We start from the raw sequence: 43,513 nt of genomic DNA, 5'->3' as shown, positions 1-43,513 counted from the left end.
GGGGGGCGGGCGGCCCCCGGGGGGCGCCAACACCCACCAAAAAACCCACACGCGCCCGCCCGCTAACACGCGGGGCGCCGCCCCCCCGCGCCCGCCCACCCCCCCCCCCCCCCCCCGCCCGGCGCCGGCCGGCCGACATGAACGGTTGTGCGGGCCCGGCGGGGGAAACCCTGCCGGGCCCGCACATGCGAGGGTCAACGCTACGCGCGTAGCGTCCGATTGACCCGTGTAGCGTCGCCCCCGCTCCGCCGGACGACCGCTTGTTCCCACCGGGTGGACATCCCGGCTTCGCCCCCCGCTCCCTTCCCCGAGGAGAGTGCGCCATCAAAGCGTCCAGCAGCACTGAATCCAGCAGTGGCACCGCCAACGCCGTAGAACTGCGCGGCATCACCAAGCGTTTCCCCGGCGTCGTGGCCAACCACGACATCCACCTCACGGTCCGCCGCGGCACCGTCCACGCCCTCTGCGGCGAGAACGGCGCCGGCAAGTCCACCCTGATGAAGATCCTCTACGGCATGCAGAAGCCGGACGAGGGCACCATCACCCTCGACGGGGAGCAGGTCGCCCTGCACTCGCCGGCCGACGCCATCGCGCGCGGCATCGGCATGGTGCACCAGCACTTCATGCTGGCCGACAACCTCACCGTCCTGGAGAACGTCGTCCTCGGCGCCGAGAAGCTCCACGGCATCGGCAGCAAGGCCCGCACGAAGATCAAGGAGATCTCCGACGCGTACGGCCTGGGCGTGCGCCCCGACGTCCTCGTCGAGGACCTCGGCGTCGCCGACCGTCAGCGCGTGGAGATCCTCAAGGTCCTCTACCGGGGCGCCCGTACGCTCATCCTCGACGAGCCGACCGCGGTGCTGGTGCCGCAGGAGGTCAGCGCGCTCTTCGACAACCTGCGCGAGCTCAAGTCCGAGGGCCTGACCGTCATCTTCATCTCGCACAAGCTCGGCGAGGTGCTCTCCGTCGCGGACGACATCACCGTCATCCGCCGCGGCACCACCGTCGGCACCGCCGTCCCCAGCGAGACCACGCCCAAGCAGCTCGCCGAGCTGATGGTGGGCGAGGAACTGCCCTCGCCGGAGACCCGCGAGTCCACGGTCACCGACACCCCGATGCTCACCGTCGAGGGCCTGCACCTGTCGGCCACCGACTCCGACGGCGTGGTGCGCACCGTGCTCGACGGCATCGAGTTCACCATCCACAAGGGCGAGGTCCTCGGCCTCGCGGGCGTGGAGGGCAACGGCCAGGCCGAACTGGTCGAGGCCATCATGGGCATGCGCGACCCGGACGCCGGCACCGTCACCCTCGACGGCGACGGGATCACCCACGCGCCCACCCGCAAGCGGCGCGAGGGCGGCATCGGCTACATCCCCGAGGACCGCCACCGGCACGGCCTGCTGCTGGAGGCCCCGCTCTGGGAGAACCGCATCCTGGGCCACGTCACGGAGAAGCCCAACAGCAAGGGCGTCTTCCTGGACAACAAGGCCGCGCGCGCCGACACCGAGCGGATCGTCCGCGAGTTCGACGTCCGCACCCCCGGCATCGAGGTCACCGCGGCCTCCCTCTCCGGCGGCAACCAGCAGAAGCTGATCGTCGGCCGCGAGATGAGCCACCACCCCAAGCTGCTGATCGCCGCGCACCCCACCCGGGGCGTGGACGTCGGCGCCCAGGCGCAGATCTGGGACCAGATCCGCGAGGCGCGCCGCGAGGGGCTCGCGGTGCTGCTGATCTCCGCCGACCTGGACGAGCTGATCGGGCTCTCCGACACCCTGCGGGTGATGTTCCGCGGCCGCCTGGTCGCCGACGCCGACCCCGCCACCATCACCCCGGAGGAGTTGGGCTCGGCCATGACCGGCGCCGCTACCGGCCACCTGGAGCACGAGGAGAGCGAAGGGGGCGACTCCAAGTGATCAAGAAGTTCGACAAGAACAAGATCGTCCTGGCCGTCGCCGCGCCGCTGCTCGCGATCGTGGCCGCCATCGCGATCACCTCGATCATCATCGCGGCGACGGGCAAGGACCCGTTCCACGCCTACCAGGTGATGGTGGACTTCGGCTCGAAGAGCGACAGCCAGGTCTGGATCATCAACAAGGCGACGCCGTACTACCTTTCCGCGCTGGCCGTGGCCATCGGCTTCCGGATGAACCTCTTCAACATCGGCGTCGACGGCCAGTACCGCATCGCGGCCTTCTTCGCCGCCGTCGTCGGCGGGGCGCTCACCCTGCCCGGCATCGTCCAGATCCCGGTGATCATCATCGTGGCGATGGCGGTCGGCGCCCTCTGGGCCGGCATCGCCGGTCTGCTGAAGACCACCCGCGGCGTCAACGAGGTGATCAGCACGATCATGCTCAACGCCATCGGTGCCTCGGTCATCGGCTACTTCCTCCAGGACGGCCGGCTGGCGAACAAGGAGGGCAACCTGATCCACACGCCCTACCTGCCGGACTCGGCGCACTTCTTCGAGATCCCGACGACGCCCAAGCCCGTCTTCGGCTTCGTGGTGATCGCCGTGATCGCGGGCCTGGCCTACTGGTTCCTGCTGGGCCGCACCCGCTTCGGCTTCGACCTGCGCACCGTCGGCCGGTCCGAGTCGGCCGCCCAGGCCAGCGGCGTCAGCGTCAAGCGCATGATCGTCACTTCGATGGTGCTCTCGGGCGCCGTCGCCGGCCTCGTCGGCATGCCGACCCTGCTCGGCGTCTCGTACAACTACGGCACCGACTTCCCCACCGGCATCGGCTTCACCGGTATCGCCATCGCGCTGCTCGGCCGCAACCACCCCATCGGCATGGCGCTCGGCGCCCTGCTCTGGGGCTTCCTGGACCGCACCGGCACCCAGCTCGAATTCGAGGGCTACGCCCAGGAGATCGTCGGCGTGATCCAGGGCGTCATCGTCCTCTGCGTCGTCATCGCGTACGAGATCGTGCGCCGCTACGGCCTCAAGACCCAGCAGCGCAAGGTCGGCGAGGAGCTCGCCGCCCAGGCGCGCAAGAGCGACAAGGCGGAGGCAGCCGCATGAGTACGACCTTCACCTCCGGTCTCGCCGAACGGCTGAGCGGCAAGAACAAGGGCGACGGCGGCCGCAGGCCGACCTACCCCATGGTCCTGCTGATCATCGCGGGCGGCCTGCTCCTCCTGTCCGCGCTGCGCGCGCTCACCGGCGCCAACGACCTGACCAGCTCGGGCCAGTTCAGCTCCGCCCTCGCGGCGGCCGTGCCGATCGGCCTGGCCGGCCTCGGCGGCCTGTGGGCCGAGCGCGCGGGCGTCGTCAACATCGGCCTCGAGGGCATGATGATGCTCGGCGCGTTCTCCGCGGGCTGGATGGGCTGGCAGCACGGCCCCTGGCTGGCGGCCGTCGCCGGCATCGTCGGCGGCGCGCTCGGCGGCCTGATCCACGCGGTCGCCACCGTCACCTTCGGCGTGGACCACATCATCTCCGGTGTGGCCATGAACATCCTGGCCCTGGGCGTCACCCAGTACTTCGCCAAGCTCTGGTTCGGCGCCGAGGGCAGCGCGGCCCAGCAGGCGGGCGGCAACGACAAGCAGTCGCCCGTCATGGACAACATGCCGGACTTCTCCATCCCCGGCCTGTCGGAGTGGCTGCAGTCCGTCGAGAAGCACCACTGGTTCCTCGTCTCCGACCTCGCCGGCATCGTGGACGGCCTGGTCACCGACGTCTCGTGGCTGACGATCGTCGCGGCGCTGCTCTTCCTGGGCACGTTCTTCGTCCTGTGGCGCTCGGCCTTCGGCCTGCGCCTGCGCTCCTGCGGCGAGAGCCCGGTGGCCGCCGAGTCCCTCGGCGTCAACGTCTACACGTACAAGTACGCGGCCGTCGTCGTCTCCGGCGCCATGGCTGGCCTCGGCGGCGCGTTCCTCGCCATCGGCACGCACATGTACTCCGACGGCCAGACCGGCGGGCGCGGCTACATCGGCCTCGCCACGATGATCTCCGGCAACTGGCGGCCGGGCGGCGTGGCCATGAGCGCCGGCCTGTTCGGCTTCATGGACAGCCTCCAGCTGCGCTCCGGCGGCCCGACCGTCCACGCGCTGCTCCTGCTCATCGCGGTGCTGCTGGCCGGCTTCGCGGTCTGGCGCCTCAAGGGCGGCAAGGTGAAGCCGGCGATCGGCGCGGCCGTGGTGGCCGCGGCGCTGTTCGTCTGGTTCGCGCTGACGAAGACGGTGCCGCTGGAGTTCGTGGACGCGACGCCGTACGTCGTCACGCTGCTGGTGCTGTCCCTGTTCTCCCAACGGCTGCGCATGCCCAAGGCGAACGGCAAGCCCTACCGGAAGGGCCAAGGAAAGTGACGACCTCTCCCGAACTCTGGGAGGACCTGCGCGCGCAGGCCCGGGACGCCATGTCCCGGGCCTACGCCCCGTACTCCGAGTTCCCCGTGGGTGCCGCGGCCGTCGTCGACGACGGCCGCGTGGTCACCGGCTGCAACGTGGAGAACGCCGCGTACGGCGTCGCCCTGTGCGCCGAGTGCGGCCTGATCTCGGCCCTGTTCTCCTCGGGCGGCGGCCGGCTCACCGCGTTCACCTGCTGCGACCGCAACGGCAACGTGCTCATGCCGTGCGGCCGCTGCCGCCAGCTCCTGTGGGAGCACGGCGGACCCGAGCTGGCGGTCGACACGGCCTCCGGCATCCGCCCGCTGGCGGAGCTGCTGCCGGACGCGTTTGGGCCCGCTGACCTGAATCGTTAAAGATGTCCTCAAGCGCCGGACGGGCTGTTGCATCGGCCCGTCCGGGTCACTTTCCGGCCCCGGGAAGACTGAGGACGCACGAGCCTAAGGAAAATGTGCTGATGGACGCCATTTCCGTCATCCGCGCCAAGCGCGACCGCGGTCGTCTGACCGACGAGCAGATCGACTGGATGATCGACGCCTACACGCGCGGCGAGGTCGCCGACGAGCAGATGTCCGCACTCGCCATGGCGATCCTGCTGAACGGCATGGACCGCGCGGAGATCGCCCGCTGGACGGCCGCGATGATCAAGTCCGGCGAGCGCATGGACTTCTCGTCCCTGCCGGTGCCGACGGCCGACAAGCACTCGACGGGCGGCGTCGGTGACAAGATCACCCTGCCCCTCGCTCCCCTGGTCGCCGCCTGCGGCGCGGCCGTCCCGCAGCTGTCCGGCCGCGGCCTCGGCCACACCGGCGGCACGCTCGACAAGCTGGAGTCCATCCCCGGCTGGCGCGCCCTGCTGTCGAACGACGAGATGATGCAGGTCCTGCGCGACGTCGGCTCCGTCATCTGCGCGGCCGGCGACGGCCTGGCCCCGGCGGACAAGAAGCTCTACGCCCTGCGCGACGTCACGGGCACCGTCGAGGCCATCCCGCTGATCGCCTCGTCCATCATGTCCAAGAAGATCGCCGAGGGCACCGGCTCGCTGGTCCTGGACGTCAAGGTCGGCTCCGGCGCGTTCATGAAGAACATCGAGGACGCGCGCGAGCTCGCCTCCACGATGGTCGGCCTCGGCACCGACCACGGCGTCAAGACCGTCGCACTGCTGACCGACATGTCGACCCCGCTCGGCCTCACCGCCGGCAACGCGCTGGAGGTCCGCGAGTCGGTCGAGGTCCTCGCGGGCGGCGGCCCGGCGGACGTCGTCGAGCTCACGCTGGCCCTGGCCCGCGAGATGCTGACGGCGGCCGGCCTGCCCGACGCCGACCCGGCCAAGGCTCTGGCCGACGGCTCGGCCATGGACCACTGGCGCCGCATGATCGCCGCGCAGGGCGGCGACCCGGACGCGACGCTCCCGGTCGCCCGCGAGCAGCACGTCGTCACGGCCTCCTCCTCCGGTGTCCTCACCGCCCTCGACGCCTACGCCGTCGGCGTCTCGGCCTGGCGCCTGGGCGCGGGCCGGGCCCGCAAGGAGGACCCGGTGCAGGCGGGGGCGGGCATCGAGATGCACGCGAAGCCGGGTGACGTGGTGACGGCGGGCCAGCCGCTGCTGACGCTGCACACGGACACGCCGGAGAAGTTCGACTACGCGCTCGCGGCCCTGGAGGGCGGCGTCGAGATCGCCCCGGCGGGGACGGACTTCACGCCGAACCCGATCGTGCTGGACCGCATCGCGTAGCCGCTGGGCGCGAGCCGGAGAGGGCGGGCGCCGGGGTTTTCTGCCCCGGCCCCGCCCTTTCACCGTTTCTCCCGGGGCTCCGCCCTCGGCCCGGCTCCGCCCTCGGCCCGGCACCGCGCTCCGCGCGGTGAGGCGGGGGCTGCGCCCCCTGCACCCCTGAAGCCCCCTCCTGGCGCTGCCTCCAAACTCCCCGGAGGGGCGACCCCCGGACGGGCTGAATCAGCCCGTCCGGCGCTTGAGGACAATGCGGCGAAGCCGCATTGCGGGGTCCGGGGCTTGCCCCGGGGAAACGGTGAAAGGGCGGGTCCGGGGGCAAACCAAAGAATCGGGACCAGCGAGGACAGGTAGTGGTCCCAGGTCCGGTACGAGAACTCGAATCCGTCCGGTGGGTCCGCCGCGAGCGACGCGAAGTAATCGCCGTCCTTTGCGGGCCAGTTGTCGTGGATCAGCGTCACGTCGTGTGTGGTCATGCGCCGATGGTGGCAGGGGGGTCTGACAACGGGCCGTGTGCGAGGGCGGAGGGGCGGCCCGGACGGGCGTCGGGCCACGTCCATGACGCCCACAGACGCAGCCTCACCTGCGCTTTCCTCATTCGGGTGAACGGGGTCGGCGGACCGGTACCGAGCCGGTTCGCCATCTTGGGATCGGGCGATGTCCCGACCGAAGGAGACCGCCGTGAACGCACCCGCTGCCGACCACCCGCAGGGGCATGGCCGCGAGTGGGAGGAGCTTGTCCGCATCTGGGGGGAGACGGGCGTGCCCAAGGGCTGCAAGGTGGAGATCGTCGAGGGGGTCGTCACCGTGTCACCAGCGCCTTCTCGTGACCACGATGACATCGCGGATATCGTCCAGCGCTGCCTGTGTGCCGTGATTCCTGAAGGCTGGGGCGTTTACCGGACACTCGGGATCGCAGTGCCGTCGCGGAGCGGGCTGTTCGTCCCGGATCTTGCGGTCGTGCCGAAGACCGGGCTGTCCGATCGGTTCGTCGTGGCTGCCGAGGTCGAGCTCGTTGTTGAGATCACCGCGAATGCGAATGCCCATCACGACCGCATCGAGAAGGTTGCCGGTTATGCACGGGCCCAAGTGCCTCTCTATTTGCTGATCGACCGGTGGGCTCCCGGCGGCCCGACCATCACGCTTTACGGGGAGCCCAAGGACGATGACTACCGAGTGCTGCGAGCAGGCAAGTTCGGCGACGGAATCGCCCTGCCCACGCCGTTCGAGCTGACGATCCGCACGGACGAGTTCCCCGTCGGCTGACGACGGAGGGGCCGCCCCCACCAGAACAGGTGGTGGGGCCGGCCCCTCCGGGTCCGTAAAGGCGCGGGCGCTACACCCGCACCGCCGCCGACGCCCGGCGCTCCACGAGCGCCCGCCGCGTCGCGTACAGCGTGATCGCCCCGGCCGCCACCATCGCCAGCAGCCCCAGGACGACCGTCCCGTCCCAGCCCCCGGCCCGGAAGGCCACGGCGCCCACCGTGCCGCCGACGGACGAACCGAGGTAGTACGCCGTCTGGTACAGCGCCGACGCCTGGGCGCGGCCCGTCGTCGCCGTCCGGCTCACGGACGACGAGGCGACCGCGTGGCCCGCGAAGAAGCCGGCCGTGATGAGGATCAGGCCCGCCAGGACCGCGATCAGCGAGGACGTCAGGGTCAGCAGCAGACCGGCCGTCGTCGTCCCCATCGCCAGGTACAGCGCCCCGCGCCGGCCGAGCCGGCCGACCAGCTTGCCGGCCGCGGCCGAGGAGGCCGTGCCGACCAGGTAGACCAGGAAGATCGAGCCCACCAGGCCCGGCGGCAGCGAGAACGGCGCCTCGGCCAGCCGGTAGCCGATGACCGTGTAGACCGCGCCGAAGACGGTCATGAAGAGCGCGCCGATCAGGTACAGCCGGACCAGCAGCGGGTCGGAGAGATGGCGTCCGACCGTACGGGCAAGAGCTCGCGGGGAGACCGAACCCGGGGTGAAATGACGGGCCTTGGGGATCAGCAGGCGGAAGACCACCGCGCACAGCACCGCCAGGACGCCGACCGCCGCCAGACCCGCGCGCCAGCCCCACGCCTGGGCCGTCCAGCCGGCCAGGATCCGTCCGGACATGCCGCCGATCGCGTTGCCGGCCACGAACAGCCCGACCGCGCCCACCAGGGCCTTGGGCCGGACCTCCTCCGCCAGGTAGGCCATCGCCGAGGCGGGGACGCCCGCCAGCGCGGCGCCCTGCAGCGCGCGCAGCCCGATCAGCCAGCCGAGGTCCGGGGCGAACGGCACCAGCAGCCCGACGAACGCGGCCACGCACAGTGCCGCCGTCATCATCGCCCGCCGCCCGTACCGCTCGGACAGGGCGCTGAGCGGGACGACCGCGAGCGCCAGCCCGCCGGTCGCCGCGGAAACGGTCCAGCTGGCCTGATCGGCCGTCACCCCGAGGCCGTCCGAGACGGCGGGCAGCAGGGCCTGCGTCGAGTAGAGGAGCGCGAAAGTGGCCACGCCCGCCGCGAAGAGCGCGAAGCTCATCCGGCGGTAGCCGGGATCGCCGGGCAGCAGCCGCGAGTCGGGGGAGGAGGGAGCGGAGGTCGGCGAAGGAGAGGCACCCGCGCGCACGATGACGGCGGATGCCCCGGTATCGGCAGGAGGCATGTCCACACCGTAGGCACGGCGCAATAAATGCGTCCAATGCATGGAACGGCCATAATCCATTCCGTGAAGCATGAACGCAGGTCAGAGCGGCCTCTGTCACCAATTGGCAACAGAAAAGACATCGGTGTTACTGGCGAATCCTTGACGGCCGACATGGGCCCGGACTCCTGGGCGGCCACGCTCACCCCGCGCCTCGCGCAGTTCGCCGTCGTGGCGCGGCACGAGCACGTCACCCGCGCCGCGCGGCAGCTGGAGATGCCCCAGCCGACGCTCAGCCGCTCGCTGGCCCGCCTCGAACACGACCTGGGCGTCGCGCTGTTCGCCCGGCACGGCCGCACGCTCTCGCTCACCGCCGCGGGCCGCACCTTCCTCGCCGCTGTGGAGCGCGCCCTCGCCGATCTGGACCGCGCCGCCGAGTCCGTACGCGCCGACGCCGACCCCACCGCCGGCAAGGTCGCCTTCGGCTTCCTGCACACCATGGGCTCGGAGACCGTCCCCGAGCTCATCCGCGCCTTCCGCGCCGACCACCCCCGCGTCCGCTTCCAGCTCGTGCAGAACTACGGCGAGGCCATGATCGAGCGGCTCCGCGACGGCGACCTCGACCTCTGCCTCACCTCGCCCGTCCCCGACGCGCCCGACCTGGTCGCGCGCCGCCTCGACGAGCAGAAGCTGCGGCTCGTCGTCCCCGAGGACCACCCGCTCGCCGTGCGCAAGCGGATCCGCCTCGCCGAGGCGGCCGCCGAGCTCTTCGTCACCCTCGAACCCGGCTACGGGCTGCGCCGGATCACCGACGCGCTCTGCGCCGAGGCCGGGTTCAGCCCGAAGATCGCCTTCGAGGGCGAGGACCCCGAGACGCTGCGCGGCCTGGTGGCCGCCGGGCTCGGCGTGGCCCTGCTGCCGCCGCCCGCCGTGCCGCGCCCCGGCGTCGTGGAGCTCGCCGTCACCGCGCCGCGCGCCGTCCGCGAGATCGGCGTCGCCTGGCTGGACGGCCACCCCGACACCCCGCCGGTCGCCGCCTTCAAGCGCTTCCTGCTCTCGCGCCGCGGGCAGCTGCTGCACCGCTGAGCGCTCAGTGCCCGGGCGTCGTACGCTCAGTGTCCCAGCGTCGTGCCGAAGCCGCAGGCCAGCGGCATCCGCAGGCCCAGCGGCGGGGGCGCGGCCAGCGCGTCGGCCAACGGCCGGGCGTAGGGGTGGCCGAAGAGCGACCCGCGCACGAAGTCGGCCGTCAGGGCCATGACTTCGGCCCGGTGCTGGTCGAACCCGTGCCCGTCGGAGTGGACTTCGAACCGGCACACGTCCCGGTTGACCTTCTTGGCCCGCTCGGCCAGCCGGAAGGACAGGTCGGGGTCGGTCCGTTCGTCGTCGGTGCCGTGGACGAGCAGCACCCGGCGGCCCTTGAGCTGGCGCACCGGGTCGGGGTCGAGGACGGCCTCCGGCTCCGGCAGCCACGGAGCGAGCGCCACCACGCAGGTGACCGCCGGGTGTTCGGCGGCGCGCAGCGCGGCCCGGCCGCCCATGCCCGTGCCCACCAGGCACACGGGTACGTCGCCGTAGCGCCGCACCACCTCGTCGGCCGCCCACAGGGCGTCGTGCACGGGGTGGGCCGCGGAACCGTTCCACCCGCGGTGGCGGTAGCGGACCGGGTGCACGGCCAGGCCCTCGCCGGCCCCCGACCGCTCCAGCCGGCGGGCCAGCCGCCGCTGGGCGGCCGGGGCCCTGCCCGGCGGGCGGCGCGTCCCGGTGACCCGGCCACCCGGAAGGAGCAGCGCCACCCCGTTGACGGTGTCCCCGGAACGGCCCGCTCCGAGGGGTTTGCCCAGGTCGGGGGAGGGGATTCGGGGCTTCAGAAACCTCACGGGCCGCTGCGGCCCCACCGGTCCCAGTGGCTCCGCCGGCTCCGGCTGCGGCAACGCTTGCTGAACCATGGCAGACAACGATGGCAGAACCACACACGCTGTCCACCCCGCCGACGGGTCACCGTTCCGTATCGTTCCCTCCCATCTACGCGCGTAGGGGCTAGAGTGCCGAAATGACGAGCGAGACCACCAACCTCCCCGGGACCGTTCCCACTCCCGAACAGATCCGTCGCGCCCCGAAGGTGCTGCTCCACGACCACCTCGACGGCGGTCTGCGCCCCGCCACCGTCGTCGAGCTGGCCCGCGAGACCGGCTACGACCGCCTCCCCGAGACCGACCCCGAGAAGCTCGGCATATGGTTCCGCGAGGCCGCCGACTCGGGCTCGCTGGAGCGCTACCTGGAGACCTTCGCGCACACCTGTGCCGTCATGCAGACCCGGGAGGCCCTGTTCCGGGTCGCCGCCGAGTGCGCCGAGGACCTGGCCGCGGACGGCGTCGTCTACGCCGAGGTGCGCTACGCCCCCGAGCAGCACCTGGAGGCCGGGCTCACCCTCGAAGAGGTCGTCGAGGCCGTCAACGAGGGCTTCCGCGAGGGCGAGCGCCGGGCTCGCGCCAATGGTCACCGCATCCGCGTCGGCGCGCTGCTGACCGCGATGCGGCACGCCGCCCGCGCCCTGGAGATCGCCGAACTCGCCAACCGCTACCGCGACTCCGGCGTCGCCGGCTTCGACATCGCGGGCGCCGAGGCGGGCTTCCCTCCCACCCGCCACCTCGACGCCTTCGAATACCTCAAGCGCGAGAACAACCACTTCACCATCCACGCGGGCGAGGCATTCGGCCTCCCGTCGATCTGGCAGGCGCTCCAGTGGTGCGGTGCCGACCGGCTCGGCCACGGCGTGCGGATCATCGACGACATCGACGTCGCCGAGGACGGTACGGTCAAGCTCGGCCGGCTCGCCTCCTACGTGCGCGACAAGCGCATTCCCCTGGAGATGTGCCCCACCTCGAACCTCCAGACCGGGGCGGCGACTTCCTACCAGGAGCACCCGATCGGCCTGCTGAGCAAGCTGCGCTTCCGCGCGACCGTGAACACCGATAATCGGCTGATGAGCGGTACCAGCATGACCCGTGAATTCGAGCACCTGGTCTCGGCGTTCGGCTACACGCTCGACGACATGCAGTGGTTCACCGTCAATGCGATGAAGTCCGCCTTCATTCCATTCGACGAACGTCTTGCGATGATCAACGATGTGATCAAGCCGGGTTATGCCGAGATCAAGTCGGAGTGGCTGTTCCGCTAGGCGGATCTGCCAGGCGGATCCGCCGGTACGACTGACCGTCTATCGGCCCTCAATACGGCGGACACGGCCGGGAATTCAAATCTCCCGGCCGTGTCATTCACTGCCGGCCCCTCGTTGTCGTGACTAGGTTGCAAAGCCGCCCGGAATTCATCCATCACCGTCACGAGGACAGATCGCAGATGAAGCAGGGAATCATCAAGACCTTCGGTGCCGCGGCTCTCGGCGCGGCCGTCGCCGTCGTCGCGGCGGGCACCGCGTCGGCCGCGGCTCCCCACGCCGGCCCGCTGGAGCGGGCGACGGGCCTGGCCGCGGGCACGAGCCGCAGCCTGCCGATCGAGCAGGTCGCGCCGCTCCTGCCGGGCGGGCCGCTGATCGAGGCGGGGAACCGGGCGCTGGGCTCGTCGGCGATGAAGTCCACGGCCATGGCGCTGGACAAGGCGTTCTTCCCGGCGCCCGCGCCGAAGGCGCCGGAGGCGGCACCGCAGTCGGCGCCCCAGGCGGCGCCCGCGGACAACAAGGGCAACGGGGGTCTGCTGGGGCTCGTGCCGGCGGGTGGCCTGCCGAAGGGGCTGTCGACGCCGAATCTCTTGGGCGGCAATCGCGGCTGAGGCCGGTCGGGGGTGTTTTTTGCCCCGGACCCTCCCCCGGACGGGCTGAATCGGCGCGCCGATTCAGCCCGTCCGGCGTTTGAGGACAATCCGCGCGGAGCGCAAGGAACCTGATGCGCCTCCTGCGCAGCGGTCTTCGCCGCATTCAGTACCGCAGCGGCCTCATCGACGGATGCCACGCCGCGACCGGACTCCACAACCCGACAGGCGGATCGGTGTGCCGGCACGACGCGTCAAAGCTCAGCAGCTCGGCCCTTACTGGACACGGATCAGTGGTTCATGGCGGATGGGGAAGTTCACTGAGCGGGCGATGAAGCACACCGAGTGCACTTCGTCGTGCAGTGCGCGGGCCTTGTCCGTCATCGAGACATCGGCGACGGTCACCTCGGGACGAAGTGTGACCTCGGTTATCTGGCCCCCGCCGCCGCTCGCGTCCATGGTCATGACCCCGTGGGCCCGGTCTTCGTAGTCGACAACGGTCACTCCGCCGACAGCGCACAGGTGGAGGTACCAGAGCATGTGGCACTGGGCGACAGAGGCCACAAGCAGTTCCTCGGGGTTCCAGCGGGCCGGGTCGCCGCGAAAGGCCGGATCGGAGGAGGCGGCGATGGGAGTCTTCCCAGTCGCCAGGACTTCATGAGCACGACTGAAGGAGCGATAACTATCCGTTCCTGAGCCGAGGTTGCCGGTCCATTCAATCACTACGTCATAGGTGTGCGTCTCAGTCATGCGGCCAGGATAAGCAGGGGCGAACCCAACTCAGCTGATGACATCACGATGACAACTTCAGTAACCGTCTACGGCGCAACCCCCACCCGCGAGAGCGGTGCCGACGGCGTCAGGCCCGTCGACGGCGTCGCCGTCGGCTCAGGCGGCGCCGAAGAGGATCGCGGCACCCGGCGCCGCAAACGCGCCCGCACCGCCGGCACAACGGCCAGGTGCGCAACGGCAACACCGGTCACATTCAGCAGCAGCGCATCCAGGTCCAGCACCTGCCCCACCACACCCCCCCGAACCACCTGCAACACCAACGCGATCATCGCGCTCGTGAAGACCGTCCGGGCCAGCGATCCCAGCGGGGACGCCGCGACACGGCCGCCCGCCCAGGGCAGCAGCACCCCGAGGGGGGCGAACGGAAGCACCGCGGAGCCGATCGTGCGCGCCGCCTCCCACGGGCCGAGCGCCAGGTCCGCGCGGAGGGTGGCGAACGGCTCCCGGTGCGCGGCGGACACCCAGGGGGCGGTCAGGGGGCGCACGGCCAGCCAGCCCACCACGACCAGGTGGGCGGCGAGGAGCACGCAGCCCGCGAGGCGGTAGCGGTGTCGTAGGGCGGGCGTACCGCCGTAACCATGACGCTGCACGCCCCACAGGACGCGGTGCGCGGGGCGCGCGGTTCCGGCCACGACGAGCCACGACGAGCGCCCCGCGCGTCAGGCGCCCGGCGCGCTCTCCGGATGGGCGCGCGTCTCCTCCGTGCAGGGGTACGAGCGCGGCGCCTCGCCGCCCGGCCCGCCCAGGGACACCGCGTTCCGGCCGCCGGCCGCCGCCGTGCCCGCGAAGGTGCAGACGATCTGCGACAGGGCCTTGGGCGGCAGCGCGTCCGGGGCGGTGCTCAGGCGCAGCGTTCCCGGCGGGTCGTCCCGCCGCCCGCCGGTGACGGTGAGGTGCGACGGCACCTCGCTGGAGAGGCCGGCGGACTCCTCGCCGGACGAGAGCGGGCGGCGCAGTTCGTCCAGGAGCACCTGGGCCGTGCCCAGCGCCCCGTCGCGGCCGGGCGCCGCGACCGTCCGGACGACGGCGACCAGCTGGGAGGCGCACAGCAACTGCACGGGCAGCTCCGTGCCGCTCCGCGGCGTGGCGGCCGTGGCGCCCGGACGCACCAGGCACGACGCCCGCGAGGGCGCGCTGCCGGCGTCGACGGGCACGGCGGTGCCCCGGATCCCGCACCCCGAGGCGAGCGCGCACACCGCGGTCACCGCCGCGGCGAGCGCGGCCCCGCGCGCCGCGCGCCTCATGTGGCGTCCTCCTGGTCCGGACCCTGCGCGGAGTCGTTCCCGCCGTCCGCGGCGGAGACGTCGAGGGGCAGGGCCAGGGTGAAGACCGCGCCGCCCTCGGGGGAGTTGGCGGCGGTGATCTCGCCGCCGTGGATGTGCGCGTTCTCCAGGGCGATGGACAGGCCCAGGCCGCTGCCCTCGGAGCGCGGGCGGGAGGCGCTCGCCTTGTAGAAGCGGTCGAAGACGTGCGGCAGGACGTCCTCGGGGATGCCGGGGCCGTGGTCGCGGACCTCGATGATCAGCCGGTCCTCCACCGGGCGCACCTTCACCCGGACCGGAGAGCCGCCGTGCTTGAGGGCGTTGCCGATCAGGTTGGCCAGGATGACGTCCAGGCGGCGCGGGTCGAGCCGGGCCATGATGCCGCGCTCGGCGTCCAGTTCGACGGCGTCCAGCCAGGCGCGCGCGTCGATGCAGGCGGTGACCTGGTCGGCGACGTCCACGTCGTCCAGGACGAGCCGGGCCGTGCCCGCGTCGAAGCGGGTGACCTCCATCAGATTCTCCACCAGGTCGTTCAGCCGCCGCGTCTCGCTCACCACGAGCTGCACCGCGGGAGCGATCATCGGGTCGAGGGAGTCCGCCTCGTCCTCCAGGACCTCCGTGACCGCGGTGATCGCGGTCAGCGGGGTGCGCAGCTCGTGCGACATATCCGCGACGAACCGCCGGCTCGCCGACTCCCGGGCGCTCAGCTCCTCCACCCGCTTCTCCAGCGACTCGGCGGCCTTGTTGAACGTCCGCGACAGCTCGGCCAGTTCGTCGGTGCCCGACACGTCCAGCCGGGTCTCCAGCTTGCCCTCGCCGAGGCGGCGGGCCGCCTCGCCCAGCCGCTGGACGGGCCGCAGCACCGTCGAGGCGGCGGCCTGGGCGAGCAGGGCCGAGCCGATCAGGGCCAGGGCGGTGGCGATCCCCAGCGACCAGGCGAGCGAGTTGAGGTCCTGGCGCTCGTTCTCCAGCGACTTGAGCAGATAGCCGGTGGGGCCGCCGCCGATCACCTTGGCCCCGCCGACGAGGTAGGGCTGGCCGTCGAGGGTGATCCGCTGCCAGTACAGGTGGTACGGGTACGGGTTGGACTCGTCGACCTTACGCTCCCGGTTCACCGCCGTGATCAGGGACTTCGGCACGGCCTTGAGGGTGAACAGGTCGCGATTGGAGGGCGCGGCGCACTCGCCGCCGCCCTTGACCCGGCCGATCAGCAGCACCTCGTACTTCTGCGAGGTCGCCGCCATCCGGTCCGCGGCCTCCTGGAGCTCGGGGCAGGTGGGGGTCAGCGGCAGCGTGCCGGTGTTGTCCTGGAGCGACTTGCGGAAGTCGTCCAGCGCCGCGTTCTGCGTCCGGGTCAGGACCGCGTCGCGGTTGAGCCAGTAGGCGATGGCGGACGCGGACACGGCGGCGGCCAGGGCCACCAGCGCGAAGACCAGCATCAGCCGCAGCCGCAGGCTGATCCACCGCACGCTGAGCCGCATCAGGTTCCTGACCGCGGCCCAGCCCCGCACCCGTCCGGGCCGTTCTGTCACTGTCTCGTCGACCTCGCCATTCACTGATGTCGCTGCCACTGCTGTCACTGCGGCGAGTCGAGGCGGTAGCCGACGCCCCGGACCGTGCGGATCAGGGTGGGGGAGGACGGCACGTCCTCGACCTTGGCGCGCAGCCGCTGCACACAGGCGTCCACCAGCCGCGAGTCGCCCAGGTAGTCGTGCTCCCAGACCAGCCGCAGCAGCTGCTGGCGGGAGAGCGCCTGGCCCGGGCGGCGGCTCAGCTCCAGCAGCAGCCGCAGCTCGGTCGGTGTGAGCTGGAGGTCCTCCCCGTTCTTGGTGACCGTCATCGCCGAGCGGTCGATCACCAGCGAGCCGAAGGTCGCCGAGTCGCTGGACTCGCGTTCGCCGCGGCGCAGCACCGCGCGGATCCGGGCGTCCAGCACCCGGCCCTGCACGGGCTTGACCACGTAGTCGTCCGCCCCGGACTCCAGGCCGACCACGACGTCGATGTCGTCGTTGCGGGCCGTGAGCAGGATGATCGGCAGCTGGTCGGTGCGCCGGATGCGGCGGCAGACCTCGAAGCCGTCGATCCCGGGCAGCATCACATCCAGCACGATCAGGTCCGGCCGCTGCTCGCGCAGCAGCTTCAGGCCGTCCTCGCCCGAGGCCGCGGTCACCACGCGGTGACCCTGGCGCGACAGGGAGAACTCGAGGGCCGTGCGGATGGCGTCGTCGTCCTCGATCAGCAACAGGAAAGGCACGTGGTCATTCTGGCCTACGTCTGGGCGGTAGTTCGACTTCCGCTCCGGGGGCCTCCCCGCGGGCCCGTGACGACGGGCCCCGCCGCTGTTGCACGGCTGTGACAGTCGGCGGACAGCGCCATGAAACTGGCCCGGCAGGCTTCTGTTCACCGGGCGGAGAGCGGTCCGGACCACGGACCAACGGGCACCACCGACGGGGGGCGCGAGATGAACGCACTGCACACGATCACCACCGGCGCAGTTCGCACGCGCCTGCACGACGCCGCGACGACCGGGCGGGGCTACGCCCGCGGCACCGGGCGGGCCCGCACGCAGGGGATGTACCTGACCGCCATCGACGCGGCCGTCTACGGCGAGCCCGCCGCGCCCGCGCCGAAGCCGGCGGAGGCGCCGCAGGCCGGGCGTACGGAGATGTCCGGCGCCGAGGCCGAGTTCACCGCCTACGTCCAGGAGCGCCGCGCCTCCCTCTACGCGACCGCGTACCACCTCACCGGCGACCGCCACGAGGCCGAGGACCTGCTGCAGAGCGCCCTGTTCTCCACCTACCGCGCCTGGGACCGCATCACGGACAAGGCGGCGGTCGGCGGCTACCTGCGCCGCACCATGACCAATCTGCACATCAGCGCCTGGCGGCGCCGCAAGCTCAACGAGTACCCGACCGAGGAGCTCCCGGAGACGGTGGGCGAGCAGGACGCGATGCGCGGCACCGAGCTGCGCGCCGTCCTGTGGCAGGCGCTCGCCCGGCTGCCCGAGCTCCAGCGCACGATGCTGGTGCTGCGCTACTACGAGGGCCGCACCGACCCGGAGATCGCCGAGATCCTGGGGATCAGCGTCGGCACGGTCAAGAGCAGCATCTGGCGCTCGCTGCGCCGGCTGCGCGAGGACGAGGCCATCGGCTCCGGCCGGGGCGTCGAGGAGTCGTTCGGCGAGCTCGTGGCCTAGGACGACGGGGGGAACACGGGGGAACGAGGGGGAGGGGAAAGAGGGGGAACGGGGGAAGGGAAGCGGGGGGGCGGCCCGGGGGGGGGGGCCCCCCCCGGCCGGGTTTGTATAAACCCCCCCCCCCCCCCCCGGCCCCCGGGGGGGCGGCCCCCCCCCCCCCCCCAAACCCCCCCCCCCCCCCCCCCCCCCCCGGCGGCGGGGGCGGGGGGGGGCGCGGGCGGGCGGGGGGGGGGGGGGGGGGGGGGGCGCCCCCCCCCCCGCTTCCGTGTTTCCTATCGCCCGCTCCGCACGGGCTCGGCCGCGGGTTCCGGCGCCGCCGCCGCGACCTTCTCGCACCGCCCGGCCGCCGCGGCCGCGATCCGGCCCATCGCGGTGTCCCGCCCACAGGGGAACGCGCCGAGCGCGGTCTGCCGGGCCACGATCCCGCGCTCCTCGCGCATCAGCCGCAGTCCGCGGCGCACCAGGTAGAGCACGGGCTTGCGGGCCTCGCGCAGGTCGCGGGCGAGGCGGCGGCGGAACGTCGTCGACGGGCGGCCGCGCAGGCACAGCGCGTCGGCCAGGACGTCCAGTTCGCGGCAGCGCTCGATGACCTCGGCGGCGAAGATGCCCTCCGCGACGAAGAGCGGGGTGCGGCCGATGTCCAGCGTGCTCGTGCCCGTCCGCGAGCTGGTGGCGATGTCGTACACCGGCACGGGGGTGCGGGACGTGCGGCACAGCGCCTCGATCGCGGCCACCGCCGCGTCCCCGTCCCAGGACAGCGGCGAGTCCCAGTCGGCGCCCGAGCCGTCGGGGAGCCGGGGGAGCGTGGGGTCCGTGCCCTCCTTGTAGAAGTCGTCGAGGTTGAGGACCGGCAGCCCGGTCAGGGCGGCGAGGGACGACTTTCCGGAGCCGGACGGGCCGGCCAGCAGGATGACGCGCGCGTGCGGCGCGGAAGGCGGGAGGACAGTCACGGAACACCAGTGTGACGCATTGACCCACAGGGGGGATCCCCCCGGGTACGGATGTGCGCTGTTCGTGACGGTTCGGATACGCTGCGTCGCCGAACGGTTTCCGCTCATGCCCCGTTTCCGCTCACGCCCCGGCAGGTGGTCATGGCCTCGCACGCACGTCACGCACTCCGTCCCCCCTCGCGCCTCCCGCGTTCGCTGACGCGCGCGGGCGTCACCCTCTCCGCGTCCGCCGCGATCGCCGTCGGCGCGGCGTCCGCCGCGAGCGCCGACCCCGTGACCCCGCCCTCCGGGCCCACGCTGCACACCCCGGCCTCGCCCGCCCGGGCCCAGCTCGGGCAGCTCGACCTGGTGGCCGCCCGCGACGGCGCCATGATCGGCCTCCAGCACGCGACTGCGCCGCTCGCCCCGATCCTGGGCCGGCTCCCGGTCAACCCCTTCGCGCGGACCGGGATCGACCCGCTCAACAACACCGTCGGCACCAAGATCGGCGACTTGAAGCCGGTGAGCAGCCGGGCGGTGACGGGGCCGCTGTCCGACGGGGGCAAGCTGCACGACGTGCCGGGGCTGAACCTGCTGCCGCTGCCGCGCTGATGCGCTGGTGAACGCCCGAGGGGCGGACGGGTTCTCCCGTCCGCCCCTCGGGGTGCTTCGGCGTCAGTACGACGAACCGCCCGCGCCCAGCGAACCCGTCGGGTGCCAGACGGTCTTCGTCTCCAGGAACGCCAGCAGACGGCCGGTGCCCGGAGCGGCGGACCAATCCACAGGCTGTGGACGGAGAACGCGCTTGAGGTTGTCCGCCGCGGCGGTCTCCAGCTCCTTGGCCAGCTCCGCGTCCGCGCCCGCCAGGTCGATCGCGTTGACGTCCTGGTGCGCCGCCAGGGACGGGGCGATCTCGGCCGCGCGGCCGGACAGCACGTTGACGACACCGCCGGGCAGGTCGGAGGTGGCCAGCACCTCGCCCAGCGACAGCGCCGGCAGCGGCGCCTTCTCCGAGGTGACGACGACCACCGTGTTGCCGGCGGCGATCGCCGGGGCGATCACCGAGACCAGGCCCAGGAACGACGACTCCCGCGGGGCCACCACGGCCACCACGCCGGTCGGCGCGGGCGAGGAGACGTTGAAGAACGGCCCCGCCACCGGGTTGGTGCCGCCGACGATCTGGGCGATCTTGTCGGTCCAGCCCGCGTACCAGACCCAGCGGTCGATCGCCGCGTCCACCTGCGCCGCGGCCTTGGCCTTCGACAGGCCCTCGGCGTCGGCCACTTCGGCGGTGAACTGGTCGCGGCGGCCCTCCAGCATCTCGGCGATCCGGTAGAGGATCTGGCCGCGGTTGTACGCGGTCGCCCCCGACCAGGCGCCGAACGCCTTGCGCGCGGCCACGACCGCGTCACGCGCGTCCTTGCGGGACGAAAGCGGCGCGTTGGCGAGCCAATTGCCCTTCGAGTCCGTCACCTCGTACACCCGCCCGCTCTCGGACCGGGGGAACTTGCCCCCGACGAACAGCTTGTAGGTCTTGAAGACGCTGAGTCGCTCAGACATCGAGGTAGGCCTCCAGACCGTGGCGGCCGCCCTCGCGGCCGAAGCCCGACTCCTTGAAGCCGCCGAACGGCGAGGTCGGGTCGAACTTGTTGAACGTGTTGGCCCAGACGACGCCGGCGCGGAGCTTGTCCGCGACCGCGAGCATCCGCGAGCCCTTCTCCGTCCAGATGCCCGCCGACAGGCCGTACTGCGAGTTGTTGGCCTTGGCGACGGCCTCCGCCGGGGTGCGGAAGGTCAGGACGGACAGCACCGGGCCGAAGATCTCCTCGCGGGCGATCCGGTGGGCCTGGGTGACGTTGGTGAACAGCGTCGGCGCGAACCAGTAGCCCTGGGAGGGCAGTTCGCAGGACGGGGCCCAGCGCTCGGCGCCCTCCGCCGTGCCGCTGTCGGCCAGCTCGGTGATCCGGGCCAGCTGCTCGGCCGAGTTGATGGCGCCGACGTCGGTGTTCTTGTCGAGCGGGTCGCCGACGCGCAGCGTGGACATCCGGCGCTTGAGCGCGTCCAGCAGCTCGTCCTGGATCGACTCCTGCACCAGCAGGCGCGAACCGGCGCAGCAGACCTGGCCCTGGTTGAAGAAGATGCCGTTGACGATGCCCTCGACGGCCTGGTCGATCGGGGCGTCGTCGAAGACGATGTTGGCGCCCTTGCCGCCCAGTTCGAGGGTGAGCCTCTTGTCGGTGCCGGCGACCGTGCGGGCGATCTGCTTGCCCACGGCGGTGGAGCCGGTGAACGCGACCTTGTCGATGCCCTCGTGGGCCACCAGCGCGGCGCCCGTCGAGCCGTCGCCCGTCAGGATGTTGACGACGCCCTTGGGCAGGCCGGCCTGGCGGCAGATGTCCGCGAAGAACAGCGCGGAGAGGGGGGTCGTCTCGGCGGGCTTGAGGACGACCGTGTTGCCCGCGGCCAGCGCCGGGGCGATCTTCCACGCCAGCATCAGCAGCGGGAAGTTCCACGGGATGACCTGGCCCGCGACGCCCAGCGGCTTCGGGTTCGGCCCGCTCGTGCCGTTCATCGGGCTCCGCCCGAGGGCCGCGTACTCCAGCTTGTCGGCCCAGCCCGCGTAGTAGAAGAAGTGCGCGGCGACCAGCGGGAGATCGGCGTCGCGCGTCTCCTTGATCGGCTTGCCGTTGTCGAGCGTCTCCAGGACGGCGAGCTCGCGGCTGCGCTCCTGGATGATGCGGGCGATGCGGAAGAGGTACTTGGCGCGCTCGGAGCCGGGCAGCGCGGACCACTTCTCGAACGCCTTGCGGGCGGCCTTGACCGCCGTGTCGACGTCCTCGGCGCTCGCCTGCGCGACCTCGGAGAGGACCTCCTCGGTCGAGGGCGAGACGGTCTTGAAGACCTTGCCGTCCGAGGCCTCGCGGAACTCGCCGTCGATGAACAGCCCGTAGGAGGGGGCGATGTCGACGACGGCGCGCGACTCGGGCGCCGGTGCGTATTCAAAGGACATGGCCATGGTCAGTCCACCGTCACGTAGTCGGGACCGGAGTAACGCCCGGTGCTCAGCTTCTGACGCTGCATCAGCAGGTCGTTGAGGAGGCTGGAGGCGCCGAAGCGGAACCAGTGGTTCGTCAGCCACTCCTCGCCCACGGTCTCGTTCACCAGCACCAGGAACTTGATCGCGTCCTTGGTGGTGCGGATGCCGCCGGCCGGCTTCACACCGACCTGAACGCCGGTCGCGGCGCGGAAGTCGCGGACCGCCTCCAGCATCAGCAGGGTGTTCGCCGGGGTGGCGTTCACCGCGACCTTGCCGGTCGAGGTCTTGATGAAGTCGGCGCCCGCCAGCATGCCGATCCAGGAGGCGCGGCGGATGTTGTCGTAGGTCGACAGCTCGCCGGTCTCGAAGATGACCTTCAGCCGGGCTGCGGTGCCGTCGGGGCGGCGGCAGGCCTCCTTGACGGCCTTGATCTCCTCGAAGACGTCCAGGTAACGCCCGGCGAGGAACGCGCCGCGGTCGATCACCATGTCGATCTCGTCGGCGCCCGCGGCCACGGCGTCCGCCGTGTCGGCCAGCTTGACGGGGAGCGCGGCACGGCCGGCCGGGAACGCGGTGGCGACCGAGGCGACCTTGACGTCCGAGCCCTTGAGGGCCTCGGCGGCGGTGGCCACCATGTCCGGGTAGACGCAGATCGCGGCGGTGCGCGGGGCGGTGCGGTCCGTCGGGTCCGGGTTGAGGGCCTTGGCGCACAGCGCCCGGACCTTGCCCGGGGTGTCCGCGCCCTCCAAGGTCGTCAGGTCGATCATCGAAATGGCCAGGTCGATGGCGTACGCCTTCGCCGTGGCCTTGATCGAACGGGTGCCGAGCGCCGCCGCGCGGGCTTCGAGCCCCACCGGGTCGACCCCGGGCAGCCCGTGCAGGAATCGTCGCAACGTGCCGTCGGAGGCGGTCACGTCGGCCATCGACGCCAGTCGCTCCGCGGCTTCATTGCCATGGGAAGGAACAGTGGGCATGGTCACCGGACGAGCATATCTACGCGCGTAGCGCGTGTCACCCCCCGGTTGTGGGAATGGGGGCGGCTCATTGCCTTTCATTTGCTGTCGAGGGCCCGTGATATTCGAAAGGCTTTGCGATTGCGCAAGATTGATGAGTGATCCCGTGGTGGGGTGGGGCGGGCCGATGTCACCGGCGGCTCGCCCCGTCGCGTTTTGCCTGGTGCGAGGGCGTGCGGCGGGCGTACGGCGTTGCCGTACTGCAACCTCCGCCGACCCTCCGTTCCGGCAGAATCGGCCCCATGACGAGCTCCCCCCAGGCACCGCAGCAGCCCCCCTACGCCGACCGGTGCTACCGCTCCTCGGCCGGCATCGTCAGCGGCGTCCTCCTGCTGGCGCTCGGCGGCTGGCTGGGCGGCGACGCGATCGTGCGCGGCGAGGGCCGGGCGCCCTGGCTCGCGCTGGCCGCGCTGCTGTGCCTGGTGCCCCTGGTGATCGCGTTCACGCTGCGCCCCGCGGTGTGGGCGGGCGAGGACCGCCTCCTCGTCCGCAACCCCTTCCGGACGATCACCCTGCCGTGGGCCCGCGTCGTCGCCGTCCGCGCCGGCTACTCCAGCGAGGTCCTCGCCGAGGGCGGCGCGAAGTACCAGCTCTGGTCCATCCCCGTCTCCCTGCGCCAGCGCAAGCGCGCGGCGCGGCGGCAGCAGCGGGAAGCGGCGGAGGACGTGACGGGGCGCACGTCGGTGTCCATGGCGCCCTCCGGGCCTCTGCGCGCCCCGTCCGACCAGGCCATCGAGGACCTGCGCGATCTCGCGGAGCGGGGCGCGAAGCGGGAGGGTGCGCAGGGCGCGGCGGTGGTGCGCTGGGCGTACGAGTTGATCGCTCCGTCGGTGGTGGGGCTGGTGTTGTTCGTGGTGCTGTACGTCGTGAAATGAGCTGCCGAACGGAAAATGAGCTGCCAAACGGACTCCCGCTTTCCGGCCGGTGGAGCCGGGCAAGTGTTCCCTTGATGCTTGAACGCGCTTCAGGGCAAGGGGGGTGGCCTGTGGTCGACAGGAACGAAAAGGGGCCGGAGGGACGGGACCGTCGTCACTCGGACGAACCGCCGGACCCGTTGAAGACGCTGCTCGAACGCGTGGAGCGCGGGGAGCACATCCGGGCGGCGGGCGAGCGCGGGGGCCGGGAGGACCGGGAGGCGCTGGAGGAGGAGTGGCGCGCCCACGACCGCGGCGGCCCGTATGGCCAGGGCCGCCGGAAGCGGAACTGACCGCGCGCGCCACTGTGGGCCACGACTCCGCTGTGGCCCACAACTCCGCTGTCGGCTACAGCTCCCGCTCCGGCCAGTCCAGCAGGCGGGCCCCGATGACGGCCGTCTGCAGCGTGTAGCGGTGCATCGGGTCGGCCGGGTCGGCGCCCGTGCACCGGTGGATGCGTTCCAGCCGGTAGGTGAGGGCCCGCACGCTCAGGGAGAGGCGGCGGGCCGCCTCGGCGGCGTTGCAGCCCGCGTCGAAGTAGGCGGTGAGCGTGTCCAGCAGCGGCCGGGCGCCGCCACGGGCCTCGCGCAGGGGGCCGAGGGTGGTGCGCACGAGGTCGGCCATCGCCTGCCGGTCGCGGGTGAGGACCGGGAAGACGAGGAGGTCCTCGGACCGGAGTACGGGCGCGTCCAGCCCCATTTTCTCCGCCAGTTCGAGCGCGTTGAGGGCTTCCTCGTAGGAGTGGACGACGCCGCCTGCGCCCGGATGGGGACGCCCGACGGCCACCTGTCCGCCGCCCGTGGCGTCGTGCGCCCGCTTGGCGAAGTGGTCCAGGACGTCGGACCGGTCGCCCGGCGCCACGCATATCAGCCGGCCGGCCTTGGTCGCGAGCAGCGTCCGGCGGTCCCCGAAGCGGGAATTGAGCGCGAACTCCACGAGCCGGGTGACCGGGTGCAGATCGTCGTAGCGTTCGGGACCGGCGGCCACGGCGACCGCGTGGGCGTGGGCGAGGCGCAGCCCGAAGTGTTCGGCGCGTTCGGAGAGGCGGCCCAGGTCGCTGCGCCCGTACAGCAGGTCGTCGATGAACTCCCGCCGGGCCGCCTCCTCTTGGCGTACGGCGAGTCGCTGTGCCCGCTCGTACCCCTCGGCGAAGGCGTCGACGGCCTGCTCGGCCGCGGCGAGGGCACTGTCCATGACGGCCCGCGCCTCACGGCCGGACGGGGGCAGGGGGAGTGAGTTCGCGACGGCGCGGGTGGCGGCGAGATGGGCGACGACGAGCTGCCGCAGTCCGTACGGGCTCCGGGCGGCCCGCTCGCCGAGCGACCGCCGGGAGTCCAGTTCGTCACGGGACAGCCGGCGGCCGGTGGCCGAGGCATCGATGAGGATGTCGGCGTAGCCGTCCACATACTCCTCGGGAAGTTCCCGCTGTGTCACGTGCCTCCTCCGCCCGTTGACCGCCTGTTGACGCGCCTCTGATGTGTTCTTAGCGCGCGGGAACAAGGGTGACAGACGGAGGCGCGGGCCGGGACCGTGCATAAAGAACGCGTGAAGATTGCCGGAATCCGGCAGTGCGGTTCTGTATCCGTGCAGGTCATCCTCTCCTCGGGGGGAAGCGGGGGTGGCCTCGGTGCCAGGTATCGGCAACGGACCTCGGCCCCGAGGCTCTCGGCTCCCGCTCTTCGCACGGACACCGCACGACCCGGAGGGGCGCACTCGTGAACACATCGGAAGTCGGCAGCAACTCGTACGGCTCGCAGTATTCGCAGTACCCGGGGCATCCGCAGTACCCGGGGCATCCGGGGTACCCGGGATGTCCGACCGCGCCGGTGGCGATGGCGATGGAGATGCCCAAAGAGGTCAGGATGGCGCGCATCGCGCTCTATGCCCTCGGCGGGGTGAACCTCCTCGTCGGGCTGCTGATGTTCGGTGCGGCGGGCGCCAGGATCGGCGAGGGCGGCGGCGCGTCGCCTGCGATGCTGGCCTCTTCCGGCGCGGTCTGCCTTGCCGTCGGCGTGGTGGCGATCGTCCTCGCGGCGAGGTTCCGCAGCGGGGGCAACGGTGTGCGGATCGGCGTGGTGGTCGTCGGAGGAATCGTTCTTCTCAATACGTTGGTGAGCCTGGCGATGGGCGAGTTGACGAACGGGATCGGGATCGTCCTGGGAGGCATGCCGATGGCGGTGTGCCTGAAGAAGGACGCGGTGCGGTGGTTCAAGCGGCCGTGCCACTGACCGTTGCGCGGGCGTGCGCATAGTCTGGTGATCATGCGCGCTCGTGTCGGTGAGATCGTCGTGGACTGCCAGGACCCTCGGCTCCTGGTCCGCTTCTGGGCCGGGCTGCTCGGTGGTGAGCCGGTGGACCGTGAGCCGGGTTGGTCGTATGTGGAACCGCCCGAGTTCGTCCGGCTGGCCTTTCAGCAGGTCCCCGAGGGCAAGCAGGTGAAGAACCGGCTGCATCTCGACCTGGAGGTCGACGCGGTGGACCCGGCCGTCACCGAGGCGCTGCGCCTGGGGGCGACGCGGCTGGGCGAGCCGGTGACGGACGACTACGGCAGCTTCCAGGTCATGGCCGATCCCGAGGGGAACGAGTTCTGCTTTGTCTGGGCGGACTGAGAAGTCCCGCTCAGGCGGCGGCGGTTCGGCAGTCGCGGCAGAGGCCGGGGGCGGGTGCGCGGAAGGCGCGGTCGCAGCCGTCACAGGTCTGGAGGGGGTGGGGGCGGGGTGGTACCTGCTTTTCCTCGATGGCCGGCAGATGGGGCGGGATCCATTCGCGGAGCCGGTGGGCGAGGAGGCGGGCGGGGCGCCTGATGGGGCCGACGGGGAGGTCGGCGGTGAGGGTGCGGGTGATCTGCGCGGGGCTGATGCCACGGTCGAGCCAGTCGCGTACGGCCGGGGCGAGGGCGGCGATGTCCTTGCGGGAGAGGAGGAGCCGTGGATCGCGTCGTCGGAGGGCGGCGAGGAGTTCGGCGGCGGGTGGGTCCGCCGGTGCTTCGGGCTCGGGCTGCGGCTCTGTCGGCTTGACAGGCGCCAACGGGGCTGCGGATGTGGGCTGTTCGTACCATCGGGTGACGGTGGCGACCTGCCCCTTGTCGTTGCGGACGCGCCTGCGCTCCAGGTAGCCCGCCTTCTCCAGTTCGCGCAGGGCGCGGGCGATGGTGATCTCCCCTTCGGGGAAGCGCCTGGTGAGGTCCTTGATGCCGATGGTCGCCCCGTCCGGCAGCGACTGCACGTAGACGCCGATGCCGATGGCGACGAGGGACAGGTCGGCGTGCTGGGCGAGGTGGTTGCCCACGACGGTGAAGTGAGTGGTGTGGCGGTGCTTGATGTGCACGACGCCGGCGCGCGCGGGCGCGCTAGACTGCGCGACAGTCATAGGGAAGGTTCCAGCTTCCTTGATGATCAGGCCCTCGCCCGGGATTGCCCGTCCCGGCGGGGGCCGTCGTCGTTTTTGGGTTGTTGTCGGCGCGACGGTACCGCGCCGGGAGCGGCGCTTGCCACCGCGTCACCCGATGGGGTGAGAGGGGTGGGGGAGGGGTTGGGAAGGGTTCTTCCTCCGGTTCTTTAGATGGGCGTCGGGGACGACCGGTTGGCGGCCAACCGGGGCCTGGAGATCTCGATGCGGTCGACCAGCCGCACTGGTCGGTCTTCCTGACGGACGCGAAATGACTGCCGTTGTAGTGCAGTTCAGATCAATGCGCCTATTGCTGGGCGAGGTTGCTCCGGTCCGCCGGAGGTAGCGCCACCTCGCTGATCGCCCACCGGTTTCCTGTTCTCTCAACTGTCCACCCTTGACCCGCGAGTCACGGCTTCGGGAGCATCGGAGCTCGACACAACCGCAGACTGTGGAGCAGGGGGCGCAGCGTGGCACTGACACTGCTTGTCGGCGAGTGCGAGAAGGGGACCTGTCCGCAGGTCTTCGCCGTTGACGGAACGGACGATGCGATAGTCCAGGGCCTCAAGGTGGACGACCCGGAAGCGCTGGAGACCATGCAGCTCCCGGCGGACGAGACTGCTGTGCGAATCCCCGTGGAACTGCTGCGGAGGCTGGCCCGTGAACATCTCGCGTGAAGAGTTCGAGAAGCACTTTACGGACTTCCAGAGGGAGGCCTTCAGGCTGGAGACCCTGGACGACTACAGCGGATCCTCGGACACGGAATGCCTTCGAGCCTTCCTGGCCGGTGAATCGCAGCCTGCGCACTACAACCAGGAGTGGGCCGATGAGGTGCGTGCCAACGTTCAGGCAGGCAAACGCATGTACCGTGTGCACGTCCTGTGCCGGCCGCTGACCGATTACCTGCGGTTCGAACTCGGCTGGGGCTACGCCAAGAACGCCGAGGCGGGTGAGGAGTTCTTCATCCTCGACGTGACCGAGCAGGCCAATCCCTTGGCGGGTGTCCCCGACTTCTGGATGTTCGATGAGATGTCCGTTGTCTCCATGGACTATGGGGAGAACGGGAAGTTCGTCGGTGCCGAGTCACGCCCGGACGTGGCCCGGTGGATCGAGCACCGGGACGTGGCCCTCGCCCATGCCGTGCCCTTCCATGAGTGGTGGGAGCGGTTCGGCGCGGAGTGAACCCGACGGACTTGGGAAAGGCGCTGCGGGAACTGCGATTGGCCAGCGGCAAGCAGGCCAAGGTGGTTGCCCGCAGCGCAGCCATGTCACGGCATACGTCTGCCCCCGCTCCGGCCGATGGGGCAGCGGGGGTAGTGCTTTACTCGGATTGCCTACCGTAGGTATGTCCGCTGCCACTCGATCGAGGACATACCTTCCGCCGCTTTTGCCAGAGCGATGGCGGAGGGGGTCTTGAGCTTCGCCCGGGTGCTGTCAACCCATTCGCGGGCATTTCGATAGCCCTGCTCCAGGTATTCCAGTCCCTGGATCATGCACTCCAGCTTGTCCGCGTCGTGGGCAACGGCGACTTCAAGGGAGTCGCTGTTCTCGTACTCCGCAACGATCGCTTGAATCCCAGCGGCCACTCTCGGGTGTGCATCGGCAACTTGATCGGCCGTGACCTCTTCATTTTTGGCGGCATTGAGGTACCGACGACCGATCCACGGGATGTCGCCGATACGTGTCTCCTGCGTGTCGTGGAACGTGCATAGCAAGGCTACTTTGGCCGGATCCGCACCCTCCATCAGCGCCAGTACGGCGCCGATGACCGCAGTTCGGAAACTGTGCTCCGCGATCGTCTCCGGGTCCTTGACCCCGGCGATCCACCAGCCCGATCGTTTCGCACGCTTGAGTGCACCCATCTCCATGATGTAGCTCGCGGACCCTTTGTCATGCTGATCTTCAGTCATATGGCCTGTCCTTTCACATGGATCACGGGCGGCTCAACCTCAGACCGTAGTGCACGGCGTCGAGCTCCCTCCGGGCCTGTTGGGATACGGATCGGCTGTCGAGCAGTCGGGCGACGCGTTGTTGCAGGTTGCGCGCCAGATCGGTATCGACTGCGAGGGCCGACGGACGGAGAGCCAGCAGTGACCACACAGAATGGACGTTGAGGTCCACACACGCCAGGCTGGGATCGAGCCGGTCGACCAACCGACGAAGCAAGGAACTCGCATCCCAAAGCCCCTGCGAACGCTCGGCCATGAATGAGTCGTCGGACCGCGGTAGTTTGTCCAGCCCGAGCCAGTGGGCCCAATAGTTGAGGTTGGCCATTTCGCCGGAGTCGCTGGAAATCCCCCGCTGGATGAAGATGTGCAGAGAGTCCAGGTCGCCGTACCTGGTCAGGGAAGTGGCCATGGACCTCGCGTCGGCCCATGCCGGTGTCCACACCTCGTGTGTGAGCCGGTGGGGTCGGCGGTTCTGCATATGAGCCAGCCAGGCGTGCGTGTCACCTGCTGTGTCGTAGCTGCAGAGGTAGAGAGCCTGCCGACGCAGCAGTGCTCCCTTCTCGCCGGCGAGGTCCGCGATCTCGGCCGACCGCCTTATACGGGCGAAGAAGAGCCGCCGTTCGGCTGCCGCCATCATGGGGGAGTCCGGTACGGGGCCGCGGCGACGGGCCGGCTGAACGCCGGGTACTGCCGTGGGGCGAACACCCGTCAGGGCCCAGGCGATCATATGTGTCGCGGCACGGGTGAAGACCCATCCCGACAACGGATGGCGGTCGATGTCGCCGTCTGCCGGGGCGTCGTGCAGAACATGCGCGATGACCGAATCCGCGTCCATGGCCGCGTCCAGCTGGACGAGGAGCTCCGGATCGGCCCCATGTCCCAGAAGACGGCGCCGAAGTGTCAGCAACTGTGATGCGGGGACTGCCGTGAGCGGGCGGCGTCCTGACTCCCAGCCCTGCACCGTGGTCGGATCCACCCTCAGCAGCTCGGCCAACTGTCGTTGAGTCCGGGGCATGCGTTCGCGGATGATCTTGAGCAGATGCCCGGTGACCACCCCTTCTGCTGCCCGGTTCCGTGAACGCTGACCAGTGGTCGACGTTCGGGTCGTTGATCGAGAACCCGCTGGAGCCATACCTCTGTTCCCTGCGTGCCGGCCTGGAACAACTTGTACCGCTGGTCAGTCCCTTGAAGGGCCGCCCAGCCGTAACTTTCTCGGTGGAGAGCGGTCAGGAAGCCGCCTGTTGAGCATAGTCGCGTTCGGCGACGAGATGCATGGGCCCGGGACCAGTCGGCGCCCGGGTGGTGCTCCGCGTTGCTCTCCAGCCCTGTACACGCGTACGAACGGAGCTCTGATCGGTCATGCCCGCTTCCCGTGACTGCGACTCGCCGCGCATGCCCAACATCCCGCCGATCGCGACGATGATGGCCGGCGAGATCGAGCCCCTCGACCTGGTGACGATCCGGGCCACCGTCCGTCGTGCCCTTCAGGTCCGGCCGCGTCCTCCCCGCGCTGCGGAGGTGCACGAGATCACCAGTGCCCTGCGCGGTCACCTGAGCCGCATGGTCCGCGTGGCCAGAAGCCGCGTCGACGAGTTGGAGCGCGGGACCATGGCTTGGATCCAGTGGACTGCCTTGATCAACCGTGCCCAGGACGACCTCAACCGAGCGGTCTCATCCGGCACTTTGCCGGCGGCATCGTACATGGACGACCTCGGCCGTACCTGCCGTCGCCTCGCGGACTGCCTCGACGAGTAGCAACGCGTCTCGTGTGATGTACCGGCGAACCAGCGGATGCAAGGAGGTCGCAATGCCCAGTAACGACCAGTACCAGGACGACGGATCGGTCGCGCTGCTCGACCGTTCGGACAATCGCGTGCCCCTGAGCAGGGGCAACCAGCCGGCCGACCTGCCCGAGCTGGGCGGGATCGGAGGGCCGCGCCCCTTCGCCTTCTCGTGCCTTACCCGGGCCAAGGGGCACGGGGGCATCCTGCCGAGCGCGATCGGCTACGACCCCGAGACTCAGACCGGTACGTACGACGACCTGCCGCCGGGCGTCTACATGACCAAGTACCCGCCGAAGACCTATGAGACCACCCAGCCGAGCGGTCTCCTGGACGCCAATGACGATCCCGGTTCGAGCGACGACTGAGTGGCGGTGACATGTCCGGAACCGGTCACGTTCTCGTGCTCGCCGGGGTCTTCGATCCGACGGCGGACCGTGTCATCGAAGAACTGAACCGGCGTGCCGTGCCCGTGTTCCGGGCTGATCTCGCCGATTTCCCGGCGAATCTTTCGATCTCCGCAAGGCTCGCCGGGAATCGCTGGAGCGGTGCGCTGGACAACCCGTGGAGGACGCTCGATCTCATGTCCGTGAGGTCGGTCTTCTACCGTCGGCCGGGACGCCCGCAGTTTCCACCGGACATGCATGCCGAGGCCCGTAAAGTGGCGATGACCGAGGCCCGTTACGGGCTGGGAGGGGTGTTGGCGGCCCTCCCAGCCCGTTGGCTTCCTCCTCTGGGGCCGGCAGCAGATGCGGAGTACAAGCCGTATCAGCTTCGGATAGCCGTGGAGTGCGGCCTCTTTGTTCCCGAGACCATCGTCACGAACGTCCCGGCCGAGGCGCGAGCTTTCGCGCGGAAGACCGGAAAGGTCGTCCACAAGCCGTTCTTCCACGTTCGGGGAACCTTGGACGGTGAGTCCGCAGCCGTCTATACGACCTTGGTCGACCCGGACGACCTGTTCCACCCGGACGTCGGGACCACTGCCCACCTGTTCCAGGCATGGGTGCCGAAGGCGTACGAGGTACGGCTCACCGTCGTCGGCAGCCGGATGTTCGCGGCGGAGATCCATGCGGATTCCGACGAGGGACACGTGGACTGGCGCAGTGATTACGACAGCCACACGTACAGAATCTGCACCCCACCGGAGGAAGTCGCCCTTGGGGTGCGGCGGATGCTGGACGTCCTCCGTCTTCCCTACGGGGCGTTCGACTTCGTCGTCACCCCTCAAGGGCAATGGTGGTTCCTGGAGGTGAACCCGTCCGTCCAATGGGGATTCATCGAATACGCGACGGGACTGCCAATCACCAACGCCGTCTGCGACTACTTGGAAGGTGCTGAGGAGTGACCACCGACGCCGCCCTGGAACTGCAGGTACGTGATGCCAGAATCAGGCTCTACGAGCGCATGTACAGGGGGAGCGTGTTGCTGCCCGAGCGGCTGTCCGCCGCGTTCCTCAATGTGGACCGACACCCCTATGTCCCCGCCTTTTTCCGGAGGGTTGCCGGCGGGTTCGTGCCGTGGCGGGCGACGGCGGGAGACATGGCGGCATGGCTCGCTGCCGTGTACACGGACGAGTCACTGATCACCGAAGTCGACGGCGTGCATGCTGAAGACGCTGCCGAGGATGAGTGGATGCCGGGTACGCCGACCAGTTCCAGCACCATGCCGAGTCTCATGGCCGACATGCTCGACGCGTTGAATGTGAACCCCGGCGACCAAGTGCTGGAAATCGGTACGGGGTCCGGCTACAACGCAGCCTTGCTGTGCCATCTTGCGGGGGACCACAACGTCGCGACGGTCGACGTCGCACCGCGGCTGACCGAACGGGCACGTAATCGCCTGGAGGAGGGCGGGTATCGGCCCGTCGTCGTATGTGCCGACGGACGTGCCGGTCACGATCGAGGAGCCCCGTACGATCGCCTGATCGCCACGGGGTCCGTGCCGGACGTTCCGTCGGCGTGGCTCGAACAATGCGCCCTCGGGGCCCTGTTGGTGATCCCGCTCAAGGGAGCGCTCGCCGGGGGAATGATCGCTCGTCTCAAGAAGACCGGGCCCGGATCTGCTTCCGGGTACATTCTGCACAGCCCGGCCTCCTTCATGCCATTGCGCGGAGAACGGGAACTCGTGAGCCGTCCACCGAGAGTGGAGGGGAGGGAGAGGGTAACGGCCGTGCCGGGCGCCGTGATCGACGACTGGTCGTTCTCATTCTTCGCCCAGTTGCATCTTCCTCCTGCGGTGGTCCGGGACTATGACGATCGCGAATGCGTCCGGCTGTACGACCCCGGGGACGGATCGCAGGCGCGTGTCATCGCCGAGCACGGCGGTGGGCATCACGTGGTCGTCACCGGCCCTGAGGATCTGTGGGAGCCGGTTGAGCGGGCGTATGCCGAGTGGACGGCCCGGGACCGGCCGCGCCGGGAGTGGTTCATCGTCCACATCACCCCGAAGCGGCAGTGGCTTTCTCTGCGGACTGCTGATGGGGATGAATTGACGTGGACGTTGCCGGGGTGGGCCGGAACGGCTTGACGAGGGTCGTTGCGCTTTCATTCGTCCCGGCCGCGCGGAAATGGAATATGTGCCCGTGCATTTTCACGGTTACCTGTGGGTCGGCGACAAGGCGGACTTCGACAGGGAGCGCGTCCGGCGGCCGCCTTCGTCCGTCGAGCCGACGGGCACCAGCTCGCCGGACGTGCTGGAGCGGTATCGGGAGGCCGTGGCCGAGTGGCGGGTGACCGACGTGCCACCTCTGGAGGTCGCGTATTGGCTGGTCAGGCCGGCCCGGCTGATCCGTGGCACCTGGGATCACCCGAAGCCGGCCGCCGATTGGGCCGTTGAGCGGCTGGCGGAATACGCTCCGCGTTTCGCGTCGCCCGCCGAGCGGAATCGTGCGCGGTGTGGACGGAGGGGTGTACGCATTGCCCGAGCCCTCACGGACGGGCAGGACGTCTCCGTCGGCTACTACCTGGCGCGGCCGCACTTTCTCAGCCTTGCTCTGGTGTCGTGCTCGCCGAACCGGGCGGTTGTCGAACTCCCGTGCCCGGCCCAGAGGGAATCGATGTCGCTGTAGGCCCTGCCTATTGTCCCCGCTCAAGGTGGAGACGCGTAAACAACGGGTATGGGAAGCGGGCGCGATTGAGGGCTTGCGCAAACATCTGCGAAATATTCGCCGTGGTGGACTGGTGTGCATCAGGAGGGCGGCAAGGAGCCTTTCCCGTCGAGAGGAAAACAGGATGAAGTTCGTTCGTGCACCGCGTCGTACGTCCCTCTGTGTCGCCGGCGCCGCGGCCGTGGCCATCAGCGCGATAGGGATCGGCGGGACGGCCTTCGCGGCCGAGTCCCACCAGCAGCACCCCACCAAGCCCAGCACGCAGTATGTCCAGACGGACAGCAAGGGGAACGTGACTTACCTGGACAAGGCGCCGGCGAACACCGGAGCTCCCGCGCAGAAGGGCGGTTCTGCGGCGAAGTCCGCTGGGAAGTACGTGCAGGCCGACAGCAAGGGGAACGTGACCTACTTGGACAAGGCGCCGGCGGAGGCCGGGGTTCCTGCGCAGAAGGGCGGCTCCGCGACGAAGTCCACCGCGAAGTATGTGCAGACGGACAGTAAGGGGAAGGTCACCTACCTGGACAAGGCGCCGGCGGACGCCGGAGTCCCCGCCCAGGAGAGCGGCTCCGCCCGGTAGTTGACCCGTCCGGTCCGTGAGGTGTGCGGTCGTGAGAGCTCGTCCCACGGCCGTGCGCCTCGGCGTCTCCGTCCAGTTGGCCGCGGCATCGGCCCGCTGATCCGAGGGCGTGCCCGGGACCGCTCACTCACCTATACGGGCGAAGTCTGCCGTGGCCGCCCGTAATGCGTGCGCGCCCGGGCATTCCTACCCGGAGGCGAGGCGTTCGCGAGGCCCGGGCGGGGGACATGGTGCGTACTCACGTCGACAGGTGCAGGTCCGTTCTGCCGGGGCCGGCGGGGGAGCCCCCGTCGTCGCTGGGGTACGCCCTGTTCGCGACCCGGTGGCTCCAGGCGCCGCTCTACTTCGGGCTGGTGGCCGCCCAGGCGGTCTATGTGTACGAATTCTTCGGCGAGTTGCGCAGTCTGATTCATGGTGTGGTCACCGGGGGATCGGACGAGAACATGGTGATGCTCGCCGTTCTGAAGCTGGTGGACGTCGTCATGATCGCCAATCTGCTGATCATGGTGATCGTCGGCGGCTACGAGACGTTCGTCTCGCGCATCGGGCTGCAGGGGCACCGCGACCAGCCGGAGTGGCTCTCGCACGTCAACTCCAACGTGCTCAAGGTGAAGTTGGCGATGGCGATCGTCGGCATCTCGTCGATCCATCTGCTGCAGATGTTCGTCAACATCCACCACACCTCGCAGCAGGAGTTGCTGTGGGGGACGGTGATTCACATGGCCTTCATCGTTTCGGCGTGCATCCTCGCGTATATGGCCGGGCCGATGGAGGCGAAGGCGGCCGCGCTGGGGGGCCAGGCGCATGAGATCCCGGCGCAGGGACGTCGCGAGGAGGACTCGGAGGGGCAGGGCTCGACCGCGTAGTCGGCGCAGGCGCGTACGCGCCCTGGCGTGCGCCCGCCCGTGCGCCTCGCGCGCTCCCGCAAGGTGCGCCCCGCCGCTTGCGCTCCCCGGCGCGCGGGACTGGAATGCGCAGCGAAACGGAACGCTCCACGCCGACCATTGCGAGAGGTGGGAGTCACCGCGTGATTCACATGACCGAGACCCTGGCCGTCCACACCGTCGAGGGGTTTCTGACCCTGGACGAGACGTCCCAGGTCATCAAGGGGCTGGACGAATACATCGCCGCGACGGGATGGGTTCCCGCGCGTCCCGAGGAGGGGTTGAGGGCGCCGGACGACGTCCAGGAGATCCTGAACGCCGCTGTCGAGCGCGCCCTGCCGTCCATCCGGCGGGTCTTCCCGTCCGTCGATGGGCGGCCCACGCCGTGGGACTACCACGACTTCGGGCCCGGGGGCGGTATCGAGCCGCACCTCCACGGCGTGGACGATCCCGGGGCGCGGCGGCAGCGGGTCGCCCGGGTGGCCTTCCATCTTCAAGAGGCCGCACGCGGCGGGGAGTTCTTCGTCGACACCTCCGCCTCCGAGGCGCTGTGGACGGATCGTGTCGCCGGGGCGGACAGCGGCTTCGTGCCCGGGACGCGGTTCACCCGCGAGATATCGCACGACGCCTCGGCCGAGGCTCTCGCGGAGCTGCGGGCGATTCCCCGCACCCGCTGGACCAGCACGCCGCCCGCCGGGACCGCCATCGTCTACGGCGCGCAGCTCGTGCACGGCGTGCAGCCTGTGGTGGAGGGGCGGTTGCGGAAGCTGATCACCAATTTGTTGGCCGGTCCGGCCCGCTGAGGACCGTGGAGGCGGGAGGCCTCGTTCCCCCCTGGGGCCTCCCGTTCCGGATTCGTCAGGGCCAGGTCCGCTCGACCCGGTCCGACCGCACGGCGTAGGCCGCGGGCCCGCCACGGACGGCTGCTCTGTGGATCGCCTCCCGGTGGGCGTGTAGCCGTTCGACCATTTCCGTACTGCGGAGTTGCTGGTTGTCGAGGTAGAAGAGCACAGCGCCGTGGTCCCTCACGGGCTGGATCTCCCGGTCCCGCGTCTTGATGCGTCCGTCCTTCGACAGGGGGACCCATCCTCGGCCGAGGCCGTGGAGGATCCAGTCCTCGTCGGGTACGTCCTGCGCGTCGCCCGGGAACACCTCGCCGATCCGGTGGACCGTCCAGCCGCGTGACCGTAACTCTTCCGCGACCCGTCGTCCGAGGTTCCGGTCCAGGAAGAACTCAGGCGGCAAGGCGCACCACGGCCCGGCAGATCAACTCCACCTGTTCCGGCTCCATTTCGTATTCGTACGCGATGTCCTCGACCGTCTCGCCGGCTTCCCAGAGGTCGGTCAACGCCTTCACCGGCACCCTGTTGGCCTCGATGACGGGCAGCCCGTGGCCGAAGCGCGGGTCGATGACGACGGGGACGGCGTCGGGGTACTGCCTCAGCTGGAGGCTCGACGGGAAGTCGTCGCCCGCGTCCCAGGAGAGGTAGCGCAGGTAGCGGGAGACGACCTCGTGGAGGGGGGCCTGTCCGTCGCGGGCCCGGCGCAGGTCGCCCAGGCCGTGTTCGACGAAGATGTCCACACCGTCGGTCGCGATGCGCTTCGACACCAGGCCGTATGGCGTGTCGAACGCGGCCCGTACGGCCTCGGCCGATTCGCGGATCTCGCTCATCCGCAGGCCGAGGTCGCGCAGCGACCGGAGGACGTAGGCCTCCGCCACGGCGACGAACGGCACCGAGGGCTGGCCCGGACGTTCCTGCCCGACCCGGTGGACGAGCGGGGCGCCCGCCGCCTTGCCGCGCAGCCAGCTGTGCAGCGTGGAGTGAGGGATCTGGAGGTACGACGACGTCTCGGAGGGCGTGAGAAGCCCGTCGGTGAACCTGTCGATCACGACGTCTCCTCCCCGGCGGAAGGCGGACTGGGGAACGGCATCCTCCCACACCAGGCTGCTGCCCGGGGGTGCCGGCCGTGCACGGGGACGACGAGGGCCCCGGTCGGTCGCGACCGGGGCCCTCGTCGATCAGTCGGCTGTGCCGCGGGTCAGATCCCCGCCGCCCGGGCCAGGTCCGTCTTGATCGAGGCCAGGACCTCCGCCGCGTGGGTGCGGGCGTCGGTCAGGGCCGCGGCCGAGGCGACCGGGACGACGGCCTCCAGGTAGCACTTGAGCTTGGGCTCCGTGCCGCTGGGGCGGACGATCACGCGGGCCGCGGAGACCGTGCCCGCCTCGTCGCCGGAGAGGTGGTAGCGCAGACCGTCCGTGGGGGGCAGGGACTCCGAGCCCTTGGACAGGTCCTCCGCGGACGCGACGTGCAGGCCCGCCAGGACCGTCGGCGGCTGCTCGCGCAGGCGGCGCATCGCGGCGGCGATCAGGGAGAGGTCCTCGACGCGCACCGAGAGCTGGTCGGTGGCGTGCAGGCCGTGCTCGACGGCGAGGTCGTCGAGGAGGTCGGTGAGGGTGCGGCCCTTCTCCTTGAGCTCGGCGGCCAGTTCGGCGACCAGCAGGGCGGCGGTGATGCCGTCCTTGTCGCGGACGCCCTCGGGGTCGACGCAGTAGCCCAGCGCCTCCTCGTAGGCGTAGCGCAGGCCGTCCACCCGGGCCAGCCACTTGAAGCCGGTCAGGGTCTCCTCGTAGGGGGTGCCCGTGCTCGCGGCGGCGATGCGGGAGAGGAGGGAGGAGGAGACGATGGTCGTGGCGAAGGTGCCGGCGGCCTTTTTGTGGACGAGGTGTTCGGCGAGGAGGGCGCCCACCTCGTCGCCGCGGAGCATCCGCCAGCCCTCCACGGAGTCCGGGTCGGGGACCGCCACGGCGCAGCGGTCGGCGTCCGGGTCGTTGGCGATGATGATGTCCGGCGCCTCGCCCCGGGCGGCCGCCTCGCGGGCCGTCGCGAAGGACAGGTCCATCGCGCCCGGCTCCTCCGGGTTGGGGAAGGAGACCGTGGGGAAGTCCGGGTCCGGGTCGGCCTGTTCGGCGACGACGAGCGGGGGCGGGAAGCCGGCTCGTTCGAAGGCGGCTGTCAGGACTGTGCGGCCCACGCCGTGCATCGGGGTGTAGACGACTCGGACGTCGCGTGCTGAGCCGCCGGTCAGGACGGCGTCCGTGCGCTGGAGGTAGGCGTCCAGGACCGTGTCGCGGAGGGTTTCCCAGCCGGCGGCGGGGCGGGGGACGTCGTTGATGCTCGTGATCGCGGCGATTTCCGCGGCGATCTCCGCGTCTGCCGGGGGGACGATCTGCGAGCCGTCGCCCAGGTAGACCTTGTAGCCGTTGTCGCGGGGCGGGTTGTGGCTGGCCGTTACCTCCACGCCTGCTACGGCGCCGAGGTGGCGGATCGCGAAGGCGAGGACCGGGGTGGGGAGGGGGCGGGGGAGCAGCGCCGCCTTGAGGCCCGCGCCGACCATGACCGCCGCTGTGTCGCGGGCGAAGTCGGCGCTCTTGTGGCGGGCGTCGTAGCCGATGACTACCGTGCCGTTGGTGTGGCCTTGGTTTTTGAGGTAGGCCGCGAGGCCTGCTGCGGCTCGGATCACCACGGTGCGGTTCATCCGCATCGGGCCCGCGCCGATCTCGCCCCGGAGGCCGGCGGTGCCGAACTGGAGCGTGCCGGCGAAGCGGGCCGTCAGCTCGGGGACGTTTTCCGCGTCGATGAGTGCGGCGAGCTCGGCGCGGGTCTCGGGGTCGGGGTCCTCGGCGAGCCAGGTCCGGGCTCGGGTGAGGAGGTCTCGCTCCTGCTCCACGGAATTCCTCCGGAGGTTGTCTGGGGGCGGTGCGGGTGTGTGGTTCGGTCGGGGGCGGGGCGGGACGGGGTCTTCCGGGGCTGCATTATTTACGGCCGTGCGGGCCCTATGAATGGGTGCCGTGTCCTTGGCCGCAAATAACGCTTTACGCCCTCTCCAGACCCCGTCCCGCCCCGCCCCCTTCGGTCGTACGCCGTCCGCCGGGTGGGTGGGGCGCGGCGGCTGTGGGCGGTTGTGTACGACGTGCCGAAGGCGCGCGTCCGGCCGTGGGCCTTGGACGCGCGCCTTGGGGGTGTCGGTCAGAGGCGCGGGAGCACCTGGGCCAGGAGCTCGCCCATCTGGACGGCCGAGTCGCGGCCGGCCTGCAGGACCTCTTCGTGGTTCAGCGGCTCGCCCGTCATGCCTGCGGCGAGGTTCGTCACGAGGGAGATGCCCAGGACCTCGGCGCCCGCCTCGCGGGCGGCGATCGCCTCCAGGGTCGTGGACATGCCCACCAGGTCCGCGCCCAGCGTGCGGGCCATGCGGACCTCGGCCGGGGTCTCGTAGTGCGGGCCGGGGAACTGCGCGTAGACGCCCTCCTCGAGGGTGGGGTCCACCTCCTGGCAGAGGGTGCGCAGGCGCTGGGAGTACAGGTCGGTGAGGTCGACGAAGTTGGCGCCGACGATCGGCGAGGTCGCCGTGAGGTTGAGGTGGTCGCTGATCAGTACCGGCTGGCCGGGGCGCATGCCGTCGCGCAGACCGCCACAGCCGTTGGTCAGGACGACGGTCTTGCAGCCGGCGGCGACGGCGCTGCGCACGCCGTGGACGACGGCGGCGACGCCGCGGCCCTCGTAGTAGTGCGTACGGCCGAGGAAGACCAGCGCGCGCTTGTCGTTGACCTTGTACGAGCGGACGGTGCCCGCGTGGCCCGCGACGGCGGCCGCGGAGAAGCCGGGGAGCTCGGTGACGGGGAACTCGGCCTCGGGGGTGCCGAGCGCCTCGGTGGCGGGGAGCCAGCCGGAGCCCATCACCAGGGCGACGTCGTGGGTCTCGGCGCCGGTGAGCTCGCGGAGGCGGGCAGCGGCGGCGTCGGCTGCGGCGTACGGGTCGGCCTGGGGGGTAACTGATGCGTTCACGCGGACGAGGGTAACCGGTCGCGGCCTACGCGCGTAGATGTCGCAGGTTACGGTCCTGCGGCGATCGGTTTGTGTGGTGTGACGAATGGGTCAGCAGGGGCGCTTGCGGAGTTCCATCACGTAGTCGTGGGGCGCGCCCGCGGATTCTGCGGCGTCGGCGATTTCTCCCAGGTAGCGGGCCGAGGGCAGGCCGCCCTCGTAGCCGTTGAGGACATAGGTCCAGGCCGTCTCCTCGCCGTCCAGGGTGTGGACGCGGACGCGGAGGCGGCGGTAGATGCCGAGGCCGACGCCTTCCCAGCGGTCCATGGACTCCTCGTCCATCGGGGCGATGTCGTAGAGGGCGACGAAGACCTGCGAGTGTCGTTCCTCCACCACGGTGGCCAGGGCGCCCTCCCAGCCCATCTGCTCCCCGCCGAAGGTCAGGCGCCAGTCGGCGAGCCAGCCCGTGCCGCGCAGCGGCGAGTGGGGGGCGCGGCGCGTCATCAGCCGCGCATCGAGGTTGCCGGCGTACGCGGCGTAGAGCGACATGGTTCTGAGGGTACGGGAGTGAGGCGGGACCGCATTTGGGATGGCAGGCTCGAAGGGAGCGCGGGGCCCGACGTGCGCCGGGCGGAGTGGGGGAGGACCCGAGAGGAGTCGCTTTGATGGGTGCGGGACAATGGAGTACGTGACTCGGATCGTGATCATCGGTGGCGGACCCGGCGGCTATGAGGCGGCGCTCGTCGCCGCGCAGCTCGGTGCGGAGGTGACCGTCGTCGACTGCGACGGTCTGGGCGGAGCGTCGGTGCTGACCGACTGCGTGCCCTCGAAGACGCTCATAGCGACGGCTGAAGTGATGACGTCGTTCGACTCGTCGTACGAGGAGCTGGGGATCACCGTCGAGGACGGGGTGCGGGAGGACGGCACCGTCATCGGGGTGGACCTGGGGAAGGTCAACCGGCGTGTGAAGCGGTTGGCGCTGGCGCAGTCGCATGACATCACGGCGTCCGTCACGCGTGCCGGTGGGCGGGTGCTGCGCGGTCGCGGGCGGCTCGATCCGGAGCGGGCGGCGGACGGGACTCGTAAGGTCGTCGTGCGGCTGGCTGATGGGGTCGAGGAGACGCTTGTCGCTGATGCTGTGCTGCTGGCCACGGGTGCGCATCCCCGGGAGATTCCCGACGCGCAGCCCGATGGTGAGCGGATCCTCAACTGGACGCAGGTGTACGACCTGGACGAGCTGCCCGAAGAGCTCATCGTGGTGGGTTCCGGTGTCACCGGTGCCGAGTTCGCGGGTGCTTATCAGGCGCTGGGGTCCGAGGTGACGCTGGTCTCCTCGCGCGACCGGGTGCTCCCGGGCGAGGACCCGGACGCGGCCGCGGTGCTGGAGGACGTCTTCCGGCGGCGCGGGATGAACGTGATGTCGCGCTCGCGGGCGGCCGCCGCCAAGCGGGTCGGCGACCGGGTCGAGGTGACGCTGGCGGACGGCCGGGTCATCAGCGGCACGCACTGCCTGATGGCGGTGGGGTCCATCCCGAACACGTCGGGGATCGGGCTGGAGGAGTCCGGCGTCCGGCTGACGGAGTCGGGGCACATCTGGACGGACAAGGTCTCGCGGACGAGTGCCCCGGGCGTCTACGCGGCCGGCGACTGCACCGGTGTGCTGGCGCTGGCCTCGGTCGCCGCCATGCAGGGGCGGATCGCGATGTACCACTTCCTGGGCGACGCGGTCGCGCCGCTCAATCTCAAGGCTGTATCCGCGAACGTGTTTACGGATCCCGAGATTGCCACGGTCGGGTATTCCCAGGCTGACGTCGACAAGGGGCTGATTGACGCACGGGTCGTCAAGCTGCCGTTGCTGCGTAATCCCCGCGCGAAGATGCAGGGAATCCGGGACGGATTCGTAAAGATGTTCTGCCGGCCGGGTACGGGCATCGTGGTGGGCGGTGTGGTGGTCGCGCCGCGCGCCAGTGAGCTGATTCATCCGATCTCGATCGCGGTCGACAACAATCTGACCGTCGAACAGATCGCGAACGCGTTCACGGTGTACCCCTCCTTGTCCGGGTCTGTCGCCGAGGTGGCGCGACAGCTGCACACCAGGAAGGCGCAGAGGGAGAGTTGAGGCGTGGGGGACCGGATGGGGTGGCTCTCCTTCCGGTTCCCTATACCACTTCTTGGGTTGCGCAGCGAACAACTTCCGCTAATTGAAGCAACCTGCTGAAAACAGATGGTCGTTGGCGTTACTGTCGGTTTCGTGTTCGCTGCAGAACGTCGTCAATTGATCCTCGAAATGGTGCGCGCCAACGGGGCGGTTTCGCTCCGTGAGCTCGCCCGCGTCGTCCAGACCTCCGAAGTGACCGTACGGCGTGACGTGCGGGCCCTCGAAGCGGAAGGACTGCTCGACCGCCGGCACGGCGGTGCGGTGCTGCCGGGTGGCTTCACCAGGGAGTCCGGCTTCCCGCAGAAATCCCATCTAGCGACCGCGGAGAAGACGGCCATCGCCGATCTCGCGGCGAGCTTCGTCGAAGAGGGCGAGGCCGTCGTCGTGGGTGCCGGTACGACCACGCAGGAGCTGGCCCGCCGGCTCGCGCGGGTCCCGGGGCTCACCGTGGTGACCAACTCCCTGCTCGTCGCCCAGGCGTTGGCCCATGCCAACCGGGTCGAGGTCGTGATGACCGGCGGCACGCTCCGGGGCTCCAACTACGCGCTGGTCGGCAGCGGTGCCGAGCAGTCGCTCCAGGGGCTGCGGGTCTCCCGGGCGTTCCTGTCCGGGAGCGGCCTGACCGCCGAGCGCGGGCTCTCCACGTCCAACATGCTCTCGGCGAGCGTGGACCGGGCGCTGGTGCAGGCCGCGGCGGAGGTCGTGGTCCTCGCGGACCACACGAAGCTGGGCACCGACACGATGTTCCAGACGGTGCCGACGGATGTGATCACCAGACTCGTGACGGACGAGCCGCCGGGGCACGACGACCGCGCGGCCACGGAGCTCCAGGCGCTCGCCGATCAGGGCGTGCACATCTCGGTCGCGGGGCCCGGCGCGGGGTCGGGCCCGGGGGCCGGGAGCGCGGCCGATCCGGTCCCGCCGGCGGCGCGGCGGCGGGACGTGGCGCCGTTGCCCGGGCAGCGGCGGGGCCACGGCGGGCTGGGCGACGGCCGGCACGGCGGCCAGGGGTATCCGGGGCCGGAGCGGGGCGGGCCGCCGCCGGGAGCGCAGTTGCGGGGGGCGGTTCCGCTGGACGGGCAGGCGGGGGCGGTGTCGGGGGCGCGGGTGGCGGATCTGGCGCCGCGGCGTCGGTAGCCGGGGGAGATGCCCCGCCCTTTCTCCCCCAGAGGGGGTGCCCCCAGTTTCTCGCGTGCTTCGCGCGGGGCAACGCGGCTGCGCCGCGTTCGTCCTCAAGCGCCGGACGGGCTGAA

At 70.6% G+C, this 43,513-nt stretch carries 47 protein-coding genes; 27 read left to right on the top strand and 20 right to left on the bottom strand.

Annotated features, from left to right (window positions below; translation table 11 throughout):
* Positions 1 to 323 precede the first annotated feature (323 nt).
* The 6 genes from I5Q34_RS16685 (at position 324) to I5Q34_RS16660 (ending at position 7,339) form a co-directional block, all read left to right on the top strand.
* On the top strand, positions 324 to 1,913 hold the full coding sequence (locus I5Q34_RS16685; RefSeq protein WP_199893374.1) for an ABC transporter ATP-binding protein: 1,590 nt from the start codon (positions 324 to 326) through the stop codon (positions 1,911 to 1,913).
* Positions 1,913 to 3,019 (top strand): ABC transporter permease, encoded by a 1,107-nt coding sequence (locus I5Q34_RS16680; protein WP_199893375.1) that lies wholly within the window; start codon positions 1,913 to 1,915, stop codon positions 3,017 to 3,019. The genes I5Q34_RS16685 and I5Q34_RS16680 overlap by 1 nt, the downstream gene beginning before the upstream one ends.
* Positions 3,016 to 4,305, top strand: a complete 1,290-nt coding sequence (locus I5Q34_RS16675) for an ABC transporter permease (protein WP_199893083.1) — start codon at positions 3,016 to 3,018, stop codon at positions 4,303 to 4,305. Before I5Q34_RS16680 ends, I5Q34_RS16675 begins: the two co-directional genes overlap by 4 nt.
* Positions 4,302 to 4,700, top strand: a complete 399-nt coding sequence (locus I5Q34_RS16670) for a cytidine deaminase (RefSeq protein WP_199893082.1) — start codon at positions 4,302 to 4,304, stop codon at positions 4,698 to 4,700. The genes I5Q34_RS16675 and I5Q34_RS16670 overlap by 4 nt, the downstream gene beginning before the upstream one ends.
* Before the next feature lie 95 nt (positions 4,701 to 4,795).
* The gene (locus I5Q34_RS16665) at positions 4,796 to 6,079 is read left to right on the top strand and encodes a thymidine phosphorylase (RefSeq protein WP_199893081.1); all 1,284 of its coding nucleotides are present in this window, start codon (positions 4,796 to 4,798) and stop codon (positions 6,077 to 6,079) included.
* A gap of 675 nt (positions 6,080 to 6,754) precedes the next feature.
* Positions 6,755 to 7,339, top strand: coding sequence for a Uma2 family endonuclease (locus tag I5Q34_RS16660; RefSeq protein WP_277965537.1), 585 nt, complete (start codon positions 6,755 to 6,757; stop codon positions 7,337 to 7,339).
* 70 nt (positions 7,340 to 7,409) lie between these two features.
* Here the strand turns inward: I5Q34_RS16660 and I5Q34_RS16655 are convergent, their stop codons facing one another.
* Positions 7,410 to 8,708 (bottom strand): MFS transporter, encoded by a 1,299-nt coding sequence (locus I5Q34_RS16655; RefSeq protein WP_199893079.1) that lies wholly within the window; start codon positions 8,706 to 8,708, stop codon positions 7,410 to 7,412.
* Positions 8,709 to 8,744: 36 nt separating this feature from the next.
* Here I5Q34_RS16655 and I5Q34_RS16650 point away from each other — a divergent pair, with 36 nt between their 5' ends.
* Complete coding sequence (locus I5Q34_RS16650; protein WP_374193025.1) at positions 8,745 to 9,773, top strand: LysR substrate-binding domain-containing protein; 1,029 nt, start codon at positions 8,745 to 8,747, stop codon at positions 9,771 to 9,773.
* A gap of 26 nt (positions 9,774 to 9,799) precedes the next feature.
* On the opposite strand, the gene I5Q34_RS16645 is transcribed toward I5Q34_RS16650, so the two are convergent.
* Positions 9,800 to 10,528 (bottom strand): alpha/beta hydrolase, encoded by a 729-nt coding sequence (locus I5Q34_RS16645; RefSeq protein ID WP_199893372.1) that lies wholly within the window; start codon positions 10,526 to 10,528, stop codon positions 9,800 to 9,802.
* A 209-nt stretch (positions 10,529 to 10,737) separates the two neighbouring features.
* On the opposite strand from I5Q34_RS16645, the gene I5Q34_RS16640 reads away from it, so the two are divergent.
* Positions 10,738 to 11,865 carry an adenosine deaminase gene (locus tag I5Q34_RS16640; RefSeq protein ID WP_199893078.1) on the top strand — a complete coding sequence of 376 codons (1,128 nt, stop codon included), beginning with the start codon at positions 10,738 to 10,740 and terminating at the stop codon, positions 11,863 to 11,865.
* Between the two features lie 179 nt (positions 11,866 to 12,044).
* On the top strand, positions 12,045 to 12,473 hold the full coding sequence (locus tag I5Q34_RS16635; RefSeq protein WP_199893077.1) for a hypothetical protein: 429 nt from the start codon (positions 12,045 to 12,047) through the stop codon (positions 12,471 to 12,473).
* Positions 12,474 to 12,728: 255 nt separating this feature from the next.
* Here the strand turns inward: I5Q34_RS16635 and I5Q34_RS16630 are convergent, their stop codons facing one another.
* The 5 genes from I5Q34_RS16630 to afsQ1 all read right to left on the bottom strand — a co-directional run bounded on the left by I5Q34_RS16630 (position 12,729) and on the right by afsQ1 (position 16,760).
* Complete coding sequence (locus tag I5Q34_RS16630) at positions 12,729 to 13,202, bottom strand: OsmC family protein (protein ID WP_199893076.1); 474 nt, start codon at positions 13,200 to 13,202, stop codon at positions 12,729 to 12,731.
* Positions 13,203 to 13,270: 68 nt separating this feature from the next.
* Positions 13,271 to 13,834, bottom strand: a complete 564-nt coding sequence (locus I5Q34_RS16625; RefSeq protein WP_199893371.1) for a VanZ family protein — start codon at positions 13,832 to 13,834, stop codon at positions 13,271 to 13,273.
* 69 nt (positions 13,835 to 13,903) lie between these two features.
* The gene (locus I5Q34_RS16620) at positions 13,904 to 14,488 is read right to left on the bottom strand and encodes a hypothetical protein (RefSeq protein WP_199893075.1); all 585 of its coding nucleotides are present in this window, start codon (positions 14,486 to 14,488) and stop codon (positions 13,904 to 13,906) included.
* Entirely contained in the window at positions 14,485 to 15,987 is a 1,503-nt protein-coding gene (locus tag I5Q34_RS16615; protein ID WP_234429039.1) for a HAMP domain-containing sensor histidine kinase, read from the bottom strand. Before I5Q34_RS16615 ends, I5Q34_RS16620 begins: the two co-directional genes overlap by 4 nt.
* Positions 15,988 to 16,082: 95 nt before the next feature.
* On the bottom strand, positions 16,083 to 16,760 hold the full coding sequence (afsQ1, locus tag I5Q34_RS16610) for a two-component system response regulator AfsQ1 (protein WP_199893074.1): 678 nt from the start codon (positions 16,758 to 16,760) through the stop codon (positions 16,083 to 16,085).
* Between the two features lie 207 nt (positions 16,761 to 16,967).
* Here afsQ1 and I5Q34_RS16605 point away from each other — a divergent pair, with 207 nt between their 5' ends.
* Positions 16,968 to 17,702 carry a SigE family RNA polymerase sigma factor gene (locus I5Q34_RS16605; RefSeq protein WP_199893073.1) on the top strand — a complete coding sequence of 245 codons (735 nt, stop codon included), beginning with the start codon at positions 16,968 to 16,970 and terminating at the stop codon, positions 17,700 to 17,702.
* A 272-nt stretch (positions 17,703 to 17,974) separates the two neighbouring features.
* Here the strand turns inward: I5Q34_RS16605 and I5Q34_RS16600 are convergent, their stop codons facing one another.
* Positions 17,975 to 18,652 (bottom strand): ATP-binding protein, encoded by a 678-nt coding sequence (locus I5Q34_RS16600; RefSeq protein WP_307811686.1) that lies wholly within the window; start codon positions 18,650 to 18,652, stop codon positions 17,975 to 17,977.
* Between the two features lie 141 nt (positions 18,653 to 18,793).
* Between I5Q34_RS16600 and I5Q34_RS16595 the strand changes: the two genes are divergently transcribed.
* Positions 18,794 to 19,243 (top strand): hypothetical protein, encoded by a 450-nt coding sequence (locus I5Q34_RS16595; protein ID WP_199893072.1) that lies wholly within the window; start codon positions 18,794 to 18,796, stop codon positions 19,241 to 19,243.
* A 63-nt stretch (positions 19,244 to 19,306) separates the two neighbouring features.
* Here the strand turns inward: I5Q34_RS16595 and I5Q34_RS16590 are convergent, their stop codons facing one another.
* From I5Q34_RS16590 to deoC, 3 genes are read right to left on the bottom strand one after another with little or no spacing between them, the layout of a single operon-like run.
* Positions 19,307 to 20,191: an aldehyde dehydrogenase family protein gene (locus tag I5Q34_RS16590; RefSeq protein ID WP_199893071.1), complete on the bottom strand. Its 885-nt coding sequence runs from the start codon at positions 20,189 to 20,191 to the stop codon at positions 19,307 to 19,309.
* Positions 20,184 to 21,647 carry an aldehyde dehydrogenase family protein gene (locus tag I5Q34_RS16585; protein ID WP_199893070.1) on the bottom strand — a complete coding sequence of 488 codons (1,464 nt, stop codon included), beginning with the start codon at positions 21,645 to 21,647 and terminating at the stop codon, positions 20,184 to 20,186. Before I5Q34_RS16585 ends, I5Q34_RS16590 begins: the two co-directional genes overlap by 8 nt.
* Positions 21,648 to 21,649: 2 nt before the next feature.
* The gene (gene deoC / locus I5Q34_RS16580) at positions 21,650 to 22,642 is read right to left on the bottom strand and encodes a deoxyribose-phosphate aldolase (protein ID WP_199893368.1); all 993 of its coding nucleotides are present in this window, start codon (positions 22,640 to 22,642) and stop codon (positions 21,650 to 21,652) included.
* A 281-nt stretch (positions 22,643 to 22,923) separates the two neighbouring features.
* On the opposite strand from deoC, the gene I5Q34_RS16575 reads away from it, so the two are divergent.
* Together I5Q34_RS16575 and I5Q34_RS16570 are read left to right on the top strand one after the other, a co-directional pair.
* Positions 22,924 to 23,556 (top strand): PH domain-containing protein, encoded by a 633-nt coding sequence (locus I5Q34_RS16575; RefSeq protein ID WP_199893069.1) that lies wholly within the window; start codon positions 22,924 to 22,926, stop codon positions 23,554 to 23,556.
* A 110-nt stretch (positions 23,557 to 23,666) separates the two neighbouring features.
* Positions 23,667 to 23,888 (top strand): hypothetical protein, encoded by a 222-nt coding sequence (locus I5Q34_RS16570; RefSeq protein WP_199893068.1) that lies wholly within the window; start codon positions 23,667 to 23,669, stop codon positions 23,886 to 23,888.
* A 55-nt stretch (positions 23,889 to 23,943) separates the two neighbouring features.
* On the opposite strand, the gene I5Q34_RS16565 is transcribed toward I5Q34_RS16570, so the two are convergent.
* Positions 23,944 to 25,029, bottom strand: a complete 1,086-nt coding sequence (locus I5Q34_RS16565; protein WP_277965538.1) for a CdaR family transcriptional regulator — start codon at positions 25,027 to 25,029, stop codon at positions 23,944 to 23,946.
* Positions 25,030 to 25,310: 281 nt separating this feature from the next.
* On the opposite strand from I5Q34_RS16565, the gene I5Q34_RS16560 reads away from it, so the two are divergent.
* Entirely contained in the window at positions 25,311 to 25,823 is a 513-nt protein-coding gene (locus I5Q34_RS16560; RefSeq protein ID WP_199893066.1) for a hypothetical protein, read from the top strand.
* Between the two features lie 33 nt (positions 25,824 to 25,856).
* Positions 25,857 to 26,204 carry a VOC family protein gene (locus I5Q34_RS16555; protein ID WP_199893065.1) on the top strand — a complete coding sequence of 116 codons (348 nt, stop codon included), beginning with the start codon at positions 25,857 to 25,859 and terminating at the stop codon, positions 26,202 to 26,204.
* Between the two features lie 10 nt (positions 26,205 to 26,214).
* Here the strand turns inward: I5Q34_RS16555 and I5Q34_RS16550 are convergent, their stop codons facing one another.
* Positions 26,215 to 26,964 carry a helix-turn-helix domain-containing protein gene (locus I5Q34_RS16550; protein ID WP_199893064.1) on the bottom strand — a complete coding sequence of 250 codons (750 nt, stop codon included), beginning with the start codon at positions 26,962 to 26,964 and terminating at the stop codon, positions 26,215 to 26,217.
* A gap of 488 nt (positions 26,965 to 27,452) precedes the next feature.
* Between I5Q34_RS16550 and I5Q34_RS16545 the strand changes: the two genes are divergently transcribed.
* Entirely contained in the window at positions 27,453 to 27,659 is a 207-nt protein-coding gene (locus tag I5Q34_RS16545) for a hypothetical protein (protein WP_199893063.1), read from the top strand.
* Positions 27,643 to 28,164, top strand: a complete 522-nt coding sequence (locus I5Q34_RS16540) for a DUF6879 family protein (RefSeq protein ID WP_199893062.1) — start codon at positions 27,643 to 27,645, stop codon at positions 28,162 to 28,164. The genes I5Q34_RS16545 and I5Q34_RS16540 overlap by 17 nt, the downstream gene beginning before the upstream one ends.
* A gap of 152 nt (positions 28,165 to 28,316) precedes the next feature.
* On the opposite strand, the gene I5Q34_RS16535 is transcribed toward I5Q34_RS16540, so the two are convergent.
* Both I5Q34_RS16535 and I5Q34_RS16530 read right to left on the bottom strand, forming a co-directional pair.
* Positions 28,317 to 28,892, bottom strand: a complete 576-nt coding sequence (locus I5Q34_RS16535; RefSeq protein ID WP_199893061.1) for an HD family hydrolase — start codon at positions 28,890 to 28,892, stop codon at positions 28,317 to 28,319.
* Between the two features lie 22 nt (positions 28,893 to 28,914).
* Positions 28,915 to 29,985, bottom strand: coding sequence for a DNA-binding transcriptional regulator (locus I5Q34_RS16530; protein ID WP_199893060.1), 1,071 nt, complete (start codon positions 29,983 to 29,985; stop codon positions 28,915 to 28,917).
* 305 nt (positions 29,986 to 30,290) lie between these two features.
* On the opposite strand from I5Q34_RS16530, the gene I5Q34_RS16525 reads away from it, so the two are divergent.
* The 8 genes from I5Q34_RS16525 (at position 30,291) to I5Q34_RS16490 (ending at position 36,082) form a co-directional block, all read left to right on the top strand.
* Entirely contained in the window at positions 30,291 to 30,686 is a 396-nt protein-coding gene (locus I5Q34_RS16525; RefSeq protein WP_199893059.1) for a DUF6415 family natural product biosynthesis protein, read from the top strand.
* A 52-nt stretch (positions 30,687 to 30,738) separates the two neighbouring features.
* Positions 30,739 to 31,080, top strand: coding sequence for a hypothetical protein (locus tag I5Q34_RS16520; RefSeq protein ID WP_199893058.1), 342 nt, complete (start codon positions 30,739 to 30,741; stop codon positions 31,078 to 31,080).
* 11 nt (positions 31,081 to 31,091) lie between these two features.
* The gene (gene tgmB / locus I5Q34_RS16515) at positions 31,092 to 32,057 is read left to right on the top strand and encodes an ATP-grasp ribosomal peptide maturase (RefSeq protein WP_199893057.1); all 966 of its coding nucleotides are present in this window, start codon (positions 31,092 to 31,094) and stop codon (positions 32,055 to 32,057) included.
* Positions 32,054 to 33,238 (top strand): methyltransferase domain-containing protein, encoded by a 1,185-nt coding sequence (locus I5Q34_RS16510; protein WP_277965539.1) that lies wholly within the window; start codon positions 32,054 to 32,056, stop codon positions 33,236 to 33,238. Before tgmB ends, I5Q34_RS16510 begins: the two co-directional genes overlap by 4 nt.
* A 55-nt stretch (positions 33,239 to 33,293) precedes the next feature.
* Positions 33,294 to 33,779 (top strand): hypothetical protein, encoded by a 486-nt coding sequence (locus I5Q34_RS16505; RefSeq protein ID WP_199893366.1) that lies wholly within the window; start codon positions 33,294 to 33,296, stop codon positions 33,777 to 33,779.
* Positions 33,780 to 33,942: 163 nt separating this feature from the next.
* Positions 33,943 to 34,395, top strand: coding sequence for a hypothetical protein (locus tag I5Q34_RS16500; protein ID WP_199893056.1), 453 nt, complete (start codon positions 33,943 to 33,945; stop codon positions 34,393 to 34,395).
* A gap of 227 nt (positions 34,396 to 34,622) precedes the next feature.
* Complete coding sequence (locus I5Q34_RS16495; protein WP_234429037.1) at positions 34,623 to 35,261, top strand: TIGR00645 family protein; 639 nt, start codon at positions 34,623 to 34,625, stop codon at positions 35,259 to 35,261.
* 170 nt (positions 35,262 to 35,431) lie between these two features.
* The gene (locus tag I5Q34_RS16490) at positions 35,432 to 36,082 is read left to right on the top strand and encodes a hypothetical protein (protein ID WP_234429036.1); all 651 of its coding nucleotides are present in this window, start codon (positions 35,432 to 35,434) and stop codon (positions 36,080 to 36,082) included.
* A 55-nt stretch (positions 36,083 to 36,137) separates the two neighbouring features.
* Here I5Q34_RS16490 and I5Q34_RS16485 read toward each other — a convergent pair whose 3' ends face one another.
* The 5 genes from I5Q34_RS16485 to I5Q34_RS16465 all read right to left on the bottom strand — a co-directional run bounded on the left by I5Q34_RS16485 (position 36,138) and on the right by I5Q34_RS16465 (position 40,651).
* Complete coding sequence (locus tag I5Q34_RS16485; protein WP_199893054.1) at positions 36,138 to 36,524, bottom strand: toxin-antitoxin system, toxin component, PIN family protein; 387 nt, start codon at positions 36,522 to 36,524, stop codon at positions 36,138 to 36,140.
* Positions 36,514 to 37,170 carry a DUF433 domain-containing protein gene (locus I5Q34_RS16480; RefSeq protein WP_199893053.1) on the bottom strand — a complete coding sequence of 219 codons (657 nt, stop codon included), beginning with the start codon at positions 37,168 to 37,170 and terminating at the stop codon, positions 36,514 to 36,516. Before I5Q34_RS16480 ends, I5Q34_RS16485 begins: the two co-directional genes overlap by 11 nt.
* 149 nt (positions 37,171 to 37,319) lie before the next feature.
* Positions 37,320 to 39,008 (bottom strand): phospho-sugar mutase, encoded by a 1,689-nt coding sequence (locus I5Q34_RS16475; RefSeq protein WP_199893052.1) that lies wholly within the window; start codon positions 39,006 to 39,008, stop codon positions 37,320 to 37,322.
* 299 nt (positions 39,009 to 39,307) lie between these two features.
* Positions 39,308 to 40,123 carry a purine-nucleoside phosphorylase gene (locus I5Q34_RS16470; protein WP_199893051.1) on the bottom strand — a complete coding sequence of 272 codons (816 nt, stop codon included), beginning with the start codon at positions 40,121 to 40,123 and terminating at the stop codon, positions 39,308 to 39,310.
* A gap of 90 nt (positions 40,124 to 40,213) precedes the next feature.
* Complete coding sequence (locus I5Q34_RS16465; protein ID WP_199893050.1) at positions 40,214 to 40,651, bottom strand: gamma-glutamylcyclotransferase; 438 nt, start codon at positions 40,649 to 40,651, stop codon at positions 40,214 to 40,216.
* 130 nt (positions 40,652 to 40,781) lie between these two features.
* On the opposite strand from I5Q34_RS16465, the gene I5Q34_RS16460 reads away from it, so the two are divergent.
* Both I5Q34_RS16460 and I5Q34_RS16455 read left to right on the top strand, forming a co-directional pair.
* The gene (locus I5Q34_RS16460) at positions 40,782 to 42,221 is read left to right on the top strand and encodes an NAD(P)H-quinone dehydrogenase (RefSeq protein WP_199893049.1); all 1,440 of its coding nucleotides are present in this window, start codon (positions 40,782 to 40,784) and stop codon (positions 42,219 to 42,221) included.
* A gap of 105 nt (positions 42,222 to 42,326) precedes the next feature.
* Positions 42,327 to 43,397 (top strand): DeoR/GlpR family DNA-binding transcription regulator, encoded by a 1,071-nt coding sequence (locus I5Q34_RS16455; protein WP_267911966.1) that lies wholly within the window; start codon positions 42,327 to 42,329, stop codon positions 43,395 to 43,397.
* The last annotated feature ends 116 nt before the right edge of the window (positions 43,398 to 43,513 follow it).

The sequence above is a fragment of the Streptomyces sp. AV19 genome (genome assembly GCF_015999245.1).
Taxonomy (GTDB): Bacteria; Actinomycetota; Actinomycetes; order Streptomycetales; family Streptomycetaceae; genus Streptomyces.
The sequence above is the reverse complement of the archived record's forward strand: the minus strand, read 5'-3'. Positions and strand labels throughout refer to the sequence as shown.

What these genes read in the sequence shown, in the direction of transcription:
- I5Q34_RS16675 (WP_199893083.1), top strand. Translation starts at nt 3,016, where the DNA reads ATGAGTACGACCTTCACCTCCGGTCTCGCCGAACGGCTGAGCGGCAAG.
- I5Q34_RS16655 (WP_199893079.1), bottom strand. Translation starts at nt 8,708, where the DNA reads ATGCCTCCTGCCGATACCGGGGCATCCGCCGTCATCGTGCGCGCGGGT.
- I5Q34_RS16650 (WP_374193025.1), top strand. Translation starts at nt 8,745, where the DNA reads ATGCATGGAACGGCCATAATCCATTCCGTGAAGCATGAACGCAGGTCA.
- I5Q34_RS16640 (WP_199893078.1), top strand. Translation starts at nt 10,738, where the DNA reads ATGACGAGCGAGACCACCAACCTCCCCGGGACCGTTCCCACTCCCGAA.
- I5Q34_RS16635 (WP_199893077.1), top strand. Translation starts at nt 12,045, where the DNA reads ATGAAGCAGGGAATCATCAAGACCTTCGGTGCCGCGGCTCTCGGCGCG.
- I5Q34_RS16630 (WP_199893076.1), bottom strand. Translation starts at nt 13,202, where the DNA reads ATGACTGAGACGCACACCTATGACGTAGTGATTGAATGGACCGGCAAC.
- I5Q34_RS16620 (WP_199893075.1), bottom strand. Translation starts at nt 14,488, where the DNA reads ATGAGGCGCGCGGCGCGCGGGGCCGCGCTCGCCGCGGCGGTGACCGCG.
- I5Q34_RS16615 (WP_234429039.1), bottom strand. Translation starts at nt 15,987, where the DNA reads ATGCGGCTCAGCGTGCGGTGGATCAGCCTGCGGCTGCGGCTGATGCTG.
- I5Q34_RS16605 (WP_199893073.1), top strand. Translation starts at nt 16,968, where the DNA reads ATGAACGCACTGCACACGATCACCACCGGCGCAGTTCGCACGCGCCTG.
- I5Q34_RS16595 (WP_199893072.1), top strand. Translation starts at nt 18,794, where the DNA reads ATGGCCTCGCACGCACGTCACGCACTCCGTCCCCCCTCGCGCCTCCCG.
- I5Q34_RS16590 (WP_199893071.1), bottom strand. Translation starts at nt 20,191, where the DNA reads ATGTCTGAGCGACTCAGCGTCTTCAAGACCTACAAGCTGTTCGTCGGG.
- I5Q34_RS16585 (WP_199893070.1), bottom strand. Translation starts at nt 21,647, where the DNA reads ATGGCCATGTCCTTTGAATACGCACCGGCGCCCGAGTCGCGCGCCGTC.
- deoC (WP_199893368.1), bottom strand. Translation starts at nt 22,642, where the DNA reads ATGCCCACTGTTCCTTCCCATGGCAATGAAGCCGCGGAGCGACTGGCG.
- I5Q34_RS16575 (WP_199893069.1), top strand. Translation starts at nt 22,924, where the DNA reads ATGACGAGCTCCCCCCAGGCACCGCAGCAGCCCCCCTACGCCGACCGG.
- I5Q34_RS16555 (WP_199893065.1), top strand. Translation starts at nt 25,857, where the DNA reads ATGCGCGCTCGTGTCGGTGAGATCGTCGTGGACTGCCAGGACCCTCGG.
- I5Q34_RS16550 (WP_199893064.1), bottom strand. Translation starts at nt 26,964, where the DNA reads ATGACTGTCGCGCAGTCTAGCGCGCCCGCGCGCGCCGGCGTCGTGCAC.
- I5Q34_RS16535 (WP_199893061.1), bottom strand. Translation starts at nt 28,892, where the DNA reads ATGACTGAAGATCAGCATGACAAAGGGTCCGCGAGCTACATCATGGAG.
- I5Q34_RS16525 (WP_199893059.1), top strand. Translation starts at nt 30,291, where the DNA reads ATGCCCGCTTCCCGTGACTGCGACTCGCCGCGCATGCCCAACATCCCG.
- I5Q34_RS16520 (WP_199893058.1), top strand. Translation starts at nt 30,739, where the DNA reads ATGCCCAGTAACGACCAGTACCAGGACGACGGATCGGTCGCGCTGCTC.
- tgmB (WP_199893057.1), top strand. Translation starts at nt 31,092, where the DNA reads ATGTCCGGAACCGGTCACGTTCTCGTGCTCGCCGGGGTCTTCGATCCG.
- I5Q34_RS16500 (WP_199893056.1), top strand. Translation starts at nt 33,943, where the DNA reads ATGAAGTTCGTTCGTGCACCGCGTCGTACGTCCCTCTGTGTCGCCGGC.
- I5Q34_RS16495 (WP_234429037.1), top strand. Translation starts at nt 34,623, where the DNA reads ATGGTGCGTACTCACGTCGACAGGTGCAGGTCCGTTCTGCCGGGGCCG.
- I5Q34_RS16490 (WP_234429036.1), top strand. Translation starts at nt 35,432, where the DNA reads ATGACCGAGACCCTGGCCGTCCACACCGTCGAGGGGTTTCTGACCCTG.
- I5Q34_RS16465 (WP_199893050.1), bottom strand. Translation starts at nt 40,651, where the DNA reads ATGTCGCTCTACGCCGCGTACGCCGGCAACCTCGATGCGCGGCTGATG.
- I5Q34_RS16460 (WP_199893049.1), top strand. Translation starts at nt 40,782, where the DNA reads ATGGAGTACGTGACTCGGATCGTGATCATCGGTGGCGGACCCGGCGGC.
- I5Q34_RS16455 (WP_267911966.1), top strand. Translation starts at nt 42,327, where the DNA reads ATGGTCGTTGGCGTTACTGTCGGTTTCGTGTTCGCTGCAGAACGTCGT.